The organism is Mycobacterium ostraviense (assembly GCF_002705925.1).
GTDB classification, from domain to species: domain Bacteria; phylum Actinomycetota; class Actinomycetes; order Mycobacteriales; family Mycobacteriaceae; genus Mycobacterium; species Mycobacterium ostraviense.
Map to the genome: position 1 here is coordinate 1,891,824 of NZ_NKRE01000001.1, position 57,671 is coordinate 1,949,494.

The window sequence follows — 57,671 nt, forward strand, 5'->3', positions numbered from 1 at the left end:
AGCCACAGCTGGCGTGGGGTCGTCGCCGTCGGCAGCGGCCAGCTGCCCGGGCTGCTCCCGAAGGCTGCATCGGCTAACCGCGATTCAATCGATTCAATCGCCATATCGGTCGACGAAGTGTGTCGAGATTCCTGCACGGTGATAGCTGCACCCTAACGCGAATCCGCTGCAGCAATTGCCACGAGTGTCTCGTGGCGACAGGAGCGCCTATCGATCCTGAATTATCGGAATTGCCGACGCTGCGGCAATTCCCGGGAAACACAACGCGCGAGCCTGACGGTCGCCGCGGCGGGAGGTCAACAGCGGCACCGCACCGCCGCCGGATTGCGTCGGGCCACCGGGGCCGGCGCGAGCGGTACTCGTCGGGATAGGGCGATAGCGTTGGTGATGGGGTTAGTCGAATCGACCAACTTTCGGTCGCCATTGTCATAAAGTTTCCGTTGTGACGGTTTCGACGGGTGGTGTGCGATGGTGCTGACGGACGCGGAAATGGGGGCAGCCGTCAGTACGCGCCGAGGTACGCGCCGAGATACCGCCACGCATTCCGATCAAGCATGTGCCGCAGCGCCCATTGCGGCCGATTGGCCGCGATACCCGGGCGGCCAGATGATCCTCGATTCCGTCGTCTTGGTGGTGGCCAGGCCGAAAAGGCCGATTAGGAAGGGATGGTTGCGATGAATTTCTTGGTGGCACCGCCGGAGGTCAATTCGGCGCGGATGTATGCCGGTGCTGGCCCGGCGCCGATGCTGACGGCCGCGACCGCTTGGGAAGGATTGGCCGAAGAGCTGGGATCGGCGGCGCGTGCGTTCTCCTCGGTTACTTCGGACCTGACGGCGTCCTGCTGGCAGGGGCCGGCCTCGGCCGCGATGGCGGCGGTCGCCGTTCCGTACGCGCAGTGGCTCGACGCTGCGGCGACCCGGGCGGTGGGCGCGGCGGCGCAGGCCAATGCGGTGGCGGCCGTGTATGAGGCGGCGCGGGCCGCGGTGGTGCATCCGGTGGCGGTGGCCGCCAACCGGCATCACCTGTTGTCGCTGGTGTTCTCCAACCTGCTGGGTCTCAACGCCCCGGCGATCGCGGCTAATGAATGCGAATACGAGGAGATGTGGGCCCGGGATGTGGCCGCGATGGTGGGCTATCACAGCGGGGCGTCGGCGATAGCAGCTCAGCTGGTGCCCTGGCAGCAGGCGCTGCAGACCCTGCCTGGCCAGGTCGTCGCAACGGCTGCGGCCAGCTTGGTTGCCCCCACCCAGGTGGGAGCAGCCGCGGCGGCCAACCCGGCGGCAACGCTGATCGAGTACGCCCTGGTCGCCAGCCTCCTGCAAACCGGCGTCATGGTCGCCGTGGCGAATGCGGGCAAGGGAATCGAGACGACGTTCGCCGCCGTGTCCGGGGCGATCGAACCGGCGGCCAGGGCAATCGCGACGGGCGCGACCGCGGTCGCGGCGCCGGTGGCCAAAGCACTTGCGGAGTCCCCGGTGGTGGCCGCCGCGGCTGGGGCGATCGCGCCGGTGGCCACGCAGGTCGCGACCGCGGTGACCGCCGCGGCCAACGTCGCCACCGCCGCCGTCGCGCCGGTCGCCGCCCAGGTTGCGGCCGCGGTGACCGGTGCGGTCGATACCGCGACCGTGGCCGTCGCGCCGGTCGCCGCCCAGGTTGCGGCCGCGGTGACCGGTGCGGTCGATACCGCGGCGACGGTCGTCGGGCAGGTGGCGACGGCTGCGACCATCCAGGTCGGCGCCGCCATCACCGCGATTCAGACCGCGGGCGCGGGATTGGCCCAGCAGCTGACGGCGGCGCTGGGCGATCCGTCGTTGCTGGCCCCGTTGCTGACGGCGGCGTTGGGTGATCCGGCCGTGTTGGCCAACGCGGTCACGTCCGCTTTGGCCAATCCGGCGTTGCTGACCGACCTGGTCACGTTGTTCGCGGGCAATCCCGCTTTGGCAACCAATGTGTTTGCGCTGTTGGCAGCCAATCCGCAACTGGTGGCGACCCTGGTCAGTCAAGTGGAGAGCAATCCGGCGTTGCTCGCCGCGTTGATGACGGCCTTCTCGCAGCTACAGGCCAGCAACCCGGCGCTGGCGGCACAGCTGATGAGTTTGGCCGAACAATTGGCAAGCCAGCTCGGGATCGGACAGGCGGCCTGAGCACCCGCGCCGGGTAGTCCCCAGACTCACCCCGGCCCGCCACCTTCCCGGGCCAACGGCGCCGTGGTCGGCGAAATCCCGTGGTGGGTGAATTGAGAATGGGCGCGCACCACGCGCCGGCCGCCGATCGCGGAGCGCGACATTAGTGTTTCACTCACCGTGAGCGGTAAAAAGTTTGTGGTTTCTGTGTTACGTACACATTACTCACAGCCATCTGTCGGCAAATTACAGCATGCTCACAGCAGCCCGCTGAGCTGCAAAGATGAGATTTCGAACCGGTCTCGATAGCACGCTTGGCCGTCGCCAAATGCGTGACAGATGAACACCGAGTTAATTCTCGTCCAACGCACAGGTATTTGGCCGCTCCGGCGGGCTATTGACGTAAATTCGGCAGTCCCCCTAGCGTTTAGCGTTGTCTGGTAGTCATCGGTGACTCCTCTGAAGTATCAGTTGCACACCTCGCGCGTTCGCGAACCTAACCTCCACTTGGATGTGCCGTGCAGAGAGGGAATGAGCAATGCCACAGCCGGAGCAGCTACCTGGGCCCAACGCCGACATCTGGAACTGGCAGTTGCAGGGTTTGTGCCGCGGAGTCGACTCATCGATGTTCTTCCATCCCGACGGCGAGCGCGGCCGCGCCCGCATGCTGCGCGAGCAGCGTGCCAAGGAAATGTGCCGCCGCTGTCCGGTGATCGAGCAGTGCCGCTCCCACGCGCTCGACGTGGGCGAGCCCTACGGCGTATGGGGCGGCTTGTCCGAATCGGAGCGCGACCTGCTGCTCAAGGGCGGCATTGGGCGCAGCCGGGGTATCCGCCGCTCCGCGTGATGGGCCGCCCCGCTCTGCGGCAGTGATTAGGCGGCGACCGGTCTGCGATAGATCGTTCGCCCCTCTTTGATCGTCTCGACGACCTTGATGTCTTTGATGTCCATCGGGTCGACGGTCAGTGGATTGCTGTCCAGGATCACCAGGTCGGCGAGTTTGCCGACCGTGATCGAGCCCTTGGACCGCTCCTCGCGGTACTGATATGCGGCGTTGATGGTGATCGCTTCGAGTGCCTCGAGGGCCGTGACCCGCTGATCGGCGCCGATGACCTCGCCGCTGCGGGAGACGCGATTGACCGCCGTCCACACCACGAACAGCTGGTCGAGGGGCGAGACGTTGAAGTCGGTGTGATTGGTCGGGCGCAGGCCCATGTCGATCGCTGTCCGCATCGGGCTGAGGAAATGCGCCTGTTGCCTGCCGCGCAGCCGGACATGAGTGTCGCCGAAGTAGAACGCGTGCTCGGTGAACAGCGACGGGATCAGGTTGTATTCGACGTACTTGTCGAGCTGGTCGCGCCGCACGAACTGGGAATGGATGACCGTGGTGTGGCGGTCTTTGGAAAGGTCGTCGGCAGCGGCGTATTCGTGTGCCTTGAGCAGGACGTCGATGGCGGCGTCACCGTTGGCGTGGATGTTCAGCGGCACACCGAGGTCGTAGACCCGTTTGAACCAGGAGTCGACGGTTTCCTGTGGGAACGGCAGCTCGCCCGTCCAGTTCTGCTGTCCGTCGGGTCCGTCGACGAGGTAGGGGGTGGTGAAGAACGCGGTCCGGCCCTGCGGCGAGCCGTCGAGAGTGACTTTGACGCCACCGAGCTTGACGCGGTTGTGGTAGGTCCCGAATGTGTCGGGCGGATTGTCCTGCAGAACCGCGTCGAGGTCGAGGATGAACGGGTAGGCGACGATGTCGATGAGGGTGGCGCCGCCGGCGGCCGCCCGCTGCATCACAGCGATGTCCGCCGCGTGCGTCGCCCCCTCGTGGGCAGTCGTGATACCGGCTGCGGCGTACAGCATTTGGCCGGCGATGCTCCACTCGACCTCTTGTTCGCGGGTGGGTTTGGGCAGCGAGGCGAAGATCGGCAGAAACGCGGTTTCCATGACCAGGCCGTCGGGTTCGTCCGAACCGTCCTTGCGCACGATCACCCCGCCCGGCGGCGTGACGGTGCTCGCCGAAATGCCGTACTTGTCCATGGCCGCGGAATTGAGCACGGCGCCGTGCAACGACACGTGCCCAACCATCACCGGGTTGTTCGGGAACTCCTTGTCGAGGTCTTCTCGGTGCAGGGTGCGGCCCTCAGGCATGACCGTCTCGTCGTAGCCGTAGCCCATGATGAGTTCGCCCTCACCGATGTTGCGCGCGTCACGGAAGCGCTTCAGCTCCGCGACGATGGCGTCGACGTCGGCGCCGGGGCCCGCCGGTGGTGCGAACACATTGACCTGGTTGGCCACCGTGAGCGCATTGATGTAGTGGCTGTGCGGGTCGATGAAGCCCGGCAGCAGTGTTTTGCCGGCGAGATCGACGGTGCGCGTTCGCGGGCCTTGGTGTTGTTGTACAACGTCGTCGCAAGCCCCGACGGCGACGATGCGACCGTCCTTGATGGCGACTGCTTCGGCCGCCGGCTGCCCGTCGTCAATCGTGACGATGTCACCGTTCAGATAGATGGCGTCAGCTTCGCCCATCATGTTGACCTCCTTGTGGTCGTCAGCCATCCTAGTGCGGCATTCAGCAATCCGCGCAACTCCGGTTGTCGATGCCGGCTACGCTGAGTCATGAATCATGTCGCACCACAACATGTTAACTAGGTACTAGCGGCACGCCTGAACGCTGGGCCGGTCAAGCGGCTCGACCGAGGCGGTGTAGTCACCTGCTCCGAACAGCGAATCGCTCCGGTCGGAATTATGCCAAAAAACCAATATTTGCGTTGCACTCGGCGTAGCGTGCGTGGCGAGTTTCTCGATCCCACGTCGGCACCGGGTCGCCTCGAGAGCTCCGCGTGATATTGACAGGAGGACTGTCGTGTCCAATTTCATGGTGTTGCCGCCGGAGATCAATTCTTTGCTGATGTTCACCGGTGCCGGCTCGGCGCCGATGCTGGACGCGGCGGCGGGCTGGGACGGGCTGGCCTCGGAGTTGGGGACGGCGGCGTCGTCGTTTTCGTCGGTGACCTCGGGGTTGGCCGTTGAGTCGTGGCAGGGTGCGGCCTCGGCGGCGATGACGGCCGCGGCCGCCCCGTATGCGAAGCTGTTGAGCGCGGCCTCGGCCCAGGCCACGGGGGCGGCCGAGCAGGCGCGGACGGTGGCCGGTGCGTTCGAGGCCGCGCGCGCGGCAACAATCCATCCGTTGGCGGTAGCGGCCAACCGCTCGGCGTTCGTACAGCTGATCCGGTCGAACTGGTTGGGGCTCAATGCGCCGGCGATCATGGCCGCCGAGGGCCAGTACGAGCAGATGTGGGCCGCGGATGTGGCCGCGATGGCCGGCTATCACACCGGGGCGTCGGCGGCGGCAGCGCAGTTGCCGAGCGGTCTACAGCAGTTCCTGCAGAACCTTCCCAATTTGGGCGTCGGCAACAAGGGCAACGCCAATGTCGGCAATGGCAACACCGGCAGCGGAAACATCGGCTTCGGAAACAGCGGCTTCGGAAACAGCCAGCTGGTCCCCCCGAAGCCGGGCAACAATAACATCGGCAGCGGAAACAACGGCAACTACAACGTCGGCGCCGGAAACAGCGGCAATGGAAACTTCGGCTTCGGCAACTTCGGCAACGGGAACATCGGCTTCGGAAACGGCGGACCGACCGACTTGGCCAATCCAAACCTGTTCACGTTCTCCCCCACGCCGGGCAACAACAACGTGGGCATGGGTAACACCGGCAACGGCAACTTCGGCCTGGGCAACTTAGGCAACGGCAACATTGGCGGCGGGAACACCGGCAATAACAATATCGGGTTCGGACTCAACGGCAACAGTTTGATGGGTGTCGGCGGGGCGTATTACGACCTGGCAGCTGGCCAGTTCCATTTCGACGGCCTGAACTCGGGTAGCGGCAACATTGGCTTGTTCAATTCGGGCACCAACAACATCGGCTTCTTCAACTCCGGCAACGGCAACATCGGCCTCTTCAGTGCCGGCACCAATACCGTTTATCCAGGCCACCTCAACAGCTTCGGCTTTGCGAACTCGGGCACCGGCAACCTCGGCTTCGGGAACGCGGGTAGCGGAAACAGCGGCTTCTGGAACTCGGGCCTGCTCAACACCGGCTTCGCGAACGCGGGCTCGATCAATACCGGCGGCTGGAATGGGAACAACCTCAACACCGGATTTTTCAACTCGGGCTCGGCAAACACCGGCTTTGGCAACTCGGGCCACGTCAACACGGGCTTTTGGAATGCGGGCAATCTGAACACCGGCTTCGGGAGCGCCATAGACCAGGGTCCGGTCGGCTTCGCCGCCACTAGCAACTCGGGATTCTCTAACATCGGTGTCGGAGTCTCGGGGCTTGGAAACACGGCCGCTAACGGCGGGCACGGTATCTCGGGCTTCTTCAACTCGGCCTCCGGCGGCTCGCTTGTCACCGGCGTCAGCTCTGGCTTTTTCAACACCGGTGTCACCGACGTCATTGGCCCCTTCCCGAGCGGCATGGTCAGTGGGTTCAACTCGGGCTTCTTCAACACCGGTCTCGCCAATTCGGGTCTGCTGAGCCTCGGCCGGCTGATCATGTTGGCTACCTGATCGGGTTGGCCCCAATGGCGGGGTAGGCCATAGCGCGGCGTGGTCGGCGCAGTCGCGGACCACACCGTGATCTCGGGTCGTTCGGTGTTCGCTGCCGGGAACCGGGACATCAGTCGTGCACACTTTTGCACCATCCGTTCGCACGAATTGGGACATTGTGACCTTTGGCGAGCAGTGCTGCGGCCTCGATGATGGAGAGCACTTCGAGCACCTCAGCTCATTGCGCCCAGCCCTGACGTCGAGGTCCGGCCGAAAGGATCCAGCCGAATGAACACCACGGCAAGCGCCGGCAAGTCCAATCCCCGAGTCTTGATTTCCCGCGGGCTGGTTTTCGACGGCAGCGGCGCGCCAGGGGTGATCCGCGACATCGCGATCGCCGACGGGGTGGTGATCAACGTGTCCGCGCAGTCGCTGAATCCCGGTAGCTTCGACGAAGTTATCGACGCCGCCGGAAAATGGGTGATGCCAGGCTTTCTGGAGATCCACTCGCACTACGACGCCGAAATTGTCACCGCCCCTGGGCTGCCCGAGTCGGTACGGCACGGGGTGACCACCGTGGTCACCGGTAACTGCTCGTTGAGCATGGTGACCGTGGATGCCGACGATTCGGCGGACCTGTTCGCCCGGGTGGAGGCCATCCCGCATTCGGGCATCAAGACGATTCTGCAGCAGAGCAAGACTTGGAGCACGCCAGGCGAATACCGGCAATGGCTTCAACAGCAGCCACTGGGCCCCAACGTCGCGGCCATGCTGGGTCACAGCGATCTGCGGGTTGGTGTGCTGGGTTTAGAAGCGGCCACGGACAAGCACTTTCGGCCGAGTGACACCCAGATGGCGTCAATGGAGCGCATTCTCGACGACGCTCTGGACGAAGGCTTCCTGGGGTTGTCGACGATGACCACTCGTCGTGACAAGCTGGCCGGTGACCGGGCCTGGGCGGAACCGTTGCCGTCGACGTTCGCGAGGTGGCGCGAATATCGCAGGCTGCACAAGCGGCTGCGCCGCCGGGACCGGATCCTGCAGAGCGCCCCCAACGCCGAAACGCAGGTGAATGTGCTGGCGTTCGCGTTGACCGCGGCCGGCGTCGGTCGTCGCCCGCTGCGCACCAGCCTGCTGACCGCGATGGACTTCAAGTCCAACCCGATGCTGCACCGGGTGTCGCGCCTGCTGGCGTGGCTGACCAACCGAATTCTTCGCGGCAACTTGCGTTTTCAGGCGCTGCCCGGCCCGATGACGATTTTCGTCGACGGCGTGGATTTCGCGGCCTTCGAGGAGTTCAGCAGCGGTATCGCGCTACGCAAGCTGCGCACCGCCGACGATCAGTACGCGCTGCTGACCGACCCGAAGTTCCGGGCCCAGTTCATCAAGGACATGGGCGGATTCATGATGAACGGCCTGTGGAACCGGCGTTTCGACGATGCCGTCATCATCGATTGCCCCGATGTCTCGGTGGTAGGCCGCACCTTCGAAGACCTCAGCCGCGAGCGCGCTCAGCACCCCGCCGAGGTGTTTCTGGATCTGGCCGCCACCTGGCGGGACAAGTTGCGGTGGTACACCGTGGTGGGCAATCACCGCCCCGACATCGTGCTCGACTTGTTGGCCAGCTCCGGTACCCAGATTGGATTCGCAGATTCCGGCGCGCACCTGCGCAGCCTGGCGAACTACAACTTCGGGCTGCGTGCCCTGACGATGGCCAAGCGGGCCGAACAATCGCCATGCCCGAAGATCACCGTCGGCGAGATGGTTCGCAAGCTGACGTCGGATCTGGCCGACTGGTGGGGCGTCGAGGCCGGCCGGCTGCGCATCGGCGCCCGCGCGGACGTGGTGGTGGTCGACCCGGACGGGCTCACCGACCAGGTCTTCGAGGTCTCCGAGGCACCCGCCCCCGACGCCTTCGGGCTGGACCGCGTGGTCAACCGCAACGACGCCGCAGTGCACGCCGTACTCATCAACGGCCGCACCGCGTACACCCAAACATCAGGGTATGCACCGGATCTCGGGCAGTCTGCGGCCTACGGGACGTTTCTGCCGTCCACCCACACGAATTGATGCCGACAACAACAGATAACGACGCAAAGATGTCAACGATGAGCCGCACCGGGATCAGCCGGGCCGACGTGGATTGCCCACCAACTGAATCCGGACCAACGAGCTACACCAATGCGTGGTGAATTTCGCCATACTCACTACACCATTGTGGACGCGGCGGATGGGGTGGGCCGGGCGGACCGGGTGGACCTCCGGCGCACGGTGAGTTCTACCGACCATATGGGCCCCCCATTCGGAGCTGCTGGGACCGCCCGGCAGCATGGGTTCGCTGCGCCAAATTGGTGGAATTCGTGGACCGGTCAGATCTAGTACCGCAGTCGTAGATCGGAAAGCTTGATGTTGGCGTGTCTGCGCTGGCCAAGCGTGACCGCGGCGTTGTTCGGGTTATAGGAATTATTGACCTTGGAGGATCGATGAACAACCGAGTCGCACTGATCGGATTGGGACCGCATGCTAGAAAGGTGTATTACCCATATCTGGCGGAATATTTCCAGGGCGATCCATCGGCAAGCTTTGAGCTGCTGGTTGAACTAAAGACGCAGCAAGAAACCGCTGCAGCATTCCTGGAAAAGCAGAAAATCCAACCCAAGCGAGTCGAATTATTGGATGCAGACGCTCAGCGCATACCGGGAACAATTGATCCACTGGCGGCCGCCAGTCTTAAAAAACACCAAATCAACAAGGTCCTTATTGCAACCGAACCTAAAGCGCATAAAGTATATATCGAAGAGTGTATAAGGCGTGGTATTCATGTAATGACGGACAAGCCGGTTACAGCTCCGGTTGGTCTGGTGACGTCAATCGAGGCAGCGGAAAATATTTATAACGATGTTGCTCGTTTGGCAGAGATGACAGACCAGCATCCAAAGTCACGGGTTTTGGTGCAAAGTCAGCGTCGGAACCACGCTGGTTACCGAAAGGTCTTTGACGTCCTGGAGTCTCTAATAAATGAGTACGACGTTCCAATTACGTATATTTCTATCCATCACTCCGATGGTATGTGGAATATGCCGGACGAATTCGTGCATCGCGAAAATCACCCATACAAGTATGGTTATGGCAAACTGATGCATTCTGGTTATCATTTCGTGGACCTGCTGACGCGTCTGCTCAAATTAAGCAGCCAGGCGAGCAGCAAAACCCCTGATACAATAACATTGTTTTCTCAGTACATTCGTCCTGGCGATCAGCATACAGCCATCACTGAAGATACCTATGAGCGCTTTTTTGGGAAAGCGGCAGCCGCCGCGTTCAGTGACTACATGCATGATCAGAAGCTGCACGAATTTGGCGAAGTTGACAGTTATTCTCAACTACAGGCGATGAAGGACGGAACAATACTGACGACTGCGCAGTTATCACTGATCCAGACAGGATTTTCACAACGTGCCTGGCCAGTCCTGCCCGACGACACTTATAAGTCAAATGGACGATTGCGGCATGAATATATCAACATACATGTCGGATCGTTGGCGTCAGTGCAAATTCACTCGTACCAATCGCAGCAATCAAAGAGGCAAGGCCTGTCTCACTATGATACGGGCGGCGCAAACCATTTTGACATTCACATCTTCCGAAATTCAAATCTCATCGGCGGCAAAGCATTCGAGAAGATTCAATTTGGAGAAATAGATCTGAAAGGACATGAATCCGAACTATATATGGGTCAGAATGAATACGCCAGGAGACAGACGCTCGACGAACTGTTGCAGGATCTTCCTTCGCAAAATGAGCTGCGGAATCACTTGCCTCCGAACAAATTGCTGTCGGAAGTCTACAAAAACCATGCCCGTCAGTCAAAGGGTGAGACGCCATTTGTTTCTTTCAATGCCGCCGATATTCTATAGACCAATTGGCCGATAGTGCGCACCGCGCCGCCGGCAGCCCGAATCCGCTCACCAGTCCCAGCGATCCACCGCACCGGCGTGGCCACCAGACCCGAATCCGCCAGATAAGCAACATTGACCGGCACCACCGCCTGACTTAGCTTAGGTGGTTGGCTTGCCGCGCCATTGCAGGAGCTCGAGTGCGACGGCGACGTGAACGCTGCTGTGCTCCAGGGGCCGCGGCAGGAGTTGCTCAGCGCGCTCGAGTCGACGCAGCAACGTGTTGCGGTGGGTGTACAGCAGTTTGGTGGTGCGCCCGACGCTGCACTGCTCGTTGATGTAGGTCAGCACCGTCTTGTGCAGCTCGGGGCCGGCCGACTCGAAGTCCCCCAGCGTGTTCTTGATGAACTCCTCTGCGGCTTCCCGGTTTTGGGTGACCAATGCGATCAACTGGACATCGGCGAAAAACGCTACCCGCTGATGGGATTGCAGCCCGGCCACCATCCGCTGGGTGGTGAGCGCCTCGAGGTGGCTGCGCCGGAAACCTTCGATTCCTTTCGCGGTGGTGCCGATGGCGATTCGCGCGCCGGGGGTGCCCTCGACCGCCCGACGAACCAGCTCGACATCGAGGACGGACTCGGGCACCCACACCCACCGGGTGGCCGCGCTCGCGATCACGGTCAGCGGCCGCGCAAAACCGGCGGCGTCGCCGAAGGCGTCAGCGACGCGATCGAGCTGGCTGAGGTCGCCGTCGGGTTGGTCGCTCCAGATGACCGCGCCGATGTGGGCGCGGTTCAGGGCGTAGCCCAATCGCGCTTCGGCGCGCTGGCGGCTGATCGGGGCGCCGTCGAGGATCAGTGCGGTGACTTCGCGGCGCTCGGCATGGGTGCCGCGAGCTAATTCGTCGCGTTCCTGTTGCACCTGGGCGGCGATACCGGCAGCCGTGGCATCGATGAATTCGCTGACGGACCGGAAGGACACATCGAGCAGCTCGCGCAACTCGTCGGGGTCGGAGGCGAGCGTGAACGCGATGTCCATCCAGAGCCGCCAGCCCACGGTCAGTGCCGGACGGAAAGTGAACGGCTCCAGGCCGCGGCGCGCCATGTCCCGGGCGATACTCAGCGGCTCGGGGCCCACATTGGGCGGCACCGGAGCGCCCGGGTTGCTGACATTCGCCGCGGCCCAATGCATCAGGCTGGAGCGAATGCTTCGTCGGGTGGCCGCTGCCAGAACAGGATCATCGGCTATGGACGGGTTGGCCGCCATGGTTTGCCGGTCATATTCGTCAAACCACTCCGGGGGAGCGTTGAGGACAATCCGCGCTCCTTGCCGGATCATCTCGCATACCTGCGGCGACGGACTTTGCCATACCACCCACTCACCCTAAACCGGTGTGCACACTTTTGCACCATTCATCGGCCGAATTGGGAGGTTTAGCCCTTGGACGGCAACGGCTCGATAACGATGATGGATCACAGATCGTCGGCGCCGTAGCCGTCTGCGGCGGTGGTGAGCAACTTGCCGGGCATTGGCGCGGTGACGAGCGCTCATTGTGTGATGGCGGCCGCTCCGCCACCGAAGTTATTCCGACCGCCGCCGAGTATTCCAATATGGGGAAAAATGAAAACCACATCACTTCCACTGCACCATCCTGGCGGTTCGACGACGCCGCCGGACCGAGATCAAATATTGAGGCGTCCCGTTCCGGCCCCACTCGGATACGGCGGGATCGGCCTGCATTGTCCGGTCAACCCGTACCCGTTGGCCCCGCACATCCAGAACGCGGTTATCGAAGCGGTCCGAGGCCAAATCGCAGCCATCAACGGCTACCCCGACAGTAACGCCACGGTGTTACGGACGAAATTGGCCGAATACGTCTCCAATCACGCGCGTATCCCGGTGACGCCTGAAAACATCTGGGTGGCCAATGGTTGCAACGAAATATTGCAGCAGATCTTTCGCGCATTTGCCGGGCCGGGGGGAACCGCACTGGGGCTGGAGCCGTCGTACAGATACTTTCCAGTGATCGCGGAAGCGGTCGGCGCCCAATGGCGGAGCGTGCCGTCCCGGGCTTTTCCGCAGCGCGACATAGACGCGGCCCTCACCGCCATCGAAAGATGCCAGCCCGATGTCGTGGTGATTGCGAATCCGAACAATCCCACGGGCGACAGCTTCAGTATGGACATGTTCGAGGAAGTGCTGGCCCGGCTAGGGTCCGGAATACTCGTCATCGACGAGGCCTTCATCGAAATGTCAACCAAAGACAGTGCGGTCGAGCTCATCCACCGGTACCCGGACAAGATTGCGATCTGCCGGACCCTGAGCCAGGCGTTCACTTTCGCCGGCGGCAAATTAGGCTACATGATGGCTGCCCCGAACATTATCAATACGCTGCTCGCAACACGACTTCCGTACCACGTGTCATCGATGACACAAGCTGCGGCAGCGGTGATCATTGATCGCGCCGACGAGATCCTGGCCAAGGTTCCCGAGCTTCTGCTGGAACGTGATCGGATGGTCACCGCCCTTCAGCTGGCAGGATTCGATATTCCCCATAGCGACACCAGCTTCTTTCTCCTGGGGAAATTGGATGATGCGCATGCAGTCTGGGAAGCCTATGCAAACGCTGGCATCTTTCTCGGCGACGTGGGTTTATCGCACTATCTACGCGTTTCCGCTGGATTGCCGCACGAAAACGACCAGTTCCTGGAAGCGACCAGCAATTTGCTTGATCTCGGCAAGATCGCTATTGGTTAGGAAGATGCCGTGAACGCTCCACAGTTGGTATTGACACGCGGACGGGATGACTACCGCGGCGGACTGCTGCCGGCCTCTCGAACGCCAAATATCGCGGAAATACGGCCGGGCGTCATATCGCAGCGGCCGTCGGTAGCAATAGTTATCCCGTGCTATAACGAGGAAACTCTGATTGGCAGATGCCTGGAATCATGTATCGCCCAGACATCCGCGCCCGACGAGATCATCGTGGTGAACAACAAATCGACCGACGATACCCTGGCGGTGGTGCGCCGATATCAAAGACACCACCGGCAGCTCAACATTCGCCTGCTCGAACAGAATGAGCATCAGGGGCTCATCCCGACGCGCAACCATGGATTCGACCATGCGCGCAGCGATGTCATCGGCCGCATCGACGCCGATACCGTCATCGCCACTGACTGGGTGGAGACAATTCGCCGCCGATTTACCGAGCCTGCCGTGGACGCGGCGACCGGTCCGGTTTTCTACCACGACATGCCCTTCCGAAGACTGGGTTTCTGGGGAGACCACCGGATTCGCAGCTACTTGCGGCGCCACTCAACGGATCAGCGGTTTCTCCTGGGTGCCAACATGGCAATCCGCAACTCGGCGTGGCGGGCGGTCCGTCAGCTGGCCCATCGAGATCTCGAGGATCAACTGCACGAAGATATCGATCTTGCCCTGACGCTGTTCAAGAATGACTTCGAGATTGCCTATGAGCCGGCAATGACCGCAGGCATATCGGGTCGGCGGTTGGAAGCTCCGGTACGCGACTTTTACCGATATATCACGCGTTATACCAGGACAACAAAGGCTCACGGCGTCAAGAGCTGGACCGCGCTGCTGACAATGGTCATTCTGCTGCTGGTGTATTTGACGTTCCGGCCGGTGCGGTTTTTCTACGACGTCGAAAACAATCGATTCACATTATCGAAGCTGCGCGCCAAGCTTGGCCGGACAGCCACGACGCCGCCGTTCGGGCGCAGGGACGCAGCGACGGCAGGGCGCACTGCGGAACAACGCGTGGCCGACAGTGCCGGGACCGGCACTCGGGTGGGGCCGATAGTGCTCAGCAAGCCAACATATTTGGGGTCCTTGCCATGAGCCCTGGGTAGTGGCACGGATTCCGGTAAGAACCGGAAATCACCCTAGCGCCGCGCGGTGGGCGATGTAACTTTAATGAATCGCAAAGCGGTGCAACGGGATTGGTGGCCGCGGCCGGACAGGCCGCATCGAGGGTGACCACGAAGTCCGAGGATTCCTGCAACCGGAACCAGACACCGCAGGGGCGTGGGCACAGGCCTGGGCATCCGCGGGCGGCGACCACGTCGGCGCCGATCGCGCGGTGTGCGCACACTTTTGCACCATCCATCGAGGTGGGTTGGGTCATTTCGCCCTTGGGCGGCGGTGCTGTGGTCCCGATCATAGAGAGCACTTGGCGGGCACAGGCCAGCTCAGGGACCAGCTCATAGATCAATTCAGAGGGAGGTAAGCCCATGTCTTTCGTGACCACCCAGCCGCAGGAACTAGTGGCCGCGGCGGCGGATTTGCTGGGCATCGGCTCGGCGATGAACGCGCACAACGCGGCCGCGACAGCCACGACCACCGCGGTGGCGCCACCCGCTGCCGACGAGGTTTCCGCACTGATCGCCGCTCAGTTCGCCGCGCACGCCGTCCTGTACCAGGAGATCAGTGCCCACGCCGCGGCCATTCACGACCAGTTGGTGACCGCGTTGGGCACCAGCGCCGCCTCGTACGGCGCCGCCGAAGCCGCCAACTCCACTGCGGTCGGCTGAGCGAGGGGCAGCGATGGACTACGCAGCTTTGCCGCCGGAGATCAACTCCGCGCGCATGTATGCCGGGATCGGTTCCGGGCCGCTGCTGGCTGCGGCGGCGGCCTGGGACGGGCTGTCCGCCGAGTTGTACTCCACCGCCGCCCGGTGCTGGTCGGTGATCTCGGGGCTGGTTGGCGGGCCCTGGCAGGGTGCGGCATCGGTGGCGATGGCGACCGCGACGGCCCCCTACCTGGCGTGGCTGAACGTCACGGCAGGGCAGGCCGAGGCGACCGCCGGGCAGGCCACCGCAGCCGCGGCCGCCTACCATGCGGCGTTCGCGATGACGGTGCCGCCGGCGGAGATCGCGGCCAACCGCGCGCTGCTGATGGCGCTGGTAGCGACCAACGTCCTGGGCCAGAACACTCCGGCGATCGCGGCCACCGAGGCCCACTACGCCACGATGTGGGCCCAAGACGCCGTCGCGATGTACGGCTACGCCGCCGCCGCGGCGGCCGCAACCCGATTGACCCCGTTCGCCGTAGCGCCGGAGGTCGCGCACGCGGTCGGCCGGACGGCCAGTCAAGCCGCCGTCAGCAACGCGGTGAAGTTGTCACAGTTGATCAGCACCGTGCCGCCGTTGCTGAAGTGGTTCGCCACCCGTCCGTTGATCGCCGGGGTGGTCACGGTGGAAGAAGGGATGCTCACCCCGGTCGAGGTCGTCATGGGCAGTACGTCGGCGACGATGTCCATCACGTCGGTCCTGAGGTCGTTCATGTCGATGGGGCAGGTCGCAGCACAGGCCGCGGGACCGTTGGCGCAGGCGGCCACCAGCTTTCCGATCAAGATGCCGGGTCTGGGCCGCGCCGGGATGGTGTCGGCGGGTATGGGCCGGGCCGGTTCGATCGGGGCGTTGTCGGTACCACACAGTTGGGGCGCTGCGGCCCCGAATATCAGCCACGCCGCCACGGCATTGCCGAACACCGGGCTAGCGTCCACTTCCCAGATTGCACCGGATGCCGCAGCCCCCATGCTGGGCGGTCTGCCAGCGGCGGGCAGAGGCGCCAATTCGAGCAGCGCCGCCGCATCCCGATACGGCCTTGCGCAGCGCTTCGTGATCGTCGGCTCGCCCGCCGCCGGTTAACCCGACCCACCCCACACGTCAAAACGGAGGAACCCCATGACCGCGCTCGACACGCAAACCCGGTCGTCCCAGGACAAGCTGACGTTCGCCCAATGGATGACCGTGCTGGCCATGGGTCTGGGCTTCGCCATCACCGGTGCCGACCCGGCCATCTTCTCCAGCAGCCTGGTGCCGGTGCGCGAGGGCCTGCATATGAGTACCGCCGCCGCCGGATTCACCGCGAGTCTGGCCACGCTGACTCTGGCCGCGACCATCCTCGGCGCCGGCACGCTGGGCGACATTTACGGCAAACGCCGGATGTATCTCCTAGGGCTGGCCGGCGTGATCGTCAGCGGTCTGCTCGCTGCGCTCTCGCCCAACGCGGTGATCCTGATGATCACCCGTGCGCTGACCGGTGCGGGTTTCGCCTTTCTGCTGGGGCTCTCCCTGGCAATCATCAACGCCACCTTCCCGCCCGCACAGCGAGGCAAGGCCATCAGCCTCTTCCTCGGAACGGCATTCCTGGCCGGCGCGCCGCTACCGCTGATCGGCGACATCCTGGTCGAGTCGCTGGGGTGGCGCTGGGCATTGGTTGTTGCCCCGGCCGCGGCGTTGATCACCATCCCCATCACGCTGCGGTTCGTCCCCGAGACATTCCGCATCCAGGGCCGCCGGATCGACTACCCCGGCATCGGCGCAGCCGGCCTCATGATGGTCAGCCTCGTCTACGGATTGTCGCGCCTCGCTCATGGCCCTGGCGCGGCCATGCCGCCGCTGCTGATCGGCCTGGCCGCCGGAGTCTTCTTCGTCTGGTGGGAGCAACACACCGACCAGCCGGCGCTGGACCTGCGGATCTTCCGGGCCGGCCCCTTCAACGCCGCGGTCATCACCGGATTGGCCTTCAACTTCCTCTTGGCCGGCCGCGTGCTCCTGCTGGGCTACTACACCACCGTGGTCCGCGGGTTTTCACCGACGGTGCTGGGCCTACTGCTGGTTCTGGCCGCCGCGGTGCAAGCACCCGCGGCCGTCATGGGCGGTCGCATGATGTTGCGTACTTCGGCACGTACCACCATGCTGTGGGGTCTCGGACTGCTCACCCTGGCCAGCTGCATGTTCGCCACCTTCGGGGTGAGCACATCCCTGCCGGTGATCGGCTTGGGGGTCGTGACGCTGAGCGTCGGGGTTGCCATGGTTGAGCCCCCACAGGCCAGCATCATGATGAGCTATGCCCCGCCGGGGCTGGAGGGCTCGGTGTCGGCGGTCAAACCGGGGGCCGGCCAATCCTTCTACTCCCTGGGTCCCACCGTTGTGACCCTGCTGACCACCACGTTCTACGCCGCACGAGCCCGGCAGCGGCTCGCCGGCTTGGGCATCTCTCCCGCCCAAGCCGCCAACGCCTTGGAAGCGTCGCGCTCGAACGGCGGGGGCCACAACGGCGGCCTCGCCACACTCAATCCGGATTTGGCGCATCGGGTTTTGGCAGACACCCAGGAGCTCATTGCCTCGGCATTGCGCACCACCAGCCTGGCCATGGCGCTGATACCGCTGGCCGCGGCGGTCGCCGTCTGGGTGCTGCTGCCACGGAATCGAGCAGATCAGAGCGCATGACGAGGGGTGCGGCTGGCTCATCTGGATCGCGGTAGCGTGGGCGAGCATGAGTGTCAACGACCGGGAACGCTTCGTTGGCTGCCTGCTCGGTGGGGCGGTGGGTGACGCGCTGGGCGCGCCGGTCGAATTCCACACCCGCGAGCAGATCCTGGCGCAGTTCGGCCCGGAAGGGATCACCGCGTATGCGCCCGCCTACGGCGGAATCGGCATGGTCACCGACGACACTCAAATGACGTTGTTCACCGCCGAACGGCTGCTGCGGTACTGGGTCCGCGGACGCATGAAGGGCTTGTCGACGTGCACCGGGGTCACGGCCAACGCCTACCTGCGGTGGCTGCGCACCCAGGGTGAAACTCCCGTGCACCGAGTCGGGATCGGTGAGCCCTTCGGTGAAGGCCAGCCGGGCTGGCTCTACCAGCAGCGCCGGTTGCACAGCCAACGCGCGCCGGGCAATACCTGCGTTTCGGCGCTTCGCAGCATGCGCCGCCTCGGCGAGCCCGCGGACAACCACAGTAAGGGCTGCGGCGGTGTGATGCGGGTGGCACCGGTGGGGCTGTTCGTCTCGCGAAGGCCCGATGCGACCACGCGGCCGGCATTCCGGATCGGTACCGAACTTGCCGCCCTGACACACGGCCACCCCACGGGTTAGTCGCCGGGGGGCTTCTCGGCACTCATCTACCAGCTGGTCCTTGGAATACCGCTGGCGGAAGCGCTGCCGGAGGCCAAACGCATCCTCGCCGAGTCCGCTGACCACGGCGAAACCCTCACCGCGGCGTCGTGCCGGTGGTCAATCACGACGGCGACTCGGATTCGACGGGCTCGATTGCCGGCAACCTCCTGGGCGCGGCGCTCGGGGTGGGCGCAATTTCCGGCGAATGGCTGGAACCGCTGGAACTTCGCGACGTCATCAGCGAGATCGCCGACGACCTCTACGACTACGCGGACTGGCATCTCTCCGAGTACAACCTTGACGACGGCGCCGAGCGCATCTGCCAGAAGTACCCAGGGTATTGACCGCTGTGCCGAAGCCGCGGTTTGGCGTCGGCTGATCCGGGTAAGCGCACGCCATGAAGGGCTTGAAAAGGCCTGCGGCCTGTGCGGTCGCGGTGTTTACCGCGGCCATCGCACCGATAGTTGCGTGCACCAACCAGAACACCGCCCAGCCCAATACGTCACCGCTGACGGCCCCGCCGCCCGGCACCGAGCGGCTGACCACGCAGTTGAAAAGCGCCGACGGAACTCCGGTGGCCAACGCCACCTTCGATTTCGCCAACGGCTTCGCGACGCTGACCTTAGAAACGGTCCCCAACGAGATCCTGACCCCCGGTTTCCACGGGCTCCATATCCACTCGGTGGGCACATGCGAGGCCAATTCGGTTGCGCCGACGGGAGGCGCGTCCGGCGACTTCAACTCCGCAGGGGGCCATTACCAGGCGCCGGGTCACATTGGTTATCCCGCCAGCGGCGACCTGACTTCTTTGGAGGTGCGCTCCGACGGCGCGGCGAAACTCGTCACCACCTCGAACTCGTTCACCGCGGCGGACCTGCGAAATGGCTCGGGCACCGCGCTGATCATTCACCAGGACGCGGATAACTTCGGCAATATCCCTCCCGCCCGCTACACCCAGAAGAACGGCACACCGGGTCCGGACGAAGAGACGCTGGCCACCGGTGATTCGGGTACGCGGGTGGCCTGCGGTGTGATCGCCCCCGCGGCCGCGACGACTACATCGTCCGTACCCACCGTCACCTCATCCTCCACAGCCACACCGAGCGTCACCACGGTCACCACCACGACCGTCGTGCCGCCGCCGTCGACGAGCACCAGCACGAGCACCGTCACGGTCACCAGCGTCCCGACCGTCACGTCCACGCCGACCAGCACCGTAACGACGCCCAGTCTGCCGCCCAGCGGGTGACGGGCCCAGATAAGCGAAACGCCCCCGGCGCCAAACCGGGGGCGTTTCGCACTGCTCGCTTAGTGATGGTGATGATGACCATGACCGTGATGGTCGTGCTCCTCCGCATTGGCGGGCTTGTCGACAATTGCGGTCTCGGTGGTGAGCACCATCCTGGCCACCGATGCGGCGTTGAGCACCGCCGAGCGAGTCACCTTGACCGGGTCGACGACACCGTCGGCGGCCAGGTCGCCATAGGTCAGCGTGCTGGCGTTGAGCCCGTGTCCGGCGGGCAGCTCGCTGACCTTGCTGACGGCGACCGCGCCGTCCAGCCCGGCGTTGGTAGCGATCCAGTACAGCGGCGCGGCGAGGGCCTCGGAGAACACGTCGACGCCGATCGCCTCATCGCCGGACAGCGACGCGCGCAGGTCCTTCAGCGCCTGGCGGGCCTGGATCAGCGCGGAGCCGCCCCCGGCCACGATGCCCTCCTCGACCGCGGCCTTGGCGGCAGCGACCGCGTCCTCGACGCTTTCCTTGCGTTCCTTGAGCTCCGTCTCGGTGGCGGCACCCACCTTGATGACCGCCACCCCGCCGGCCAACTTGGCCAGCCGCTCGCCCAACTTCTCGCGGTCCCAGTCGGAGTCGCTTCGCTCGATCTCGCCGCGCAGCAGATTGACCCGGGCCGCGACCGCTTCCGGAGCGCCGCCGCCATCGATGATGATGGTCTCGTCCTTGCTGACCACCACCCGACGGGCCGAGCCCAACACCTCCAGGCCCACTTCCCGCAGCACCAGGCCGGCGTCGGGATTGACCACCTCGGCGCCCGTCACCGCCGCCAGGTCCTGCAGGAACGCCTTGCGCCGGTCACCGAAGTACGGCGACTTCACCGCGACCGCTCGCAGTGTCTTGCGGATGGAGTTGACGACCAGCGTCGCGAGCGCCTCGCCCTCGACGTCCTCGGCGATGATCACCAGCGGCTTGCCGGCTTCGGCGACCTTCTCCAACAGCGGCAGCAGGTCGGGCAGCGAGCTGATCTTCTCCTGGTGCAACAGGATCGCCGCGTCTTCGAGCACGGCCTCCTGCGAGTCGAAGTCGGTGACGAAGTACGCCGACAAAAAGCCCTTGTCAAAGCCGACGCCCTCGGTGAACTCCAGCTCGGTGGTCAGCGTCGAAGATTCTTCGACGCTGACCACGCCGTCGGCGCCGACCTTGGTCATTGCCTCGCCCACCAGCTCACCGATCTGCTCGTCACGCGAGGACACCGTTGCCACCTGCGCGATCGCGTCCTTGCCCGATACCGGCGTGGCCGCCGCAAGCAGCGCCTCGGACACCGCGTCGGCGGCCTTGCCGATGCCGGAGCCGAGTGCGATCGGGTTGACACCCGCAGCGACCAGCCGCAGGCCGGCCTTGAGCAGAGCTTGGGCCAGCACGGTGGCGGTGGTGGTGCCGTCGCCGGCCACGTCGTTGGTCTTGGTGGCCACCGATTTCACCAGCTGGGCGCCCAGGTTCTCGAAGGGGTCCTCCAGGTCGATCTCACGCGCGACGGTGACGCCGTCGTTGGTGATGGTGGGTCCGCCGAAGGACTTGGCCAACACCACGTGCCGACCACGCGGGCCCAACGTCACCCTTACCGTGTCGGCGAGCTTGTCCGCACCCGCCTCCATGGCGCGACGCGCGATTTCGTCGTACTCAATCAGCTTGCTCATCAGGCTCCTTTACGCATGCCGCCCCGGAAATCACCCGTGGCCGAGCACGGGGATCGCCGGGGCGGAACACGGTTTTCGTTACTTGGAAACGACAGCCAGCACGTCGCGTGCCGACAGGATCAGGTATTCCTCGCCGTTGTACTTGATCTCGGTGCCGCCGTACTTGCTGTAGATGACGGTGTCGCCCTCGGCGACGTCCAGCGGGATTCGCTTCTCGCCATCCTCGTCCCACCGGCCGGGGCCGACAGCGACGACGGTGCCCTCCTGGGGCTTCTCCTTAGCGGTGTCGGGAATGACCAGACCGGACGCGGTCGTGGTCTCGGCCTCGTTGGCCTGCACGAGAATCTTGTCCTCGAGTGGCTTGATGTTCACCTTCGCCACGATTGGAGCCCTCCACTATTGGGTCGGGTCCGGGTTCAGGCCCGGACCGGAGTTGGCGGTCGGTCCGGGGCTTGCCCCGGAACCGTCCGAATTACCAGGTGATTCGGCATTCTTCCGTGCCCTCGCGCCGTCGTCGCGGGTGCCGGCAACAGGGGTCGGTCCGACTGCCACCTAGCACTCTATACATGAGAGTGCTAGCACTCAAGGGCCCCCCGGTGCTTCTGCGTGTTGGCGTTGCGGAGGCCGCCGACACCGAGATTGCCGCCATGGTTGCGATCCGCTCACCAACCACAGCCATGACGGCAATTTCGTGAAAACGGGCTAGCTCACCTGCCCTGTTACTACGGGCAGGCCGGGATCGGTCGCCGCTTCCAGCGGTGACGGCGGCGCCCCCGCGGCCACCAGGTGCGCGGCGAACGCGGCGATCATGGCGCCGTTGTCGGTGCACAGCCGGGGCCTGGGGATACGCAGACTCAGCCCCGCCTCGGCGCAGCGCTGGGTGGCCAGCTCGCGCAGCCGGGAGTTGGCGGCCACGCCGCCCGCGATCAGCAAGGTGGACACCCCCAGGTCGGTGGCCGCGCGCACCGCCTTCCTGGTCAGCACGTCGGCGACGGACTCCTGGAATCCGGCCGCGACGTCGGCGGGCCGGAAGTCCGGATGGCTTTCCAGATAGCGGGCTACCGCGGTCTTGAGCCCGGAGAAGCTGAACGCGTAGGGATCATCGGCCGGCCCGGTCATGCCGCGCGGGAACACGGGGATCTCCGCGGCCTCGCGGCCGCAGGTGCGGGCCAGGTCGTCAAGCACCTTGCCGCCCGGATAACCCAGGCCCAGCAGCCGTGCCACCTTGTCGTAGGCCTCACCGGCGGCGTCGTCGACGGTGCTGCCGAGCTCGACGATCGGTTCGCCGAGCGACCGCACCTGCAACAGATGGGTGTGCCCGCCCGACACCAGCAGCGCCACGCACTCGGGCAGCGGGCCGTATTCGTAGACGTCGGCGGCCAGGTGCCCACCCAGGTGGTTGACGGCGTAGAACGGCACTCCCCACGCCGCCGCATAGGCTTTGGCCGCGGCCACTCCCACCAGCAGCGCACCGGCCAGGCCCGGGCCGATGGTGGTGGCGACGACGTCCGGTCGTTTCACACCGGCCGCCGCGAGTGCCCGGCGCATCGCGGGACCAAGCGCTTCCAGGTGTGCCCGGGAGGCTATCTCGGGGACCACCCCGCCGAAGCGCACGTGCTCGTCGACGCTGGAGGCCACTTCGTCGGCCAGCAATGTCACCGTGGCCCCAACACCCGTGCCCTCGAGCCGCGCGATGCCGACTCCCGTTTCGTCGCAAGAGGTTTCGATGGCCAGGATGATGGTCATCGGCGCGCCTCCCGTCGCATCGTGTAGGCGTCGGCGCCGCTGACCCGGTAGTAGCGCCGGCGCAGGCCGATCTGCTCGAAACCCACGCTGCGATACAGCGCGAGGGCGGCCTCGTTGTCGGTGCGGACCTCCAGGTATACGACGCCGCCATCGGCGAAATCGAGGAGGTCGTTGAGCAGCCGGCGACCGATGCCCTGTCCCTGGTAAGCCGGATCCACCCCGATGGTGTGCACCTCGTACTCGTAGGGCGCGGTGCGGCCCAACCGGGAAATGCCGGCATAGCCGACCAGGGCGTCGCCGCTGCGCGCGCCCACATAGTGGTTGCGCGCGCTGGCCAGTTCTCGTTCGAACGCCACCGCCGGCCACGGGTCGTCGCCGTCGAACAGCTGCGCTTCCAACTCGGCGCACCGCCCGGCTTCGGCGGGCGTCAGCGCACCGAGGATGACGGGTTCGGTGTGGGCGGTCATGCGCGAGCCGCCAACGGCTTGGCATCCGGCCGTCGCAGATACAGCGGCATCAGCGGCGGCGGGTTGTCGGACCATTCGCGCACCGCTCGCACCAACCCGACTGGGGTCGGGTACACCGGCTCACACCGTGGCAGGCCCAACAACGCCGCGTGCTCGGGCGAGCCGGCGACGGCGCGGGCCGGCCCGGGATCGACGTCGGCCGGGCCGTTGACAGCCGGCCCGGCGGTGCGGACCCCGTCGCGGTAGCGCGCCCAGTACACCTCGCGCCGGCGTGCGTCGGTGATGACCAGCGTGTCACCGGTGGTATGGCCGCCGATGGCGTCCAGGCTGCACACGCCGTACACCGGGATCTGCAGCGCATCCCCATAGGCGGCGGCTGTCGCCATCCCGACCCGCAGCCCGGTAAACGGGCCGGGGCCGCAGCCGACCACCACGGCGTCCAGCTCGCTCATGCTCAGCGCCGCGTCGGCAAGCGCGGCCAGCACGTTAGGTGTCAGCCGTTCGGCGTGCGCCCGCGCGTCGACGGTGACCCGCTGGGCCACGGCGACAAAGCCATCGAGGCGCACCACGCCCGCGGTCACGGCCGGGGTCGCGGTGTCGATGGCAAGGACGAGGCTCATGAACACACCCACTGCCAGGTCGCGATCCGCACGTCGGAATGGCTGACTCGCTCCAATCGGACGTCGAGGTGTCGCTGCGAAAGGCGTTCGGCCAGGCCCTCACCCCACTCGACCACCACCACCGCGTCGTCGAGTTCGGTGTCGAGGTCCAGTGAGTCGAGCTCGCCGAGCAGAGCGGCACCGGGCCGGTCCAGCAAGCGGTACAGGTCGACGTGAATCATCGCCGGACGGCCGGGGCGGCGCGCCGGGTGTACCCGCGCCAGCACATAGGTCGGCGAGGTGACCGGACCTTCGACATCCATGGTTGCGGCAATTCCCTTGGCCAGCACCGTCTTTCCAGCGCCCAATGGACCGGAGAGCACCACCACGTCGCCGGCCCGCAGCTGCTCACCCAGCCGGGCTCCCAGGGCGACGGTGTCCTCGACGCGCTCCAGTTTCTGCTGCTCAGCCACGGCGTCGGAACCGTTCTCGCAGTTGCCGGTACCGCAACGTCATTGCCCCCGGAGTAGCCCGGTCGACCAGCCGAATCAATCCCTCGTTGATGGCGTCGGGCTTCTCCAGCAGCGCCAGATGACTTGCCCCGCTGACGATGACCAGTTCCGACTGCGGCAGCGAAGCCGCCATCTTCTTCGAGTATTCGTCCGGGGTGAGCAGGTCGTGGTCGCCGCAAGCAATCAGGGTGGGGACCTTCAGCAGCGTCCACAACCCGGCGGTTTCGTCGTGGACTTCCAAGGCCTGCAGGAACTCCACCAGGGTGGCGATCGGGGTGTCGTTCATCATCCGCTGCGAGAACGCGTCCAGGCTCCGGCTGACCTGCAGGTCGCTGAAGGACGCGGCGCGCAGGACCGGGGCGATCAGCGACCGGGACACGGTGCGGCCCCGGTGTACCAGCTTCGGCGCGGAGCGGGCGGTGAAGCGCACGGCCTCCAACGCCGGGTTCTTCAGGAACTCGCCGAGCGGTGAGCGCGTCACCCCTTCGGCGGCCGAGGAGATCACCGCCGCCCCCACGATCCGTCGCCGGCGCCCATAGTGCTCGGGAAACTGGCGGGCATGCGACAACACCGTCATGCCGCCCATGGAATGACCGACCAGCACAATCGGCCCGCGCGGCGCGGTGGCCCGCAGCACCGTTTCCAGGTCCTGGCCCAGCTGGGTCAGTGTGTAGGTCTCGGGTGCGGCTTCGCCGGACTGGCCATGCCCACGCTGGTCGTAGAAGACCATCCGCACCTGCGAGCCCCAGTGTTCGCCCAGCCGCATCCGCTGAAAGTGGAAGGCGCCCATGCGGAGGCAAAAGCCGTGGGCGAACACCACGGTCACCGGGGCGTCGATCGGCCCGGCCTCGCGCACCGCCAACTGCACCCCGTCGGGGGTGGTCACCACGTGGCCGCGATCGCTGTCCAGCCGCTCGAAATCCTCGTCGGCGTAAGGGTCTTCGACGACGCCGCTGCGTTCGGCCAGCGAGCGGCGGGCAGCGGCTCCGACGATCGTGGCGACCGCGGTCAGCCCGGCGCCTCCCGCAAGCCAGGCCCTGCCCTGGTAACCTTTATGGGATTCGTTGGGATTCAACGGCTTCGGCCTCGCGATAGGTCCTGGTGATGCGCCCGCGCGGGCTGGTGACCACTTCGTAGTGGATGGTGCCGACCAGATCGGCCCAGTCCTGTGCGGTGGGCTCGCCCCGGGTGCCGGGCCCGAACAGAATGGCCTCGTCACCTTCGGTCACGTCGACCCGGCCGGGGCCGAGGTCGACGACGAACTGGTCCATGCAGATCCGGCCGACGCCCGGTCGTCGCCGGCCGTTGATCAGTACCTCGAGACGCCCGCCCAGCGATCGGAACACGCCGTCGGCGTAGCCGATCGGCAGCAGCGCAACCGTGGTGTCGTGCGGCGCGATCCAGGTGTGCCCGTACGACACGCCTTCTCCTGCGGGAACCGACTTGACCAGCGCCACAGGGCATTTCACGGTCATCGCCGGCACCAGGCCCATGTCGCCCAACTTGGGTACCGGGCTCAGCCCGTACACCGCGATGCCCGGCCGCACCAGGTCGAGGGTCAGGTCGGGACGGGCCATGGTCGCCGACGAATTCGACAGATGCGCCACCTCGAACCCGACGCCCTGTTCGCGGGCGTATCCCAGCATGTCCCGGAACCGTTGTGCCTGAACGTCGTTGATGGGCTGTTCCGGGGCGTCGGCGTAGACCAGGTGCGACATCAGCCCCCGCAGCCGGATCGCATTTTCGGTGACGGCCTGACGCAACCTGGCCAGCATCTCCGGGTACAGCGCCGGCGCCACGCCGTTGCGGTTCAGCCCGGTGTCGACCTTGACGGTCACCGTCGCCGTCTTGCCGGTACGGGCCACCGCATCTAGCAGTTCGTCGAGTTGACGTGCCGACGAGACCGCGATTTCGACGTCGGCAACCAGCGCAGGCCCGAAATCGATGCCGGGTGGATGTAACCAGGCCAGCACCGGCGCGGTGATGCCGTCGGCGCGCAGCGCCAGCGCCTCGTCGACGGTGGCGACACCGAGTTCGGCCGCCCCCGCCGCCAGCGCCGCCCGGGCGACCCTGGTCGCGCCGTGGCCGTAGCCATCGGCCTTGACGACGGCCATGACCTGTGCGTTCCCGGCGTGTTCACGCAACACCCGCACGTTGTGTTCGACGGCGCCCAGGTCGACCACAGCCTCGGCCAGGACGCCCGGTGTCCGGGATATCGGCGTAACGGCCAACGAAGTCGTGCTCCCACTCGTCTGTGTGTCGGTTCGCAGCCATTCTCCCAGAACGGTTCGGATCGCTGGCGAGAGCTACGCGGCGTTGGTCACATGCGTCACACCCGTCTCTAGGTTGGCGGGCACCCGATGTGCCCACCTAACAACGACAACCTCACGTGTCGCTACTAGGTGGGCACGACGAACACCGTCCCCGCCAGAGGCCAATGTGACGGATGTGACATGACGCCGCCGCGGCGCGCCCGCCCCCGACGGGTCCGCGCTAATGCGCGAAGTGCTGGGCGTCGTAATGCCCGCCGGGCTTGAGCTTGTCCAGGGTCCGCACCGCCGTAGAGATGTCGTCATGCAATGCCCGGGCCAGGTCGGCGGAAAGTCCTTCCCGCACCACAATGCGCAGTACGGAGATGTCTGTGGCGTTGTCCGGCATGGTGTAGGCCGGCACCTGCCATCCGCACGTCCGCAACTCGTGCGAGAGGTCGAACTCGGTGTAACCGCGGTCCCCGGCGAGCCGGAAGGCGACCACCGGAATCGCCGAACCGTCCGACATCAACTCGCAATGTTCGGCGCTCTCTAGCTGCTCGCCGAGCCACCGCGCCGTCTGCGACAGGGCCTGCATGATCTTGGTGTAACCCTCGCGGCCCAGCCGCAGGAAGTTGTAATACTGGCCGACAACCTGGTTGCCCGGACGCGAGAAGTTCAGCGTGAACGTCGGCATGTCGCCGCCGAGGTAATTGACCCGGAACACCAAGTCCTCCGGCAGGTACTCGGGACCGCGCCACACCACGAACCCGACGCCGGGATAGGTCAACCCGTACTTGTGCCCGCTGACGTTGATCGACACCACCCGCGACAGCCGGAAGTCCCACTGCAGGTCGGGATGCAGGAACGGCACCACGAAGCCGCCGCTGGCGGCGTCGACGTGCACCGGGACGTCGACACCGCCACCCGCCGCCAATGTGTCCAGCGCCGCGCAGATCTCGGCGACCGGCTCCAGCTCACCGGTGTAGGTGGTGCCCAGAATCGCCACCACACCGATGGTGTCCTCGTCGACGGCATCGATGACCTGCTCGGGAGTAATGACGTAGCGCCCTTTTTCCATCGGCAGATAACGGGGTTCGACGTCGAAGTAACGGCAGAACTTCTCCCACACCACCTGCACGTTGGAACCCATCACCAGGTTGGGTGTGCGGCCCTTCCAGTCCTTGGTCTTTGCCCGCCAACGCCACTTCATTGCCAGCCCGCCCAGCATTACCGCCTCACTGGAGCCGATCGTCGACACCCCGGTGGCGCTGCCCGGGTCGTCGTCGCGCAGCCCCTCGGCGTGGAACAGGTCGGCCACCATGGATACGCAGCGGGACTCGATGGCCGCGGTCGCCGGGTATTCGTCTTTGTCGATCATGTTCTTGTCGAACGTCTCGGCCATCAGCTGCCCGGCCTCGGGGTCCATCCAGGTGGTGACAAAGGTGGCCAGGTTCAGCCGCGAACTGCCGTCGAGCATCAGCTCGTCGTGGATGAACTGGTAGGCGGCTTCGGGTTCCATCGATTCCTCGGGCAGCCGGAGCGCCGGGACGGGCGCGGTGAACATCCGCCCGGTGTAGGCCGGGGCAATCGAGTGCGTGGGCACGGACGGGTGGCTGGGGGGCACGGCGGGTCCTTTCGTTGTGACAGCGCTTTACAGGGCAGCCAGGGCGGCCCTGATGTGGTGCAGGATTCGCGACGCCGACGTCGGCGCGCCGCCGGGCCCTGGATCAATGGCCGACAGCCCGGCCGCTCGGGCATGCACGAAGGCCGCTGCCGCGGCTGCCTCGGCTGGCGTAAGCCCCGACGCCAGCAGGGCACCGATCATCCCGGACAGCACGTCACCGGAACCGGCGGTGGCCGCCCAGGATTCTCCGGCCGGACTCAGGTACACCGGGCCGCCGGGATCGGCGATAACGGTGACGTTCCCCTTGAGCAGCACGGTGGCGCCGAAGGTGTCGGCCAGCTTGCGGCAGGCACTTACCCGGTCGGGGCCGGGCGGTGCGCCGGCCAGCCTGGCGAATTCACCGGCATGCGGCGTCAGCACCGTCGGCGCCTGGCGATTGACCACCAACTCCGGATGAGCCGCCAGCATGGTCAGCCCGTCGGCGTCGACCAGCACGGGCAGGTCGGTTTCGAGTGCGAACCACAACGCGGCGGCTCCGGCGTTGTCGGTACCCAGTCCCGGCCCCACAACCCAGGCCTGCACCCGACCGGCCGCCGCCGGGGTGGCCGACGCGATCACCTCCGGCCAATGAGAGAGCACCTCGGCATGGGCGCTGCCGGCGTAGCGGACCATCCCCGAGGTGGCCGCCACCGCCGCACCCGTGCACAGCACCGCCGCACCCGGATACGTCGACGAACCGGCCAGCACACCGGTGACGCCCTGGGTGTACTTGTCGTCGTCGGGGCCGGGTACCGGCCAGCGCGCGAGTACGTCGGCGGCCTGAAAACCCCGCAGATCGGTGCCGGGCAGATCGAGTCCGATATCGATCAGCACGACGCGGCCGCAGTCGGCCAGCGTGTGGACCGGTTTGAGCCCGCCGAAGGTGACGGTCAGCGCGGCGTGCACCGCGGGACCGGTGATTGCCCCGGTCGCCACGTCGATGCCGCTGGGGATGTCGACGGCGACCACCGGGATCCCCTTGGCGTCGATGTCGGCGAACACCGTCGCCGCCGCGGGACGCAGCGGCCCGGACCCGGAGATGCCCACTACCCCGTCGATCACGAGATCGGTTGTGGCAGGCACCTTTTCGACGAGGCGACCGCCGGCTTTGGTGAACGCCGCCAGCGCCTTTGGGTGGGTGCGTTCCGGATTGAGCAGCACCGCGCGGGCCGACGCGCCGCGGCGGCGCAGGAAGGTGGCCGCCCACAGCGCGTCACCGCCGTTGTCGCCGGATCCGACGACGGCGCACACCCGGCGGCCGGCAACGCCGCCGGTGCGACCGGTCAGTTCCCGGATGATCTCGGTGGCCAAGCCGTAGGCCGCCCGCCGCATCAGTGCGCCGTCGGGCAGGCTGGCCAACAGCGGTGCTTCGGCGTCGCGGATCTCGTCTGCAGAGTAGTAATGCCGCATCGGTGTCAGCATTCCATGGGTGCGAGTGGCTTAGACCGGGGCCTCGCGTGAGCCGCGCCTGCGGAAAATCTCCTTGAGTCTTGCCGGATTCCATGCCGGCTGCTTGCGTTCCCTGGCCATCGGATAGAAGGCCAGGCCGATGAGGATGGCCGTGAAGTGCCCGATCGCGGTGAAGTCCAGTTCGGTCTTGTCCATGGTGATCAGCGGGAAGCCGAAGATGACGAACAGCACGCCCAGGTAGCCCCACCGCCACGGCTTGGCGATGTGGTAGGTCAGCACGGCCATCACCCCCACCAGGAAGTAGCTGACCCCGATGTCGCGCGCCTGCACCAGGCGTTCAGACGCGTCACGCATTTGGATCGCGAAGTAGAGCAAACCTTCGCTGAAATAAGTAGCGCCGATGTGAGCGGTCAGTCCTACTGTGAGCCAACGCAAGTGGCCAAGCCAATGCTCGGCGGGCGCGAGAAACAGCGTGAACAGTAAAAGGTAGGGCTCCAGGTTCCGGCCGTCGATCCACAACAGGCTGGAGAACAGCACCTCCAGCGGATCTCGCCCCAGGTGCCTGATGTTGGTCGACCGGTGCAGCAGGACGGTGTGCAACTGCCGCCCGGTGAGCTGGTTCTGGATGATCGTCGTGATCGCCAGGACCAACAGCCAGGTGTACGTCAATGGCGCGTTGCTGACGAAATGCCACATCGCAAGCGCCCAGCTGCGCACTCGCGCCGACACCGATACATTCGTCACGCGTCAACTTTTGCATGCCCGGCGTTGCCGCGTGAAGGGTCGGGCCGTGCGTCCGCTACTCCACGGTGACGGACTTGGCCAGGTTGCGCGGCTTGTCCACGTCGTAACCCCGGGCCTGGGCAACCGCGGCGGCGAACACCTGAAGCGGGATGGTCGACAGCAGCGGTTGCAAAAGCGTTGACACCGCCGGGATTTCGATCAGGTGATCGGCGTAGGGACGCACGGTGTCGTCGCCCTCCTCGGCGATCACGATGGTCACCGCGCCCCGGGTCTGGATCTCGCGGATATTGGACAGCAGCTTTGCGTGCAGCGTGGCCGAACCCTTGGGCGAGGGCATGATGACGATCACCGGCAGGTCGTCTTCGATCAGTGCGATCGGGCCGTGCTTGAGCTCACCGGCCGCGAAACCCTCGGCGTGCATGTAGGCCAGTTCCTTGAGTTTGAGCGCACCTTCCAGCGCCACCGGGTAGCCGACATGGCGACCCAGGAACAGCACCGTCGACGACTGCGCGAACCGGTAGGCCAGGTCGGCCACCGGCTTGACTCCGGAGATGACCCGGGCCACCAGATCGGGCATCGCTTCCAGCTCGCGGTACTCGCGTTCGACCTCGTCGGGGTACTTGGTGCCGCGGGCCTGCGCCAAGGCCAGACCGAGCAGGTAATTGGCGGCGACCTGCGCCAGGAACGTCTTGGTGGAGGCGACGCCGATCTCCGGGCCCGCGCGGGTGTACAACACCGCGTCGCATTCCCGTGGGATCTGCGAGCCGTTGGTGTTGCAGATGGCCAGCACCTTGGCCTTCTGTTCCTTGGCGTGGCGGACCGCTTCCAGCGTGTCGGCGGTTTCCCCGGACTGCGAGACCGCCACGACCAGCGTGCTGCGGTCCAAAACCGGGTCGCGGTACCGGAATTCGCTGGCCAGCTCCACCTCAACCGGCAGTCGCGTCCAGTGCTCGATGGCGTATTTGGCGAGTAGCCCGGAATGATACGCCGTGCCGCAGGCGACCACGAACACCTTGTCGATGTCGCGCAGTTCCTGATCGCTCAAGCGTTGTTCGTCGAGCACGATCCGGTTGCCGACGAAATGCCCCAGCAGCGTGTCGGCCACCGCGGCGGGCTGTTCGGCGATCTCTTTGAGCATGAAGTACTCGTAGCCACCCTTTTCGGCGGCCGCCAGGTCCCAGTCGATATGAAACTCTCTCGCGTTCGCATCGTCCGGTTTGCCGTCGAAGTCGGTGATCCGGTAGCCGTCCGCGGTGATCACCACCGCCTGATCCTGGCCGAGTTCGACCGCGTGGCGGGTGTGTTCGATGAACGCGGCCACGTCGGAGCCGACGAACATCTCGCCGTCGCCGATGCCGAGCACCAACGGAGTTGAGCGGCGGGCAGCGACGATGGTGCCGGGGTCGTCGGCATTGGCGAAGACCAGGGTGAAGTGGCCCTCCAGCCGGCGCAGCACGGACAGCACAGAGGCAACGAAGTCGCCGGCCGTGTCGCCCTGGTGATATGCCTGCGACACCAGGTGCACCGCGACCTCGGTGTCGGTGTCGCTGGCGAACTCCACGCCGGCCGTTTCCAGCTCCTGGCGCAGCATGGCGAAGTTCTCGATGATGCCGTTGTGGACGACGGCGATCCTGCCGGCGGCGTCGCGGTGCGGGTGCGCGTTGCGGTCGGTGGGACGACCGTGAGTGGCCCAGCGGGTGTGGCCCAAGCCGGTGGTGCCGGTCAGCTCGGACGGCGCCATGTCGGCTACCGCCGCCTCCAGGTTGGCCAGCCGGCCGGCACGGCGACGCGCTGTGAGCTTGCCCTCACCGTCGACCACGGCCATGCCCGAGGAGTCGTAGCCGCGGTACTCCATCCGGCGCAGCGCGTCCAGGACGACCTCGCAGGCAGGACGCTGCCCGACGTAGCCGACAATTCCGCACATAGCAGACCAGGGTAGTGCAGTTGGACCACTGGACCCATCCTCAAAGTCACCGCTAACGTCGACGGGTGGCCCGCACCCGCAAGCTCTTCGCCGACCTCAGCCGCCGTGGTCCCCACCGCGTTCTGCGCGGTGACCTCGCCTTTGCCGGCCTACCGGGGGTGGTGTACACCCCCGAAGCCGGACTCAACCTGCCCGGTATCGCCTTCGGCCACGACTGGCTGACCTCCGCCGCCCGCTATTCGGGCCTGCTGGAACACCTCGCATCCTGGGGCATCGTGGCCGGGGCTCCCGATACCCAACGGGGCCTAGCGCCGTCGGTGCTGAACCTGGCCTTCGACCTGGGTGTCGCGCTCGACATCGTGGCGGGGGTGCGGCTGGGCCCCGGCAAGATCAGCGTGCACCCCGCCAAGCTGGGGCTGGTGGGACACGGCTTCGGCGGCTCGGCCGCGGTGTTCGCGGCTGCCGGCATGCCCGCCAAGCCGGCAGCCGTGGCGGCGATCTTTCCGACAGTGACCGCTCCCCCGCCGGAGCAGCCCGCAGCGACACTCAAAGTCCCGGGCCTGATCATGAGCGCACCAGGAGATCCCAAGACGTTGACGTCCAACGCCCTCGAGGTGTCGCAGGTCTGGGACACCGCCACGCTGCGCATCGTCAGCAAAGCCAAGGCCGGCGGCCTGGTCGAGGGCAAGCGGCTGACGGCCGTGGTCGGGCTGGCCGGCGCGGACCGCAGGACGCAGCGTTCGGTTCGGGCGCTGCTCACCGGATATCTGTTGTACACCCTCGGCGGCGACAAGGCATTTCGCGAGTTCGCCGATCCCGATGCGCAGCTGCCCCAGACGGACGCGCTGGATCCGGAAGCTCCCCCGGTGACCCCCGAAGAGAAGATCGTCACGCTGTTGAAGTAAGACCTGACTTTTGTCACTGTGCGCGTTCCCCTCCGCTGTAGCGCTCCGACCCTGGGGTTGGTTCGCAGCTGGTGCGGATTTGCGGACGGGCGCCAACCCCAGAGCGCGCCGGGGGCGTGCATGCGCGGCGCGGAACAGTGACGTGCCCGTTGGCCGGGAAGTTGGTCCGGGTGCGTGCTCGACGGCATCAGTAATCACATGAGCCACGTCAGTACCGTGGGCTGGCCATAAGGCGATTCCCAACTGCGCTAGCACCGGCGCTATCACACTTGACAATCGCCTATTGGTTAGTCGCGCAGCGCCTTCCGCCGACCACCCCGATGCACATATCCGAGCCATGCCCGGGGATTCGTGCGCACCCTGCGTCGCGCTCATACCCGGCCTACCCCAAATCGACGACCTCACCAAAGCCATCGCCACAACCACGAACCGCGCAGTAGCCTGACAAAAGCCAGGTAAGACGTGTCGGGGGCGCACAACACCGACCCGAACCCGGTCAAACCGGGATTTCAGCCACCCGAAAACATCGCGGTTGGGAATCTATAGGAAAACCGGGCAGACCAGCGACATGGCCCGACTCCAGAATCAACATCAAGAATGCAAACACGCGGGCCCATCGGGGGATTCACGTTCCGCTGATGAGCGCCCGAATTTTCTCCTTTGGTCCTGATCTTCGGTAACGGCTTGGCCGTACGTCGCCAACCGATCGAGGAGGGGCCGGAGATAGACCCGGAGTGGTTGGAACTCTGCGGGCAAAGTAATCCGCGGATCGATATCAAGGATGCCCTGGGCCAAGAACCACCTTTGTTTGATGTCGGAGTCGGGAATTTCCACACTCGCGGTCCGGATGACTGCGTCATTGACTAGCAAGATATCGAGATCCAGGGTACGGGAGGAGTATTTATCGACGGTCCACACTCACTCGGCCCAGTTTGGCTTCGATGGAGTTAGCTCGGAAACGGCTACCAACGGGCGAGGAGCGATGACCGCTACGCTAAGTCCCTTCGATTCGAGGTCACACAGACGTTGCCTGGTGGGAACTGTATCGCGGGGGACGCCGGTCCGTGAGTTGACCGGATTGTCGGCGGCGGCTGAATTCAGTCCAACGCCCCAGCGGTGCGGCCGGTCAGTGTACGACTCGAAGTGGGCGGCGACGAGTCCACCGTCGAAATAGTCAAGCCGCGACAACTTCTTCACGCGAGAATTCGACCCGCACCGCGATCTGCCGATTCAGCGACCGCCCATGGGCATCGGCTGGGGGTACCGCAGCGCGGTGCGCCCGCGTCGCCGTGGTAAGTGTCGTTGATGCGAATCGGCATCGCCCTGGACTACTCGGGCGGCTTTCACGAAGCCGTCGACCGGGTCGTCGAACTGGAGAAGTCCGGCATCGACATCGCAGTGGTGGCCGAGGCGTATGGCTTTGACGCCGTCAGCCACCTGGGGTACCTGGCGGCCAGGACAACCCGCGTGGAATTGGCCTCCGGGGTACTTCCGATCTACATCCGCACGCCGTCGCTGCTGGCGATGACCGCCGCCGGCCTGGACTTCGTGTCCCGCGGGCGCTTCCACCTCGGAATCGGCACGTCCGGACCGCAAGTGATCGAGGGCTTCCATGGCGTCGAATTCGACGCCCCGATAGGCCGTACCCGCGAGGTGGTGGAAATCTGCCGGCGGATCTGGCGCCGAGAGCGGCTGCACTACACCGGCAAGCACTACCAGATCCCGCTGCCCGCCGATCGCGGAACAGGTTTGGGTAAAGCCCTGCAGCTCATCAATCATCCTGTGCGGGAACGCATTCCGATATCGATCGCCGCGCTGGGACCCAAGAACGTCGAACTGACCGCGGAGATCGCGGAGGGCTGGCAGCCGGTGTTCTTTTATCCGGAGAAGGCTCGCGGGGTCTGGGGAGAAGCGCTGGCCGCCGGTACCGCCAACCGAGATCCCGCGATGGGCCCATTGGACGTGATGGTCGGCGCCTCGCTGGCAATCGGGGAGGATGTCGAGGAGCGGTTGGGCTGGACCAAACCGCAATTGGCCCTCTATATCGGCGGCATGGGCGCCAAAGGCCGCAACTTCTACCACGGCCTGGCCACCCGCTACGGCTTCGGGGCGGTCGCAGACCGGATCCAGGAGCTGTATCTGGCCGGCCGCAAACGAGAGGCGATCGACGCGGTTCCCGACGAGCTGGTGCGCGGGATCTCGCTGATCGGGCCGCGGGGCCACGTCGCCGAACGACTGGCCGCCTTCGCCGACGCCGGTGTCACCACGCTGTTGGTCCGACCGGTGACCGGCGATTCCGGTGAGGCGGTGCGCTATGTCGAGGATCTGCTACGCCTGCGTCCCTCCTGATCCGGTCACTGCCCGGCCTTCGGAAGCTCGTCCGCGGCGATCTCGCAGGGGGTCGACCCCGTCGTGGCCGGCTGGGGCGACTCGTTCACCGGAGCCGACGCAGGCGGTGGTCCGCTGGGCGGTGGTTCAGTCACCGGCGGCCCGGCAGCCTGCGGTTCAGCGTCCGGCGGCGTATCGATAGCCGGCGGTTCGGCGCCGGACGGTGGTCGCGCGACCGGTTTTGCAGCCGCGGCGCCGGCGGTCTCGGTGCCAGACCCAGGCTCGTCAGCCTCTTTGGCGTCGGCTATCTTTACCGCCTCGTGGGGTCCGGCATCGTCGGCGACGTCGTCACCCAGGGGATCGTCGCGCACGGCCGGACTCTGCGAAACCAACGGGTCGGCAAGCGGTCCGGTCCCCGCCTCCAGCAGGTCCGCCATCGCGTCGACAATTCGGCCGGCGAGCTCACCCAGCCCGCCGGCTCCCCCGATTCCGCCCGAACCGCCGAGCGGAGCCGCCGCACCATCGCCCATCGCGGCTCCCAGTCCCGCCGGCGTCGGCGCGGTGGTCGGGGCCGCGAGGGTCGCCGGCGCAACCGCAGTCTGAGCCGGCCCTGGGTCCGACGGCACGATGTCCAGCACGCCCGCGGCGGGTATGGCTGCCGCTTTCGGCGCGGTCGGCCACGCGGACCGGCCGGGGCGCCAGCCGGGGCCGAGGTCCCCGGCAATCTCGAAGCACGCCCGCGGCGCGGCGGCCAGCCGGTCGGTGACCATGTCGTAGGACGCCGTCACCCCGGCCAGCGTCGAACGCATCGCAGTCAGCCAGTCGCCGCGAATGTCGTTGTCTACATAAGGCATTACCTGGCCGCGAACCACCTCCTCGGCCGTAGGCTGGTCTCCCGCTCCGGTCAGCACCGTACCGGCCGCGGCCGACCACAGCAGCCGCTGTACGAGAGTGCGATCGTCGATGGCGATGGCCGTAGCCACCTTGGCGTCGATCAGCTGCCACAGGTTGTCGCGCAGCGACTCGCAGCGCTGCGCGGCCGCGCGCACCTCGGTGGCCAGCGTGGTTGCGCCGTCGCAATGCCGCTGCAGAAAGCGAACGGCGGCGTCGGCTCCCGGGCCCGTCCAGGCGGCCGCCAGCTCGAGCACCTGCGCACGCTGTATCCGCAACGCTTCGGTGATCGCTGCATCCGCAGCCCGCAGCTGCGCGCAGTCGGAGTCCAGCGCGTGCAGGTCGAGCCCCTCTTCGCTGTCGTACCAGTCGCTGAGCTGGGCGGGACGTGATGTCAGGTCCGGGTGGTGGTAGCCAAGCCGCTGGCAGGCCAGCAGGTAGGTCTCGGTTCGCTCGACCGCGGGCCGGCCTTCCGCGAGGCGTTCGGCGACGTCCAGCCGATCGGCCATGATCAGGCGATCCGGCCGGCGGCGAACAGATCGGCATCGGCATAGCGCTGGGCGCCGGCCCGCAGCGCGACTGCGATCTCGGCGGCAGCACGCGACCATTGCGACAACTCGGCAGCCAGCCGGTCCAGGCCCGCACGCAACGCCTCGCCTCGCTGCGAGTGCGCCCGGCCGGCGCGAGCACCGCCAAAAGTCAACCGGGACAAAAGGTTTGTTGCTGCGTCGTTGACAAGCTCGGCTGCGGCGCTGATTTTGTCGGCGACCGCAAGCACCGCCGTCACGTCAATAGCGCTGCCGGCGTTGTTCTTTCCATGATCGAGTCTCATGCATTGTTCGACGCCGGATACGGCGCCCAGGTTCCGCCCAAATTCAGCGCGCAGCGCTGACCGCATCGGCGACGCTGGCCGCCAACCGCCGGGCGACGTCCTCGTCGGCCGCCTCCACCATGACGCGGATCATCGGCTCGGTTCCAGAGGGACGCAACAGGATTCGACCCGTGTCGCCCAGTTCTGCGGCAGCCCGGTCGACGGCCGTCTGGACCGACGGCGCCGCGGCCGCGGTGGCCTTGTCGGCAACCTCAACGTTGATCAGTACCTGGGGCAACGTCTGCATCGCCGACGCCAGGGAGGCGAGCGACGAGCCGGTCTGCACCATGCGGGTCATCAGCCGCAGCCCGGTGACGATGCCGTCTCCGGTTGATCCCAGCGCCGGCATCACGATATGGCCGGATTGCTCACCGCCCAGGCTGTAGTCGCCGGCGCGCAATTCCTCGAGGACGTAACGGTCACCGACCGCGGTGCTGCGCACGGTGACGCCGGCAGCGCGCATGGCCAGATGCAGGCCGAGGTTGCTCATCACGGTGGTCACCAACGTGTCGGCGGTCAATTCGCCGGCTTCCCGCATGGCCAGCGCCAGCACCACCATGATGGCGTCGCCGTCGACGAACTCACCATTGGCGTCGACGGCCAGGCAGCGGTCGGCATCTCCGTCGTGCGCCAAACCCAGGTCGGCGCGATGCGCAATGACGGCCGCCCGCAGACAATCCAGGTCCGTTGATCCGCAGGCGTCGTTGATGTTGACTCCGTTGGGCTCGGCGTTGATCGCGATGACCGTGGCCCCGGCGGCGCGATACGCGCGCGGCGCCACCGCCGACGCGGCGCCGTGGGCACAATCGACGACCACGGTCAGCCCATCCAGCCGGGTGGTGCAGGCCTTGCTCACCTGGCGCAGGTAGCGTTCCGCCGCATCTTCGGCGTCGACGACGCGGCCGATCTGCGCACCCACTGGGCGCAACCCGGGACCTGACGCGACCAGGTTCTCGAGCTGATCCTCGGTGTGGTCGTCCAATTTCTGGCCGCCGGCGCCGAAGATCTTGATGCCGTTGTCGGGCATCGGGTTGTGCGACGCCGAGATCATCACCCCGAAGTCGGCGTCGTAGGCACTGGTCAGGTAGGCCACCGCCGGTGTCGGAAGCACCCCGACCCGCAGCGTATCGATACCCTCACTGGTCAGCCCGGCGATCACGGCGGCCTCGAGCATTTCGCCGCTGGCCCGCGGATCACGACCCACCACGGCGACCCGCCGGCCCGGTCCGTCCGGACGGGCCAAGAGCCGGGCCGCGGCGGCGCCCAGGGCCAGGGCCAACTCGGCGGTCAGCTCGCGGTTGGCGACCCCGCGCACACCGTCGGTGCCAAATAGTCGACCCATGCGGACAAACCTCTCACAGTTGACGTCTTGCACCCAAAGGTGCCCATTTCTTTGTCGCCGAAACCGTGCCCGCGGGTACGCCGACACGCCGCACACGATGCATGAAAGGCACGGTTGCGGCCAGAAAGTGATGTTCGATCAGCGCTTGCTGTACTGAGGCGCCTTGCGGGCCTTCTTCAGCCCGTACTTCTTGCGCTCGGTGGCACGCGGGTCGCGGGTGAGGAACCCGGCCTTCTTCAGCGGGGGCCGGTCCTCCGGGTTGGCCAGGATCAGCGCGCGGGCTATGCCCAGGCGCAACGCCCCGGCTTGGCCCGACGGGCCGCCGCCGTTGAGGTGGGCGAAGATGTCGTAGTTTTCCACCCGGTCGACCGTGACCAACGGAGCCTTGATGAGCTGCTGGTGCACCTTATTGGGGAAGTAGTCCTCCAGGGTGCGGCCGTTGAGGTCGAACTTTCCGGTGCCGGGCACCAGACGCACCCGTACCACGGCTTCCTTGCGGCGCCCGACGGTCTGGACGGGCCGTTCGAACACGAACGATTCGTGCTGGACTGGCTGGCTCTCGACGGCGGGAGCCTCGCTGACTTCGGTCACTGCGCCACCTGCTTGATCTCGAACGGAACCGGCTGCTGCGCGGTGTGGGGATGCTCCGGCCCGGCGTAGACGCGCAACTTGCGCTGGATCTGACGGCTCAGCTTGTTCTTGGGCAGCATCCCGACGATCGCCTTTTCCACCACACGATCCGGGTGCTTTTGCATCAGCTCGCCGATGGTGCGCTTGCGCAGGCCGCCGGGATATCCCGAGTGGCGGTAAGCCATCTTGTGGCGCAGTTTGTCGCCGCTGATGGCGACCTTGTCGGCGTTGACGATGATGACGAAGTCGCCACCGTCGACGTTGGGCGCGAACGTCGGCTTGTGCTTGCCGCGCAGCAGGTTGGCCGCTGCGACGGCAAGGCGGCCAAGCACCACGTCCGTGGCGTCGATGACATACCACGACCTCGTGGTGTCACCCGCCTTGGGCGCGTATGTAGGCACAGCGCTTACCACACTTTCTCTCGGGCGGATCCCGGTGCGACCCGGGTGCCGGTCAGGTGGGCCTGGTGGGTCCAAGGGGGCTAGTCCTCGGCGACCGACATTGACCCGAGGCCCCGGCGTACCGCACGCCAACGGAGCAGCTTACCGACGGCCATCCCCGCAGGTCAAAATCACCGCAGGTCAAACATCGTCGATGACGATCACTGTGCGGTCCCGACGGCTCTCCTCCGTCGGGACCGCACAGAGTTCAATGTGGCATGGCTAATCGCCACACCGGTGTCCCATCAGAGCGGCTCAACGCCCCCAAATCCCGGCTGCCCGTCGGTCGGCGTGCGCCACCTCCTCGGCGCCGTCGCGGACCGCATTTCCCAAGTCGACCAGGATCTCGTTGAGGGCGCTGGCCGCTTGATGCCACCTGAGTTGCTCGAGTTGGTATGCCGCCGCCGCTTCCCGAGTCCAGAGTTGCTGCAACGGAGCGATGTGGGATCTCAGCTCCTGCAGCGCGGCGTTGAAACGCGCCGAGGTGGTGTGGATCTCCTGACGAACGCCGTATTCGATGGCATCGAAGTTGTACGACAAGGCGGGGTCTGTGGTCATAATCCGAGGCTGATCCTGTCGATCACAAAGTTCCGCCGGCGGCGGCGATGTGGTGGGCATGGTTTTGACCGGCCTCGTGCAGCATGGCCTCGTTGTGCCGGATGGTTTCGGCGATCGCATGCAGCACGTGGTACAGCCGCGTCGACTCGGCGTTCCAGCGATCCACCACGTCTTTGAATCGCGCGGCCGCCAGCCCGCCCCAGACCGACGGCGGCACGCTGCTCATGCGGCCGATGAAGGCCTGCAGCATCGCCCGGATTTCCTCGTTGCGCGCGTCGGTCGTGGCCGCGACCGACCGCATCAGGTCGAAATCGGCACTCAGTGCGTTAGGGCTCACCTGTTTCCCTTCCAGTTGTTGACACCAAGTACGACTACGGGCGACCCGATTCGGTTCCCTTCAAATTTCCCCGGCTCAGCCGACCGCATGCGCCGACTGCACGGCGCGTTCACAGACGTCGCGGACGGCGTCCTGCGCACCGGGCCTGCTCTGGCATCCGACGCTGATCCGGACCCCGCCGTCGAGCAACACCGTCCACCACACGTCATGTCCGGCGCGCAGCTCGCGGTAGGTCACCGCGGGCCGGCCGGCGCTCACGGCGGACGGGTTGAAGTCGACGAACACCCCGGCTGGTTCCGCGTCGACGGCCCGTCGCAACCGTTCGACGGTCTGCGTCAGCGTTTCCCCGGGCACCTGCGATTGGGTGATGTGCAACGCCACCTCGGGATCTGTCGGCGACGTGAGCTGTACTCGAGCCGAACCCGGCCCGCCGATCACCCGCTGCGTGGGCCAGCCGGCGGGAACCGTGAGCGCGACGCGGCCCTCCACCAGAAACGTCGTCGGCGCCACCGGCACCGCCGTGGCACCGTGACGCGCCGTTGCGGCCACCACCAGCACCGACAGGACGACGCCGGCGGCCGCTAGCCCCGCGAGCCTGCCGGCGCGGGCTCCACGCTCCACGCGCGGGGACCCCCCCGAGGACCCCGGCGGCTCCTCCGGCGCGTCCTGCGCCAGCTGCGACAGTCGAGCATCGTCGACCTCGGCGACGGCTTGGCGGCCCGGCAGCGCACCCGCGATCGCCGTCGCGAGCGCTGCCGCTCCCGCGACGGTGCCCGGCACGTCGATGACCACCGCGGCCCCGGTGCCCCGGGTCATGCCGGCGACGACCCCGACGATCTCGTCGGCCACCACCTGAGCCGTCGCCAGGCGCGGCACGGCCGTCATCACGTCGGAGTCGACGACCGCCACCAACCGATCCGCGATCTCCACCACGACGGCTTCCGCGGCGGGCCCAGCGGCGGCCCCAGCGGCGGCTCGGGTGAGCAGCCACGACCGCGGCCGCACCACCAGGTCACCGCCAGCCACCGCCCGGGCTGCCCTGGTGACCACACCCACCCGCGCCACCGGCCACCACGACGGATGCACGACGACCATGCCGTCGCCGTGGTCGCGCGCCAGGCTGCGCAACGTAGCCGACCACAGCGCCGCGACGGCTACCGGCCGCTCATCGACCAGCGCCACCGGGTCGTCGATCGCATCCAGGGCAGCCGCGCGCACTTCGGTGTCGGCAACAACGCCTGCGTCACAACAGAGTCGGCGGATCGCGCCGGGGCCGGCCTCGATCACCACGGGATGCGTGCTCATGGCGGCGGACTCCACGCCACCTGGACCCGTCGCTCGTCGCCGGTTCGGCTGATCAGGACACCGCGGCCCGCGGGCAACGGGCCCGGGCGGCTCGAGCCGAACAACGCGCCTTCGTCGGGACGTCCGCTCATCATCAGCGCCATGCAGCCGAAGTCACGCAGACCCGCCAGCAGTGGCTCGAACATGGCTCGTGCGGCTCCGCCGCTGCGCCGCGCAATCACCAGGTGTAGTCCGAGATCCGTTGCATGCGGCAGGTATTCGAGCAGAGCCAGCAGTGGGTTACCCGCGGTTGTGGCGACCAGGTCGTAGTCGTCGACCACCAGATAGATGTCCGGCCCCGCCCACCAGGACCTGGTACGCAACTGCGCCTGGCTCACATCGGCGGGGGGCATTCGGTGCTGCAGCAGCGATGCCACGCCCGGCAGCATCGCATCCAATGCCGGCACCGACATGGCATAGCCGCCAAGGTGCTCCGACTCGACAACACTGAGCAGGGCGCGCCGAAAGTCGACGATGAAGAGCCGGGCCTGGGCAGGGGTTCTGCCCCGGATGATCTCCCGGCACAGCAGGCGGAGCGTTGCCGACTTCCCGCACTCGTTGTCTCCGAGAATCACCAGATGGGATTGGTGTTCGAAATCGACTGCAGCGGGCTGCAGTTCGCGCTCCTCGAGACCGATCAGGATGTGCTGGTCGTCCGCGAGGCGCAGCACGCTGTCGTAGTCCACCCACGCGGGCAGCAACGGTATCGGCGGCGCCACAGCGTCACCCCGGCGCCACATATCAACCCCGTTCGGCCCCGGCAGGGCAACCATCATGTGCGAACCGTCGGGCGCAAGGCCGCGTCCCGGCCGGTCGCGGGGTACCTGCTGCGCCTGCCTGCGGTCCACGTCGGAATCGGCGGGCTCGCCGAGACGCAGCTCGATCCGGGTGCCGATTTGGTCCTTGAGCGACGGTCTGATCTCCGCCCATCGCGACGCTGACACCATCACGTGAATCCCGAATGAAAGACCTTGTGCCGCAAGCGCGGTGATCGGGTCCTCCAGTTCGCCGAATTCATGGCGCACCGTTGCCCAACCGTCGACCACCAAAAACACGTCAGCGGGCCGTCCGCAGCTCCCGTCTTGCTCGCATCCCAATGACTCCCGCGACCGCAGCACCGACTCCAGCTCGGCGACAATGCGCCAGACCAACTCCGGCTCCGACCGTCCGGCGAGCGCCCCCACATGCGGCAGCTCGCGGATCGCTCCCAGGGCACCGCCACCGAAGTCCAGGCAGTAGAACTGGACCCGGCCCGCATCGTGGGTCGCCGCCAATGCGGTGATCAGCGTGCACAAGGCGGTCGACTTGCCCGATCGGGTCGCCCCCACGACCCCGACATGGCCTGCGGCCGCGGACAAGTCGACAGTCAGCGGCGAGCGGGATTGGTGAAACGGCCGGTCCACGATCCCGATCGGCACCGTCAGTTCGCGCCGCGCATCGCCGGCCAACAGGGCATCCAGCGCCGGCGCCGCCTGCAGCGGCGGTAACCAGACCCGGTGTGCGGGTGGACCGTGACCGGCCAATCGGTCCAACATCGCATGCAACACGCTGCGCGCGGGCTCGGCACTCGCCTCGGCGGCACCCGTGACCGGCCCCGCATACTCCGACGTGAACAGCCGCACCTCCTGCGGCAGTGCCGATCGAGCCGCAGCCGCGGACGGCGGCAGCAGTCCCGAAACGAACGCGGTCTGGAACCGGGTCAGCCCCCCGGTGGCCGTGAACAGCCAGCCGGCACCCGGAGTGTTGGGCAACTCGTAGGCGTCTAGTGTTCCCAAGACGGCCCGTGAGTCGCTGGGGGACAACGTCTTCAGGCACACCCGGTAGGACAGGTGGGCTTCCAGTCCACGCAGCCTGCCCTCGTCAAGCCGCTGACTGGCGAGCAACAGATGCATCCCCAGCGAGCGGCCGAGCCGGCCGATCGCGACGAATACCTCGGCGAAATCGGGGTGCTGGCTCAGCAATTCGGAGAACTCGTCGACGATGATGAACAGTGTCGGCAGCGCGACCAGTCGAGCGCCGCCGCGACGCGCATGCTCATAAGCTGCCACGCTGACAAAGTTGCCGGCCGTCCGCAGCAACTGTTGCCGACGGTTCATCTCGCCGGCCAGGGCCTCGTGCATCCGGGCGACCAGCGGCGCCTCATCGGACAGATTGGTGATGACCGCGGCTACATGCGGCGATCGGGCCAGGTCGAGAAACGTTGCTCCGCCTTTGAAATCGATCAGCAACAGATTGAGCACCTCGGGGCCATTGCGCGCCATCATGCCCAGCGCGACGGTGCGCAACAATTCCGACTTCCCCGACCCGGTGGCGCCGACACAGAGGCCGTGCGGTCCCATGCCGTTTTCGGCGGGTTCCTTGATATCCAGTTCGACGGGCGTGCCGTCGACTCCGGTTCCGATCGGCGCGCGGAGCCGGTCTCCGGTGTTCTGGTTGCGCCACCGGGCAGCCAGGTCGAGGGCATCGACCTCACCGATGCCGAGCAGGTTGGCCCACCCTGAGCCGACGGTATTGCGGTCGGCTCGGTCGCCGGCCCGGTACGCCGCCAGCAGCCGAGCGCATACCAGCGCGTCGACGGACTCCATCCGGTCGGTACGGGCGAGCGTCTCGGCCTCGCCGCCATGCCGGATCACCACTGCCGAACCGTCACCGCAACGGCCGACCGCGAGGATCATCGCACCGGCGAGCGAGGCGCATGCGGGTTCGTCGGTGTCGACGATCACCACGGTCGGCAGCGCGGCACCGCTGAGCGAGGCGTGTGCGGCCGCCCACGTGGTATATACCATCCGAGCCGGGCCCAGCGCGTCGACACAACGTTGGTGTTGGTTGTGCGGCAACCACTTCAGCCAGTCCCAGTGGCGGCGATTCCGGTCGCTGGCCACCGCTGCGATCGACACCTGATCCGGCGGGTGCAGCACCGCGAGTTGACAGACCATCGCGCGGATCAGCCCACGCACCCCGGCCGCGTCGCCCTCGATGGTGACGGCCTCGCGTAACGAGAGCGTCAGGGGTGCGTCGGTAATCGTCGAATGCGCGCGCAGAAAACGACGCAGCGCGGCCACGGTGACCGGATCGGCTCGCTGCCCGCCCGGCAGCTGCGGAACCACCAAACGGGCTGCCAACGGCCGGATTCCACGGCCGACGCGCACATGGCAGAAGTCGGCATCGGCTGGTCGGCGCTCCCACATCCGCGGTCCACCGACCAGGGTGAACAGCATGGCGGGCTCGGGATGCGTCCAGTTCAGTGAGGAGTGCTGTGCCACAGCGATTTCGGTGACCGTAGCGCGCAGGCCGGTCAGATATCGAAGGTAGTCCAGGCGCTCGCCGTCCAGGCCGCCATCGCGGCCGCGGCCGAGGCCGGTTGCCGCGGTGACGACCAGCGACGCCACCGTCATCGCCGGGAACGCCAGAAACACGGGGCTGCGGGTTGCCGATGATCCCGAAAGGAAGGCCGCTGCCGTAATGCCGAGCATCACCACCGATATCGCCAGCGGCGCAACGCGTACCAGCAGACCCGGTGATGCGGATCGCGGCACCTCCGGTGGCGCGGCGACCACCACTTCGGCTGTCACAGTGCGACGACGCTAGGTAGCGCCGCCACCGGCCGCAAGTCACCTGTGCACAGCCGGAAACGACTCCGGCGGAATCCGGTTAAGGTCCGCTGGACCGAACCTGAGAGGAGCTCCGTTGTCTGCAGCCGATCCGGGACTGCGCCGCGTCGCGGTTCATGCCGGCACCACGGTCGTCGATATGTCACTGCCCGCAGCGCTTCCGGTCGCGGCGTTGATCCCGCCGATCATCGACGTCCTGGGCGATCGCGTCCCGCGGGACACCGCGACGGGCTACCACCTGTGCACGCCGGGCGGGCAGATACTCGCATCGGCGACGACGTTGGCGCAAAGCGATATCCGCGACGGTGCCCTGCTGGTGCTCAGCCGGTCCGTTCCCGAGCCGCCCGCCCAACGCCACGACGACCTGGCCGAGGCGGTGTCGGCAACGCTGGGCACCGCGGCCCCCCGCCCTTGCCGCCGCACCGCCCGGCTCGCCGGTGCGCTCGCGACCGGTGTGTTGACCGGAGCCGGGTCCGGGGTACTGATTCGGGATGCGTTGCACGCCAGCGCTCAACATGGAGCGACGGCCGCTCTCGCGGCGGCAGCCGGCGTGATCGCCCTGCTACTTGCGGGTGTTGCACACCGGATCCACCGCGACCCGATCGCCGCACTCACGTTGAGCGCGATCGCCACGGTCTTCGTCGCGGTTGCCGGTCTGCTGGCGGTGCCCGGCGCCCCGGGTGTTCCGCATGCCATGCTCGCCGCGACGGCGGCGGCCGTCGCTGCGGCGCTGGCGATTCGCCTAACCGGTTACGGCGCAGTCACATTGACTATCATGGGCGGCTGTGCGACCGTCATCGCGGTCGCCGCCTTGGCGGGGGTCATTACCGCGGCGCCGGTGTACGTCATCGGCTCGTGGGCCGTGCTGGCATCGTTGGGTCTGCTGGAAGCGTCGGCGCGGATGTCCATTGCGTTGGCGGGCCTATCGCCGCGGCTGCCACCGGCGATCGACCACGACGACCCCGACGAACTGCCGCCAGCCGATGTGCTGGCCACCAAGTCGATGCGGGCCGACAACTGGCTGACCAGTCTGCTGGCCATCTTCTCCGGCTGTGCCGCCATCGGGGCAATCGTCGGCGCGCTCACCACCCAGCGCGCCGTCCCCCTGGCCGCCACCACCGCCGCGCTGCTGCTGCTGCGCGCTCGCGCACACCGCCACCGGACACGATGGCTGCTGCTCGTCATCAGCGGTATCGCCACTGGCACAACGGCGTTTCTCATCGCGGCGGCGAACTGGATGCAGCACGGAGTCTGGATCGCCGCGCTGACTGCGATTCTGGCTGCCGCGGCGATGTTTCTGGGCTTCGTCGCTCCCGGGATGTCGCTCTCGCCCGCCGCCAGGCGAGGTGTCGAGACGCTGGAGTTGGCGGCCTGGGTCGCCGTGGCGCCGCTGGTCTGCTGGACCTGCGGGGTCTTCGGCGCCATTCGGGCCCTCGACCTGATATGAACACCGCGACGGTGCGCGTCGCCCATCTGCTGGTGGCAGCGCTGACCACGGCGCCGTTGTGCGTGACGCCGCCCGCACACGCCGTGTCGCCGCCGCGGGTAGACGAAAAGTGGCTTCCCCCAGCGGCATCACCGGCCCCGCCACAACCCACCGTGCAACGCGAAGTCTGCGCCACCGCCACAGCAGTACCCGGCCGCGACGGCGCCGCCAAACAACTCGCGGATCTCGAGTTGCCACAGCTCTGGCAGCTCACCCGGGGGGCCGGCCAGCGGATCGCCGTCATCGACACCGGCGTCGCCCGGCACCGACGACTGCCGCACCTCGTCGGCGGCGGCGACTACGTCTCCACCGGCGACGGCACCCGGGACTGTGACGCACACGGCACCGTCGTCGCCGGAATCATCGCCGCCACACCGGATTCCGGCGCAGACGGATTCAGCGGGATAGCACCCGAGGCCACCGTGATCAGCATCCGGCAGTCCAGCGCCAAATTCGCTCCGGTCGCCGACCGCTTCGGCACCGGGATCGGTGACGTCGACACGATGGCGCAAGCCGTCCGCACCGCAGCCGATCTCGGCGCGTCGGTGATCAACATCTCGGCGGTCGCCTGCGTCCCGGCCGCACCCTTGCTCGACGACCGCGCTCTGGGCGCCGCACTGGCCTATGCGGTCGACGTCAAGAATGCCGTCGTGGTGGCCCCGGCCGGCAACACCGACGGCGGCGCGCACTGTCCGGCCCAGCGGCCCGACGTATCCCGGGACACCGTTACGGTCGCGGTCAGTCCGGCCTGGTATGACGACTACGTACTGACCGTCGGGTCGGTGAACCCGGCCGGTGCATCGTCGTCGTTCACGCTTGCCGGGCCATGGGTCGACGTCGCCGCCACCGGCGAGGACGTGACCTCGCTGAGCCCCGTTGGTGGCGGGGTGGTGAATGCCCTTGACGGACAACACGGCTCAGTGCCGCTGTCCGGCACCAGTTTTGCCGCGCCCGTGGTCAGCGGGCTGGCCGCGTTGATTCGCGCCCGATTTCCGGCATTGACCGCCCGACAGGTGATGCAGCGGATCACCTCGACCGCCCATCACCCACCGGCCGGATGGAATCCCCTGGTCGGCAACGGCACCGTCGACGCCCTGGCCGCGCTGAGCACGGATTCCCCGCCGCCGGCGCCCGCGGCCGAGCCCGACACCGCAGCCGCGCCGATGACCGCGCCGACGATGCCGGTGCCTGCCGATCACCACAGCCGTGACGCGGCTTTGGGCGGAACAGCCATCGGCATGGTGGTGCTCGTGGCGATTCTGGCCTCGTTCGGAGCCGCCCGGCCCCGGCTACGACGGTCGGCACGAGACGGTGTCATGGGCGACTGACGCCTGCTGCCTGCCGAGTTCGGGCCCCTGCGGCAGCGCTGCCAACATCGGCCACGGCGCCGGGACCGGGGCCGGCAGCCCGAGGTGACGTGCAGCCTCGTCGTCGCGGATCGCGAACCGCACACCCGTGTCCGTAACGAGGTAGCGCCAAACCGTCCGGGTATCCGCGCCGGACAAGCTTCGCGCCGCCGCGTAGGTGCTGCGACCCGGTGGCAGATAGACCGCGTCCAGTGCGGGCCCGCGACCATCGGCCTGCGCCAGCGCTACCGGGGCCACCGCGGCCGGCAACGGCAGGCCGCTGCCGACCAGGAACGCGAGGTCGGGTCGACCCGGCGGCGCGGGCAGCCACGTCACACACAACGTGGTGTCGCTGTCGTCACCAGAGGTCGCCACCTCATCGGGAAACGTGAACAGCGGCAGGACGTTCGCGATCGGAGCGGAGCGGATCGCATCGGGTGCCACGGTGACGACGTGAACGTTGCCTTGCGAGTCGCTGAACCGCAGCACGTCCGCGGCGACCCGGCCGATCCGTTGGACACCGGTTTTCAGCACCACGTAGAACTCGTCGCTGTGGTCGCGTGTGATGCTCAGCACAGTGCCGACGGGAAACCCGGCCGTACTCGGCTCGCCCGCGTGGCTGATCGGTGGCGCCGTGATCGGCGGGACCTCCGGCACGGCGCTGAGCAAAGACTGCGAGACGACCTGCGGAGTCCGGCCCTCCAGCCGGAGCGCCCGCAGTACCGCGGAATCGGCAAGATCCACCACGGCCCGCCGCCCGTGGTACAGCAGATATGCCGGTGCGCCGGACCCGACGGTGACCAGGAGCGTCTGCTCAGCGGTCAGCCGGCGAACCGACGTCTCGGCGACGGGACCAACCAGCACCGTGGTTGCCGCTCCCCGATCGGTGTCGCAGACGGTCCACCGCGACTCGGCGGCGGCCAGTGACGGTCCGATCAGCTGAGGCGCACCCGGAATACCCAGCAGCGGACCGCGTTTGGTGTGACGCAAGTCAGCCTCGCGCACCCGCCGAGGATTGGCGTCCGACGCTGCGATCAACCGTGCCGAGGCCAAGTTCAGCACCGGATGCCAGGTATCGCCCACTCGAACGTACAGCGCCCCGGTGTCGCGGCCCATCACGATGTGCGCGTCACCGAGGCCCGGCTGCGGCCGGGTCACCGCGCCCATCGCACAGGCCGCCGCCGCGACGGTCGCCAGCACGCAGCCGACCGCCAGCGCCAGCGTGGGGGCCCGCAGTCCCCGATCACCCTCCCGATGCAGCAACACACACTCGAGGCGCCGGAGCAGAAAGCGGTAGGCATTGACGTGCCGCCCTGCACTCGATTGGCCGGGCATTTACTCCCCACCGTCCATGCCCAGACAGTAGGCCTTGAGCAGGAGTTTCTTCAGTCACTCATCCACAGCCCGGAATTTGTCGCAGGTTTTGTAGCGGCCGGCAGCGGGTAAAATCTCGGCGTGAACACGCACCCCATGGGCCTGCTGGCCGGCGCTCTTGTCACCGCCGCCGGCATGGTCCTCGCCCCGTCCACCGTTCCGACCGCTATCCCGTCGGCCGCTGCCACCGACTGCCCGGACGCCGAGGTCATTTTCGCCCGCGGTACCAGCGAACCTCCCGGCATCGGCCGGGTCGGCGGAGCATTCGTCGACTCACTGCGCCAGCAAACCGGCCAGAACATCGGCGTGTACGCGGTGAACTATGCCGCGAGCCGGCTTCAACTGCATACCGGTGACGGCGCCAACGACGCCATCGCACACATCAAATCCATGGCCTCGTCGTGCCCGAACACCAAGCTGGTTCTCGGTGGCTACTCGCAGGGTGCCGACGTGATCGACATCGTCGCGGGAGTTCCCTTGGCGGGCATCAGCTTTGGCAGCCCGCTGCCGGCCGAATACGCCGACAACATCGCGGCGGTCGCCGTCTTCGGCAATGTGGCCAACCGCTCCGGCGGATCCCTGACGACCCAGAGTGCGTTGTTGGGCGCCAAGGCGATCGACCTGTGCAATCCCGGCGACCCGATCTGTCATGCCGGCCCGGGCAACGAGTGGAGCGACCACACCGACGGCTACGTCCCCACCTACACCACGCAGGCGGCGAGCTTCGTGGCGGCCAAGCTCGCGGCCGCCTCCACGCCACCGGTGCTGCAGTTGCCCGGTCCGGTTCCGCCGGCCCCCGGCCCGGCTCCGCAGGCGCCCGGACCTGCTGCCGGCGTGCCCGGATCGGTGGTGGGAGCGCCCGGGTCGGTGGTGCAGGTCCACTGACGCCAGGAACGCATGTGCAATAAGCCCGTAAGATCGCGTCATGCGGCTTATCCCCACGGGCAGAACAAGACTCATCACCCGCTTGGCGGCCGCCGCGCTTGCGGCGGCCGCGTTGTCACTTGCCTGGCCACTGCCACCCCGGGCTTCCGCGTCCTGCCCGGACGTCGAGGTGGTGTTCGCCCGGGGAACCGGCGAGCCGCCCGGGCTGGGCCGGGTGGGCAACGCCATGCTCGCCTCACTGCGCCAGCAGACCGGCCGGAACATCGGGGCATACGGGGTGAATTACCCCGCCAATAAGGACTTCCTGGCGGCCGCGGACGGCGCCAACGATGCCAGCGACCATGTGCAGCAGATGGCGAACGCGTGCCCGAACACGAAACTGGTGCTCGGCGGGTACTCCCAGGGTGCGGCGGTCATCGACATCGTCACCGCCGCTCCACTGGCCGGTTTGGGCTTCACTCAGCCGCTCCCGGCCGAAGCGGCAGATCACGTCGCCGCGGTCACCCTGTTCGGTAACCCGTCCGGCCGCGCGGGCGGGCTCATGAATGCCCTGAGCCCGCATTTCGAGGGCAAAATTCTCAACCTGTGCAACGAGGGTGACCCCATCTGCTCCGATGGCAACCAGTGGAAGGCCCACACCGGCTACGTGCCGGGACTGACCAACCAAGCGGCCAATTTCGTCGTGGGCAAGATCTGACTCGGCGGTCGGGTCACCGACCGCAACCGCCACGCCGGTCCGGTGGACCTTGTGAGGCAACTGAGCAACCGCTTGGGTATCGCTGTGCCGGAGCGCTTTCAGCTGGCACGCGGTCGAAACCCGGGGTTACGATCACGCCGGACCGCAACGACGTTCACCGAACGCGTAGCCGCACGAGTTCACGTGCACACTTTCCACGAAGGCAAGTGCGTGGGCACACCATGGAATCTGATTGCTATTGACCGGCGAATGCGCTGAGGAGGGTTGATGTCAGGCACCGATATGGACGTCAGGCCTACGGCGCCAAGCGACTTCGATCACATCACGGCCACCGGGGAGACGCTCGAAGATTACCCGCTGCGCTTCGCCCCGCGCGGCTACCGACGGTGGTCCCCGGCGGTGGTGGGAATCTCGGCCCTCGGCGGAATCGCCTACCTGGCCGACTTCGCGATCGGCGCCAATGTCGGCATCACCTGGGGTACCGCGAATGCCCTCTGGGGCATAGGGATTTTCGCCGTCGTGGTCTTCACCACCGGGCTGCCGCTGGCCTACTACGCGGCGCGCTACAACATCGACTTGGACCTGATCACCCGCGGTAGCGGTTTCGGCTACTACGGGTCGGTGGTCACCAACGTGATCTTTGCCACCTTCACGTTCATCTTCTTTGCGCTCGAGGGCTCGATCATGGCCCAAGGCCTCAATCTGGGCCTGCACGTCCCGCTGTGGCTCGGTTACGCTTGCTCGACGTTGCTGATCTTCCCGCTGGTGATGTACGGCATGAAAGTCCTTTCGCAGCTACAACTTTGGACGACCCCGCTATGGCTGCTGCTGATGGTGGCCCCGTTTGGCTACCTGGTCGTCAGCCACCCGGAATCCATCGGAGAGTTCTTTTCCTACCCCGGCAAGGACGGGGGCGGCGGCGTCACCATCGGTTCGGTCCTGTTGGCAGCAGGGGTATGCCTGTCACTGATCGCTCAGATCGCCGAACAGATCGACTACCTGCGCTTCATGCCGCCACGGACGCCGCAAAACTCCGGCAAATGGTGGACCTGGACGCTGTTGGCCGGGCCCGGCTGGGTGGTCTTCGGTGCGCTCAAGCAGATCATCGGGTTGTTCCTGGCGGTGTATCTGATCTCCCACATCGCCGGCGCCACGGCGATCGCCAATCTTCCGGTGCACCAATTCATGCAGATTTACCGCAATGTCATGCCGGGCTGGCTGGCGCTGACACTCGCCGTGATCTTGGTGGTCCTCAGTCAGGTCAAGATCAACGTAACCAACGCCTATTCGGGCTCGCTGGCTTGGACCAATTCGTTTACCCGCGTCACCAAGCATTACCCCGGCCGCATCGTGTTCCTCGCCGTCAATCTCGCAATCTCGTTAATCCTGATGGAAGCCAACATGTTCGACTTCCTCAACACGATCCTCGGGTTCTACGCCAACTGCGGCATGGCATGGGTGGTGACCGTGGCTTCCGACATCGTCGTCAACAAATATCTGCTGCGGTTGTCGCCGAAAACCCCGGAATTTCGCCGCGGCATGTTGTATGCCATCAACCCGGTCGGCTTCGGCTCACTGCTGTTGGCTGCGGGGCTCTCGATCGTCGCGTTCTTCGGCGGCCTCGGCGAGACGCTGCGGCCCTATTCACCGCTGGTCGCAATCGTTATCGCGGTGGTGATGCCACCGGTCCTGGCGATCGCCACTCGCGGCCGGTACTACCTTCGGCGCGGGCACGACGGCATCGACCTGCCCATGTACGACGAACACGGCAACCCTTCGGCCGAGCAACTGAACTGTCATGTCTGCCTTCATGATTTCGAGCGGCCCGACATGCTGGCCTGTCATGCACACACCGCCCACGTCTGCTCGTTGTGTGTCTCCACCGACAAGCGAGCCGAGCATGTGCTGGGAGCGCCGGTGCAGTAGTCAACCGTTACACCTATATCTATAGTGTATAGTTGCAGTAGGATACGTTTGCTATTGCATGGTGATCGTGAATTCCCGCTGATCCTGACGACGGCGATGTCGCAGCAAGCTGACTTTACCGCTGTCCAGGAGGGTCGATGGCTCTTGAGATCCACCCGTCAGCGGGTGACGCCATCGGCGGTGCGTCCGCCTCACCAGTGCCAATGCTCATCGACTTCGGCGCATTGCCGCCGGAGATCAACTCCGGCCGCATGTATACCGGTCCGGGCTCGGGCCCGCTGATCGCGGCCGCGGGAGCCTGGGACGCGCTGGCAACCGATATCGGCGCGGCGGCCAGTGGCTACCGCGCCGCCATCGCGCAATTGACGAGCTTACGGTGGTTGGGTCCGGCATCGGCCGCCATGCTGGCCGCGGTCACCCCGTACGTGACGTGGTTATGCGCGACGGCGGCAGGTGCCGAACAGGCGGGCATGCAAGCCCGGGCGGCCGCCGCCGCCTACGAAATCGCTTTCGCCATGACGGTGCCGCCGCCGTTGATCGCCGCCAACCGGGTTCGGTCGATGGTGCTGGTCGCCACCAACTTCTTCGGCCAGAACACGCCCTTGATCGCGGCCACCGAGGCGGAATACGCCGAGTTCTGGGCTCAAGACGCCACCGCGATGTACGCCTACGCCAGCTCCTCAGCAACCGCTTCGGCGTTAACACCCTTTACTGCCCCGCCAAACACCACCACCCCGGGCGGGCTGGCCGAGCAGGCCCTGTCGGTCGGCAAAGCCGCGGCCCAGCAAGGCCTTTCAGCGCTGAAGCGACCCTGGTTCCCCGTCATCCCGACCCAGGATTGGAACGCGTTGATCAACACCTGGGGGTTGACCTATTTCGGGGCCGGGATCGTTCAGCTGGTCACTTTGTTCGCCCAGCAGCTCACTCCCAAATCCGCCTCCGCCACAATGCCGATCGCCGGCGGAGCCGCGCCGGCGTCGGCTTTGACGCCCTCGCAGATGGCCGTCGCCCGACCGGTGTCGGCCGTGTTCGGCCAGGCGGACCGGTTGGGCTCGCTGTCGGTGCCGCCGAGTTGGGCAACGTCGCCTAATCCGGCAAAGGCCGGGGCCGCCGAGATTTCGCATACCCTCAGCACCGCCGGCCCTACGAATGCGCCCCGGGGCCTGTTCCCGAATACGCCGACGGGGAACGACCGCCGGGGCGCGACCTTCGCCCGGCGCCGATACGGGATACGCCTGACGGTGATGTCCCGCCCGCCGGCCGCTGGATAGCGGAAACCCTTGAGCCACTGCCCTATTGAAGAGGAACCGAGATGTCAATTGCAGCTACCCAGGTGAGGTGTCGATAACGATGGATTTCGGGGCGTTACCGCCGGAGATCAACTCCATTCGTCTGTATTCCGGGCCCGGGTCGACACCTATGGTGGCCGCCGCATCGGCGTGGGGCGGATTGGCCGCCGAGTTGGCCTCGGCCGCCAACGAGTACCAGACGGTGATCACCGCACTGCACAGCGAAGGTTGGGTGGGCCCATCGGCTGTGACGATGGCCGGTGCGGTCGCGCCATACGTGGCATGGATGCGTGCCACCGCCGCGGCGGCTGAACAAGCCGCCGGCAAAGCACGTTTGGCGGCCGTAGCCTATGAGACCGCGTTCGCCGCCGTGGTGCCGCCGCCGCAGATCGCGGCCAACCGCGCTCAATTGTCGACGCTGATCTCGACCAATGTCGTCGGCCAGAACACCGCGGCGATCGCCGCCACCGAGACCCACTACGGCGAGATGTGGGCACAAGACGCCGCAGCCATGTACGCCTACGCCGGTACATCGGCCACCGCGTCGGCGGTAACGCCGTTCGTTTCGCCGCCGCAGACCACCAGTCCCGCCGCGTCGGCCACTCAGGCCGCGGCAGTCACCAGTGCCGTCGCCACCGCGGCCGGTGCCACGCAGAGCACCTTGTCGAGCTTGCTTTCGGAGCTGCCCGGCGTGCTGGAAGGCCTCGCCTCACCCTTGGCCTCTGCCGTCTCAGCGACAGCGGGTCCGATCGAGCGGTTCTTGGAGTGGTGGGCGCCGTTTGCGAACTTCCTCTATGACACCGCCGGGTTGCCGTTCTTCGGCGCCGGGATCGCCAGCTTCTTTGCGTCGACGGCAAAGACGATGGGGCTGGTCGGCCCGGCCGCCGCCGCGCCGGAGGCTGCCGCGGCCGCGGCCGGCGCGGCCGGACTGGTGGGCAGCGGGCCGGTGTCGGCGAGTCTGGCTCAGGCCAGCACCATCGGCAAACTGTCGGTACCACCGACCTGGGCCGGAGCCAGCCCGGTGGCGACCCCGACCAGCACGTCGATGTTCGTCAGCGATGTGATCGAACCGGCGGACCTCGGGTCGTCCGGAAACGTGGTCGGCGGCATGCCGATCGGTGGTACGGGCCGGGGGTCGGCGGGTGCGGGTCCCCGATACGGATTCCGTCCCACCGTGGTGACCCGGCCACCGTCCGCCGGCTAGCGCGAGCGCAGATCCCGCGTGATCAATACTCGTGACCCCAGCTGGTCGTCAGGCGGATAGTCCACCTGGATCAGCGTCAACCCGTGTGCCGGCGCAGCCGCGAAGTCACTGGAACGCGCGGTCGCGGTGAGCAATTCGCGACACCAGGCGGCGCTGCGCCGATGCTCGCCGACGGCCAGCACGGCCCCGACGAGGGATCGGACCATGGACCAGCAGAATGCGTCGGCGGTGACCTGCGCGGTGACCAGGTCGCCGTCGCGCGCCCAGTCCAGCCGCTGCAAGTCACGGATGGTGGTGGCACCGTCTCGATGACGGCAGAAGGCGGCGAAATCGTGTAACCCCAACAGCTCTCGCGACGCGGCTGACATCGCCGCCACGTCCAGATCATGCGGCCAGGCGGTGACGTAGCGCGCCAGCTGCGGCTCCACCCCGTAGGGCGCCGTCGACAATCGGTAGACATAGTGCCGACGCAGCGCCGAAAACCTGGCATCGAAATCCTTTGGCGCGCGCACGATCTCGAGGATCCGGACATCTGAAGGCAGGAAGCGTCCCAACCGCCGCAGCAGGGGCCGGAACTCCGCTTCGCTGGGGCGGGCCGAACGCGAATAGGCGTTCGGCAATGCTTCGACGGGCACATCGGCATGGGCCACTTGTCCGGTTGCATGGACCCCCGCATCGGTGCGTCCGGCCGCGCGCAACCGCACCGGCGTGCGGAATACGGTGGTCAGCGCCTCGTCGAGCACACCGGCAACCGTCCGTTGACCCGATTGCGTTGCCCAGCCCGCGAAGTCGGTCCCGTCGTAGGCGATGTCGAGCCGCAGCCGGACGTCCGCACTAATCCTCGGTGGCCCCTTCGGCGTCCTCGGTGGCCTCGCCGGCCTCGTCGGCAGGCTCGGCCCCTCCCGCCTCATCGGCGGCCTCTTCGGTCTCGGCGGCCTCTTCGGCGGCCTCTTCGGCGGTCGCACCAACCGCGGCTTCAGGTTCTACCGCCGCCTGCGGCGCCGCCGCCGCTGCCACCGGTGCCGCTTCATCCTGAGGAGCCTTCTTGGACGCCTTCACTCGCCGTGCCCGATCCGCCTCCGACGTCACCGTCTTCTCCCGAACCAGCTCGATCACGGCCATCGGAGCGTTGTCGCCTTTACGCGGCTCGACCTTGATGATGCGGGTGTAGCCGCCATCGCGGTCGGAGAAGAACGGCCCGATCTCGGCGAACAACGTGTGCACCACATCCTTGTCGCGGATCTTCTTGAGCACCTCGCGCCGGTTGTGCAGCGTGCCCTTCTTGGCGTGAGTGATCAGCTTCTCCGCGTACGGGCGCAACACCCGAGCCTTGGGCTCGGTGGTCTTGATCCGGCCGTGTTCGAACAGGGACGTGGCCAGGTTGGCCAGGATCGCCTTCTGGTGCGACGACGATCCGCCGAGGCGTGGGCCCTTGGTGGGCTTGGGCATTGCTAA

General features: G+C 66.5%; 49 protein-coding genes (1 of these 49 only partly in view). 22 read left to right on the forward strand and 27 right to left on the reverse strand.

Annotated elements, in window-relative coordinates; genetic code table 11:
* A protein-coding gene (locus CDN38_RS08490) for a hypothetical protein (protein WP_075510945.1) crosses the window boundary here: on the reverse strand, positions 1-104 show its 5' portion. Its footprint begins 715 nt before the window's first position; only the first 104 of its 819 coding nucleotides appear in the window; it begins with the start codon at positions 102-104; the stop codon falls past the left edge of the window.
* Positions 105-674: 570 nt separating this feature from the next.
* On the opposite strand from CDN38_RS08490, the gene CDN38_RS28920 reads away from it, so the two are divergent.
* Both CDN38_RS28920 and CDN38_RS08500 read left to right on the forward strand, forming a co-directional pair.
* On the forward strand, positions 675-2,144 hold the full coding sequence (locus CDN38_RS28920) for a PPE family protein (RefSeq protein WP_142361254.1): 1,470 nt from the start codon (positions 675-677) through the stop codon (positions 2,142-2,144).
* A 517-nt stretch (positions 2,145-2,661) separates the two neighbouring features.
* The gene (locus CDN38_RS08500) at positions 2,662-2,970 is read left to right on the forward strand and encodes a WhiB family transcriptional regulator (RefSeq protein ID WP_023371166.1); all 309 of its coding nucleotides are present in this window, start codon (positions 2,662-2,664) and stop codon (positions 2,968-2,970) included.
* 26 nt (positions 2,971-2,996) lie between these two features.
* Here the strand turns inward: CDN38_RS08500 and CDN38_RS08505 are convergent, their stop codons facing one another.
* Positions 2,997-4,646 (reverse strand): amidohydrolase, encoded by a 1,650-nt coding sequence (locus tag CDN38_RS08505; RefSeq protein WP_075511024.1) that lies wholly within the window; start codon positions 4,644-4,646, stop codon positions 2,997-2,999.
* A 334-nt stretch (positions 4,647-4,980) separates the two neighbouring features.
* Here CDN38_RS08505 and CDN38_RS08510 point away from each other — a divergent pair, with 334 nt between their 5' ends.
* The 3 genes from CDN38_RS08510 to CDN38_RS08520 all read left to right on the forward strand — a co-directional run bounded on the left by CDN38_RS08510 (position 4,981) and on the right by CDN38_RS08520 (position 10,589).
* On the forward strand, positions 4,981-6,693 hold the full coding sequence (locus tag CDN38_RS08510) for a PPE family protein (protein WP_099318899.1): 1,713 nt from the start codon (positions 4,981-4,983) through the stop codon (positions 6,691-6,693).
* Positions 6,694-6,960: 267 nt separating this feature from the next.
* Entirely contained in the window at positions 6,961-8,742 is a 1,782-nt protein-coding gene (locus tag CDN38_RS08515; protein ID WP_075510942.1) for an N-acyl-D-amino-acid deacylase family protein, read from the forward strand.
* A gap of 344 nt (positions 8,743-9,086) precedes the next feature.
* A complete protein-coding gene (locus CDN38_RS08520) occupies positions 9,087-10,589 on the forward strand; it encodes a Gfo/Idh/MocA family oxidoreductase (protein ID WP_142361255.1) in 1,503 nt (500 codons plus the stop codon).
* A 141-nt stretch (positions 10,590-10,730) separates the two neighbouring features.
* On the opposite strand, the gene CDN38_RS08525 is transcribed toward CDN38_RS08520, so the two are convergent.
* Positions 10,731-11,942 (reverse strand): Rv1453 family transcriptional regulator, encoded by a 1,212-nt coding sequence (locus CDN38_RS08525; protein WP_082277146.1) that lies wholly within the window; start codon positions 11,940-11,942, stop codon positions 10,731-10,733.
* Positions 11,943-12,188: 246 nt separating this feature from the next.
* Here CDN38_RS08525 and CDN38_RS08530 point away from each other — a divergent pair, with 246 nt between their 5' ends.
* From CDN38_RS08530 to sodC, 8 genes are all read left to right on the forward strand, one after another.
* Positions 12,189-13,325, forward strand: coding sequence for an aminotransferase class I/II-fold pyridoxal phosphate-dependent enzyme (locus CDN38_RS08530; protein WP_161951636.1), 1,137 nt, complete (start codon positions 12,189-12,191; stop codon positions 13,323-13,325).
* Between the two features lie 9 nt (positions 13,326-13,334).
* Entirely contained in the window at positions 13,335-14,432 is a 1,098-nt protein-coding gene (locus tag CDN38_RS08535; RefSeq protein WP_082277144.1) for a glycosyltransferase family 2 protein, read from the forward strand.
* 392 nt (positions 14,433-14,824) lie between these two features.
* The gene (locus CDN38_RS08540; protein WP_075510937.1) at positions 14,825-15,124 is read left to right on the forward strand and encodes a PE family protein; all 300 of its coding nucleotides are present in this window, start codon (positions 14,825-14,827) and stop codon (positions 15,122-15,124) included.
* Positions 15,125-15,137: 13 nt separating this feature from the next.
* On the forward strand, positions 15,138-16,244 hold the full coding sequence (locus tag CDN38_RS08545; RefSeq protein ID WP_075510936.1) for a PPE family protein: 1,107 nt from the start codon (positions 15,138-15,140) through the stop codon (positions 16,242-16,244).
* A 36-nt stretch (positions 16,245-16,280) separates the two neighbouring features.
* Positions 16,281-17,831 (forward strand): MFS transporter, encoded by a 1,551-nt coding sequence (locus tag CDN38_RS08550; RefSeq protein WP_082277143.1) that lies wholly within the window; start codon positions 16,281-16,283, stop codon positions 17,829-17,831.
* Between the two features lie 46 nt (positions 17,832-17,877).
* Complete coding sequence (locus CDN38_RS32935; RefSeq protein ID WP_408633007.1) at positions 17,878-18,480, forward strand: ADP-ribosylglycohydrolase family protein; 603 nt, start codon at positions 17,878-17,880, stop codon at positions 18,478-18,480.
* Between the two features lie 128 nt (positions 18,481-18,608).
* Positions 18,609-18,845 (forward strand): ADP-ribosylglycohydrolase family protein, encoded by a 237-nt coding sequence (locus tag CDN38_RS32940; protein ID WP_408633008.1) that lies wholly within the window; start codon positions 18,609-18,611, stop codon positions 18,843-18,845.
* Positions 18,846-18,907: 62 nt separating this feature from the next.
* Positions 18,908-19,750 carry a superoxide dismutase[Cu-Zn] gene (sodC, locus tag CDN38_RS08560; RefSeq protein ID WP_075511022.1) on the forward strand — a complete coding sequence of 281 codons (843 nt, stop codon included), beginning with the start codon at positions 18,908-18,910 and terminating at the stop codon, positions 19,748-19,750.
* Between the two features lie 59 nt (positions 19,751-19,809).
* On the opposite strand, the gene groL is transcribed toward sodC, so the two are convergent.
* From groL to glmS, 12 genes are all read right to left on the reverse strand, one after another.
* Complete coding sequence (gene groL / locus CDN38_RS08565; protein WP_075510935.1) at positions 19,810-21,435, reverse strand: chaperonin GroEL; 1,626 nt, start codon at positions 21,433-21,435, stop codon at positions 19,810-19,812.
* 78 nt (positions 21,436-21,513) lie between these two features.
* A complete protein-coding gene (gene groES, locus CDN38_RS08570) occupies positions 21,514-21,816 on the reverse strand; it encodes a co-chaperone GroES (RefSeq protein ID WP_003418028.1) in 303 nt (100 codons plus the stop codon).
* A 321-nt stretch (positions 21,817-22,137) separates the two neighbouring features.
* Positions 22,138-23,181: a tRNA (adenosine(37)-N6)-threonylcarbamoyltransferase complex transferase subunit TsaD gene (gene tsaD, locus CDN38_RS08575; RefSeq protein WP_075510934.1), complete on the reverse strand. Its 1,044-nt coding sequence runs from the start codon at positions 23,179-23,181 to the stop codon at positions 22,138-22,140.
* Entirely contained in the window at positions 23,178-23,648 is a 471-nt protein-coding gene (rimI, locus tag CDN38_RS08580; RefSeq protein WP_075510933.1) for a ribosomal protein S18-alanine N-acetyltransferase, read from the reverse strand. Before rimI ends, tsaD begins: the two co-directional genes overlap by 4 nt.
* Positions 23,645-24,268, reverse strand: a complete 624-nt coding sequence (gene tsaB / locus CDN38_RS08585; RefSeq protein ID WP_075510932.1) for a tRNA (adenosine(37)-N6)-threonylcarbamoyltransferase complex dimerization subunit type 1 TsaB — start codon at positions 24,266-24,268, stop codon at positions 23,645-23,647. The genes rimI and tsaB overlap by 4 nt, the downstream gene beginning before the upstream one ends.
* Positions 24,265-24,720: a tRNA (adenosine(37)-N6)-threonylcarbamoyltransferase complex ATPase subunit type 1 TsaE gene (tsaE, locus tag CDN38_RS08590; protein ID WP_063470004.1), complete on the reverse strand. Its 456-nt coding sequence runs from the start codon at positions 24,718-24,720 to the stop codon at positions 24,265-24,267. Before tsaE ends, tsaB begins: the two co-directional genes overlap by 4 nt.
* A complete protein-coding gene (locus tag CDN38_RS08595; protein ID WP_408633062.1) occupies positions 24,713-25,771 on the reverse strand; it encodes an alpha/beta fold hydrolase in 1,059 nt (352 codons plus the stop codon). The genes tsaE and CDN38_RS08595 overlap by 8 nt, the downstream gene beginning before the upstream one ends.
* 40 nt (positions 25,772-25,811) lie before the next feature.
* Entirely contained in the window at positions 25,812-26,990 is a 1,179-nt protein-coding gene (gene alr, locus CDN38_RS08600) for an alanine racemase (RefSeq protein ID WP_075510930.1), read from the reverse strand.
* A 262-nt stretch (positions 26,991-27,252) separates the two neighbouring features.
* Positions 27,253-28,635 (reverse strand): glutamate decarboxylase, encoded by a 1,383-nt coding sequence (gene gad, locus CDN38_RS08605; protein WP_099318900.1) that lies wholly within the window; start codon positions 28,633-28,635, stop codon positions 27,253-27,255.
* 27 nt (positions 28,636-28,662) lie between these two features.
* Entirely contained in the window at positions 28,663-30,084 is a 1,422-nt protein-coding gene (locus CDN38_RS08610; protein WP_075511021.1) for a bifunctional ADP-dependent NAD(P)H-hydrate dehydratase/NAD(P)H-hydrate epimerase, read from the reverse strand.
* Positions 30,085-30,114: 30 nt separating this feature from the next.
* Positions 30,115-30,780, reverse strand: a complete 666-nt coding sequence (locus tag CDN38_RS08615; protein WP_075510928.1) for a rhomboid-like protein — start codon at positions 30,778-30,780, stop codon at positions 30,115-30,117.
* 103 nt (positions 30,781-30,883) lie between these two features.
* A complete protein-coding gene (gene glmS / locus CDN38_RS08620) occupies positions 30,884-32,752 on the reverse strand; it encodes a glutamine--fructose-6-phosphate transaminase (isomerizing) (protein WP_075510927.1) in 1,869 nt (622 codons plus the stop codon).
* Positions 32,753-32,817: 65 nt separating this feature from the next.
* Here glmS and CDN38_RS08625 point away from each other — a divergent pair, with 65 nt between their 5' ends.
* Both CDN38_RS08625 and CDN38_RS08635 read left to right on the forward strand, forming a co-directional pair.
* Positions 32,818-33,657, forward strand: a complete 840-nt coding sequence (locus CDN38_RS08625; RefSeq protein ID WP_075510926.1) for a dienelactone hydrolase family protein — start codon at positions 32,818-32,820, stop codon at positions 33,655-33,657.
* Between the two features lie 1,305 nt (positions 33,658-34,962).
* Entirely contained in the window at positions 34,963-36,006 is a 1,044-nt protein-coding gene (locus tag CDN38_RS08635) for an LLM class F420-dependent oxidoreductase (protein ID WP_075511020.1), read from the forward strand.
* Positions 36,007-36,011: 5 nt separating this feature from the next.
* Here the strand turns inward: CDN38_RS08635 and CDN38_RS08640 are convergent, their stop codons facing one another.
* The 9 genes from CDN38_RS08640 to eccCa all read right to left on the reverse strand — a co-directional run bounded on the left by CDN38_RS08640 (position 36,012) and on the right by eccCa (position 45,970).
* Positions 36,012-37,385, reverse strand: a complete 1,374-nt coding sequence (locus CDN38_RS08640; RefSeq protein WP_099318902.1) for a hypothetical protein — start codon at positions 37,383-37,385, stop codon at positions 36,012-36,014.
* 2 nt (positions 37,386-37,387) lie between these two features.
* Positions 37,388-37,708, reverse strand: coding sequence for a hypothetical protein (locus CDN38_RS08645; protein WP_075511019.1), 321 nt, complete (start codon positions 37,706-37,708; stop codon positions 37,388-37,390).
* Between the two features lie 43 nt (positions 37,709-37,751).
* Positions 37,752-39,089, reverse strand: a complete 1,338-nt coding sequence (gene glmM / locus CDN38_RS08650) for a phosphoglucosamine mutase (RefSeq protein WP_075510923.1) — start codon at positions 39,087-39,089, stop codon at positions 37,752-37,754.
* A gap of 138 nt (positions 39,090-39,227) precedes the next feature.
* Entirely contained in the window at positions 39,228-39,680 is a 453-nt protein-coding gene (gene rpsI / locus CDN38_RS08655; protein ID WP_075510922.1) for a 30S ribosomal protein S9, read from the reverse strand.
* The gene (rplM, locus tag CDN38_RS08660; RefSeq protein ID WP_036398329.1) at positions 39,677-40,120 is read right to left on the reverse strand and encodes a 50S ribosomal protein L13; all 444 of its coding nucleotides are present in this window, start codon (positions 40,118-40,120) and stop codon (positions 39,677-39,679) included. Before rplM ends, rpsI begins: the two co-directional genes overlap by 4 nt.
* A 294-nt stretch (positions 40,121-40,414) precedes the next feature.
* Positions 40,415-40,717 carry a WXG100 family type VII secretion target gene (locus tag CDN38_RS08665; protein ID WP_075510921.1) on the reverse strand — a complete coding sequence of 101 codons (303 nt, stop codon included), beginning with the start codon at positions 40,715-40,717 and terminating at the stop codon, positions 40,415-40,417.
* Between the two features lie 22 nt (positions 40,718-40,739).
* The gene (locus CDN38_RS08670) at positions 40,740-41,054 is read right to left on the reverse strand and encodes a WXG100 family type VII secretion target (protein WP_267888265.1); all 315 of its coding nucleotides are present in this window, start codon (positions 41,052-41,054) and stop codon (positions 40,740-40,742) included.
* 75 nt (positions 41,055-41,129) lie between these two features.
* On the reverse strand, positions 41,130-42,359 hold the full coding sequence (locus CDN38_RS08675) for a type VII secretion-associated protein (RefSeq protein ID WP_075511018.1): 1,230 nt from the start codon (positions 42,357-42,359) through the stop codon (positions 41,130-41,132).
* The gene (gene eccCa, locus CDN38_RS08680; RefSeq protein WP_099318903.1) at positions 42,356-45,970 is read right to left on the reverse strand and encodes a type VII secretion protein EccCa; all 3,615 of its coding nucleotides are present in this window, start codon (positions 45,968-45,970) and stop codon (positions 42,356-42,358) included. Before eccCa ends, CDN38_RS08675 begins: the two co-directional genes overlap by 4 nt.
* A gap of 115 nt (positions 45,971-46,085) precedes the next feature.
* Between eccCa and eccD the strand changes: the two genes are divergently transcribed.
* Both eccD and mycP read left to right on the forward strand, forming a co-directional pair.
* On the forward strand, positions 46,086-47,456 hold the full coding sequence (gene eccD / locus CDN38_RS08685) for a type VII secretion integral membrane protein EccD (protein ID WP_099318904.1): 1,371 nt from the start codon (positions 46,086-46,088) through the stop codon (positions 47,454-47,456).
* The gene (gene mycP / locus CDN38_RS08690) at positions 47,453-48,823 is read left to right on the forward strand and encodes a type VII secretion-associated serine protease mycosin (protein ID WP_075510918.1); all 1,371 of its coding nucleotides are present in this window, start codon (positions 47,453-47,455) and stop codon (positions 48,821-48,823) included. The genes eccD and mycP overlap by 4 nt, the downstream gene beginning before the upstream one ends.
* Here mycP and eccB read toward each other — a convergent pair.
* A complete protein-coding gene (eccB, locus tag CDN38_RS08695) occupies positions 48,785-50,176 on the reverse strand; it encodes a type VII secretion protein EccB (RefSeq protein ID WP_075510917.1) in 1,392 nt (463 codons plus the stop codon). The two genes, mycP and eccB, sit on opposite strands and share 39 nt — an antisense overlap.
* A 135-nt stretch (positions 50,177-50,311) precedes the next feature.
* Here eccB and CDN38_RS08700 point away from each other — a divergent pair, with 135 nt between their 5' ends.
* The 5 genes from CDN38_RS08700 (at position 50,312) to CDN38_RS08720 (ending at position 56,216) form a co-directional block, all read left to right on the forward strand.
* Positions 50,312-51,100: a cutinase family protein gene (locus CDN38_RS08700; protein WP_075510916.1), complete on the forward strand. Its 789-nt coding sequence runs from the start codon at positions 50,312-50,314 to the stop codon at positions 51,098-51,100.
* A gap of 40 nt (positions 51,101-51,140) precedes the next feature.
* Positions 51,141-51,797 (forward strand): cutinase family protein, encoded by a 657-nt coding sequence (locus CDN38_RS08705; protein WP_075510915.1) that lies wholly within the window; start codon positions 51,141-51,143, stop codon positions 51,795-51,797.
* A 267-nt stretch (positions 51,798-52,064) separates the two neighbouring features.
* Positions 52,065-53,723: a hypothetical protein gene (locus CDN38_RS08710; protein WP_075510914.1), complete on the forward strand. Its 1,659-nt coding sequence runs from the start codon at positions 52,065-52,067 to the stop codon at positions 53,721-53,723.
* A 209-nt stretch (positions 53,724-53,932) separates the two neighbouring features.
* Complete coding sequence (locus tag CDN38_RS08715; RefSeq protein WP_180276412.1) at positions 53,933-54,994, forward strand: PPE family protein; 1,062 nt, start codon at positions 53,933-53,935, stop codon at positions 54,992-54,994.
* 79 nt (positions 54,995-55,073) lie between these two features.
* The gene (locus CDN38_RS08720; RefSeq protein ID WP_075510912.1) at positions 55,074-56,216 is read left to right on the forward strand and encodes a PPE family protein; all 1,143 of its coding nucleotides are present in this window, start codon (positions 55,074-55,076) and stop codon (positions 56,214-56,216) included.
* Here CDN38_RS08720 and truA read toward each other — a convergent pair.
* Positions 56,213-57,127 (reverse strand): tRNA pseudouridine(38-40) synthase TruA, encoded by a 915-nt coding sequence (gene truA, locus CDN38_RS08725; RefSeq protein ID WP_082277141.1) that lies wholly within the window; start codon positions 57,125-57,127, stop codon positions 56,213-56,215. The genes CDN38_RS08720 and truA overlap by 4 nt on opposite strands.
* Positions 57,051-57,665, reverse strand: coding sequence for a 50S ribosomal protein L17 (gene rplQ / locus CDN38_RS08730; RefSeq protein WP_075510911.1), 615 nt, complete (start codon positions 57,663-57,665; stop codon positions 57,051-57,053). Before rplQ ends, truA begins: the two co-directional genes overlap by 77 nt.
* Positions 57,666-57,671 lie beyond the last annotated feature (6 nt).

Bases quoted from the DNA above. Each gene is read 5' to 3' on its own strand.
- CDN38_RS28920 (WP_142361254.1), top strand. From the start codon at position 675: ATGAATTTCTTGGTGGCACCGCCGGAGGTCAATTCGGCGCGGATGTAT.
- CDN38_RS08500 (WP_023371166.1), top strand. From the start codon at position 2,662: ATGCCACAGCCGGAGCAGCTACCTGGGCCCAACGCCGACATCTGGAAC.
- CDN38_RS08505 (WP_075511024.1), bottom strand. From the start codon at position 4,646: ATGATGGGCGAAGCTGACGCCATCTATCTGAACGGTGACATCGTCACG.
- CDN38_RS08515 (WP_075510942.1), top strand. From the start codon at position 6,961: ATGAACACCACGGCAAGCGCCGGCAAGTCCAATCCCCGAGTCTTGATT.
- CDN38_RS08530 (WP_161951636.1), top strand. From the start codon at position 12,189: ATGAAAACCACATCACTTCCACTGCACCATCCTGGCGGTTCGACGACG.
- CDN38_RS08540 (WP_075510937.1), top strand. From the start codon at position 14,825: ATGTCTTTCGTGACCACCCAGCCGCAGGAACTAGTGGCCGCGGCGGCG.
- CDN38_RS08545 (WP_075510936.1), top strand. From the start codon at position 15,138: ATGGACTACGCAGCTTTGCCGCCGGAGATCAACTCCGCGCGCATGTAT.
- CDN38_RS08550 (WP_082277143.1), top strand. From the start codon at position 16,281: ATGACCGCGCTCGACACGCAAACCCGGTCGTCCCAGGACAAGCTGACG.
- CDN38_RS32935 (WP_408633007.1), top strand. From the start codon at position 17,878: ATGAGTGTCAACGACCGGGAACGCTTCGTTGGCTGCCTGCTCGGTGGG.
- groL (WP_075510935.1), bottom strand. From the start codon at position 21,435: ATGAGCAAGCTGATTGAGTACGACGAAATCGCGCGTCGCGCCATGGAG.
- tsaD (WP_075510934.1), bottom strand. From the start codon at position 23,181: ATGACCATCATCCTGGCCATCGAAACCTCTTGCGACGAAACGGGAGTC.
- rimI (WP_075510933.1), bottom strand. From the start codon at position 23,648: ATGACCGCCCACACCGAACCCGTCATCCTCGGTGCGCTGACGCCCGCC.
- tsaB (WP_075510932.1), bottom strand. From the start codon at position 24,268: ATGAGCCTCGTCCTTGCCATCGACACCGCGACCCCGGCCGTGACCGCG.
- CDN38_RS08610 (WP_075511021.1), bottom strand. From the start codon at position 30,084: ATGCGGCATTACTACTCTGCAGACGAGATCCGCGACGCCGAAGCACCG.
- CDN38_RS08615 (WP_075510928.1), bottom strand. From the start codon at position 30,780: ATGTGGCATTTCGTCAGCAACGCGCCATTGACGTACACCTGGCTGTTG.
- glmS (WP_075510927.1), bottom strand. From the start codon at position 32,752: ATGTGCGGAATTGTCGGCTACGTCGGGCAGCGTCCTGCCTGCGAGGTC.
- CDN38_RS08635 (WP_075511020.1), top strand. From the start codon at position 34,963: ATGCGAATCGGCATCGCCCTGGACTACTCGGGCGGCTTTCACGAAGCC.
- CDN38_RS08640 (WP_099318902.1), bottom strand. From the start codon at position 37,385: ATGGCCGATCGGCTGGACGTCGCCGAACGCCTCGCGGAAGGCCGGCCC.
- CDN38_RS08645 (WP_075511019.1), bottom strand. From the start codon at position 37,708: ATGAGACTCGATCATGGAAAGAACAACGCCGGCAGCGCTATTGACGTG.
- glmM (WP_075510923.1), bottom strand. From the start codon at position 39,089: ATGGGTCGACTATTTGGCACCGACGGTGTGCGCGGGGTCGCCAACCGC.
- CDN38_RS08665 (WP_075510921.1), bottom strand. From the start codon at position 40,717: ATGACCACAGACCCCGCCTTGTCGTACAACTTCGATGCCATCGAATAC.
- CDN38_RS08675 (WP_075511018.1), bottom strand. From the start codon at position 42,359: ATGAGCACGCATCCCGTGGTGATCGAGGCCGGCCCCGGCGCGATCCGC.
- mycP (WP_075510918.1), top strand. From the start codon at position 47,453: ATGAACACCGCGACGGTGCGCGTCGCCCATCTGCTGGTGGCAGCGCTG.
- eccB (WP_075510917.1), bottom strand. From the start codon at position 50,176: ATGCCCGGCCAATCGAGTGCAGGGCGGCACGTCAATGCCTACCGCTTT.
- CDN38_RS08700 (WP_075510916.1), top strand. From the start codon at position 50,312: ATGGGCCTGCTGGCCGGCGCTCTTGTCACCGCCGCCGGCATGGTCCTC.
- CDN38_RS08705 (WP_075510915.1), top strand. From the start codon at position 51,141: ATGCGGCTTATCCCCACGGGCAGAACAAGACTCATCACCCGCTTGGCG.
- CDN38_RS08710 (WP_075510914.1), top strand. From the start codon at position 52,065: ATGTCAGGCACCGATATGGACGTCAGGCCTACGGCGCCAAGCGACTTC.
- CDN38_RS08720 (WP_075510912.1), top strand. From the start codon at position 55,074: ATGGATTTCGGGGCGTTACCGCCGGAGATCAACTCCATTCGTCTGTAT.
- truA (WP_082277141.1), bottom strand. From the start codon at position 57,127: ATGAGGCGGGAGGGGCCGAGCCTGCCGACGAGGCCGGCGAGGCCACCG.
- rplQ (WP_075510911.1), bottom strand. From the start codon at position 57,665: ATGCCCAAGCCCACCAAGGGCCCACGCCTCGGCGGATCGTCGTCGCAC.